This is a genomic window from Rheinheimera riviphila (assembly GCF_004005945.1).
Lineage (GTDB): Bacteria > Pseudomonadota > Gammaproteobacteria > Enterobacterales > Alteromonadaceae > Pararheinheimera > Pararheinheimera riviphila.
The window spans coordinates 230686-271473 of sequence record NZ_SACS01000004.1; the positions used below are offsets into that span (position 1 = coordinate 230686).

Consider the following 40788-nt stretch of genomic DNA (forward strand, 5'->3'; position numbering starts at 1 on the left):
ACCTGGCTCGTACGCCAGTTTTTCCAGCGAATCCAGTTGCTTATCAATGGCTGGCTCTTCGACCATCGTGCCGTCGCGGTCAATAAATAAAATCGGTTGGCCAGACATTAATTGGCTCCTGTTATTTCAGTTGAATTTGTAGAAGACTGGTTTTTAAAGTATTGGCTTAACGCATCCGTCACCAACGCCATTTCCGCTGGATTGCCAATCGACACCCGCACCACTTGTGACAGACCGATTTGGCTGGATTGGTTGCGGATTAAAATGCCTTGCGCGGCAATTTTAGCCACGCAATCCGCAGCATCCGCCACTTGCAGCAACACATAGTTGGCGTTTGACGGATACACTTGTTTCACCGCAGACTGGGTTTTGGCAAAGGCGATAAACTCAGCGCGCAGTTGGTTAATGACGACCACACTTTGCTTCATCCGCGCCTGACCAGCCGCTGATAACGCCTGCGTGGCAATTTCCGCGACCGGCGCCGCTAACGGGTAAGGCGCAATCATTTGTTTTAGTGCGTTGATAATGGCGGGCGCCGCTAAGGTGAAACCACAGCGCAGGCCAGCGAGCGCAAAGGCTTTGGATAAAGTGCGCAGCACCACCAGATTTGGATAATCGCTGAGTAAATTCAGCACCGAAGCATCAGGCGCGAATTCAATATAAGCTTCATCGACCACCACTAAAGCTTTATCCCGATAAAAATCCAACACTTGCAGAATTTGCTGCCGCGGAATTAAATCGCCGGTTGGGTTGTTGGGGCTACAGATAAACACCAGTTTTGGTGTTTCCGCTTCGAACATCGCCTCTAAATCCAGTGTGAAATCAGGCAGCAAAGGCACGATGGTACGGCTGACCTGATTACTCTCGGCGCTGATGGCGTACATGCCATAAGTCGGCGGGCAAATCAGGATGCTATCACCGGCTTGGCCAGCTGTTTTTGGTTCACAAAAACTGCGGATCAGCAGCTCAATGCCTTCATCAGCACCACGGCTGACCAGCAGCTGCGATGTATCAACACCGGCATAAGCGGCATAAGCAGCGATGAGCGCTGGTGGCTGACATTCCGGATAACGGTTGTAACTGCCAGACAGCTGATATTCCGGCGCTAACGCATTTTCATTGGCGTTCAGCCATACTGCGCCACCACTCATGCTGCTGCGCGCTGAAGCGTAGGGCACTATCGCTTTGACTGAATCGCGCGCTAAGGCACTGATATTTAACTTGTTGTCAGAACTGCTCATTTGTTTTGAACCTGCTTTATGTAGAACGCGCTTTATTTTGAAACTACTTATTTAGAGCTAACCGGAACTTGTTTAAATTCACTGCTGTGTTTGCTCTGCTTGTCCAAAGCCGTTAACCGCACTTTCACCGCATTGGCATGCGCGGTTAAACCCTCGGCGCTTGCCAGCGTGATAATGGCCGGACCAATCGCCTTAATGCCCTGACTACTAATGGTCTGCACTGTGTAGCGGCGGTAAAAATCCAGCAAACTCAAGCTGGAATGGGTACGACTATAGCCATAAGTCGGCAACACATGGTTGGTGCCACTGGCATAATCACCGGCCGATTCTGGGGTCCAGGCGCCGACAAAAATGCTGGCGGCGTTGGTCAGTTTGGGCAGCAACTGCTGATCCTGATTAGTCTGAATAATCAAATGTTCCGGCGCGTAGAGGTTTGAAACTTTAGCGGCAGTCTCTAAATCGGCGGTCAGAATAAAACGACTGTGATCAATGGCTTTTTTGGCAATCATCGCGCGTGGTAATTTCAGCAACTGCTCGTTCATCGCCTGCATTGTGTTATCCAGTAACTCCTGGCTATTGCTAACCAGCATCACTTGCGAGTCCACACCATGTTCGGCTTGTGATAACAAGTCGGCGGCAACAAAAGCCGGGCTGGCGGCTTCGTCGGCGATCACCAGTACTTCCGAAGGACCGGCCGGCATATCGATAGCGGCGCCCAGTGGATCTTTACCGACTTGCTGTTTAGCTTCGGTCACATAGCGGTTGCCAGGGCCGAAAATTTTATCCACTTTGGCAATCGAATCTGTGCCATAAGCCAAAGCGGCAATGGCTTGCGCGCCACCGACGGTATAAATTTCGCTGATGCCACAAAGCTGCGCCGCATAAATAATTTCCGGTGCAATATCAGATGCTTTGGGTTGACCTGGTGGCGTCACCAATACCACGCGCCGACAATTCGCCAGCTGTGCCGGCACGCCTAACATCAACACGGTTGAAGGGAGCGGTGCGCTGCCGCCCGGAATATACAAACCAACGCTATCAAAAGCGGCATGTTTCAGTTCGCAAAGTACACCAGGACTGGTTTCTAACTTGATATCTTTTGGCAACTGCGCACTGTGGAAAGTGCGGATATTGTGGTACGCCAAATCTATCGCCGCTTTGCATTCCGCCGTCAGTTTCGCCAGCTGCTGTTGTTGTAACGCATCGGATAACACCAATTCATTACTGTCGACCGCATCAAATTTCTGACTGTAAAACCTAAGCGCTTTATCACCGGTGTTACGCACCGCTTTAATAATGCCGCACACTTGCTCTGGTAAATCGTCGGCATTTTTCAGTTTTGGCCGCGCCAATAAACGTTTTTTACCATCTTCATCTAACTCTGCCCAGACACTGATCCTGACCTCGAGCATGATTTACTCCATCATTTTTTCGATCGGTAACACCAGTATAGAACTCGCACCCAGTTGTTTGAGCTGTTCCATTGTTTCCCAGAATAAAGTTTCGCTGCTGACCACATGTAACGCCACTAAATCGTCATTGCCAGCCAGCGGCAGCAACGTCGGGTTTTCAGCACCAGGCAGCAATGCAATCACATCGGCCAGTCGGGCGCGAGGAGCGTGCAGCATAATGTATTTGCTTTCATTGGCTTGCATCACACCTTGAATACGCGGCATTAGCTTTTTCAAAAGTTTCAGCTGGGTGCTGTCGGTTAAATCACGACGCTGAATAAGCACTGCTTTGGAGCGGTAAATCACTTCGACTTCTTTTAAACCGTTCGCTTCGAGCGTCGCGCCGGTCGATACCAAATCACAGATCGCATCGGCTAAACCAGCGCGTGGTGCGACTTCTACCGAACCTTTTAAATTGACGATGCGGGCATTGACGCCATTTTGTTTTAAATAGCGGTTGAGTAAACGCGGGTAAGTGGTGGCGATGGTTTTGCCTTCCAAATTTTTGACACCACCGTAGTTTTCTTCCTGTGGCACGGCGATGGATAAACGGCAGCCACCAAAATCAAGCCGTGCCAGCACGGTGTAATCGTAAGTTTCGTTATCGAGCTGGCGCTGCAGCGACATCTCTTCTAATACGTTTTCGCCGATAATGCCCAGATCGCAGACGCCGTCCATCACTAAGCCAGGAATATCGTCATCACGTACCCGCAGCAAATCAATGGGCATATTTTCGACATGAGCGATCAGACGCTGTTCACGTAAATTAATTTTCAGGCCGCAACTGGTGAGTAGCGCTTGTGATTCCTGCGATAACCGGCCGGATTTCTGAATGGCGATCCGTAATCTCTGGCTTTCGTTGGTGACTGTCATCTGCTTATCCTCTTGGCAACAGAGTGCTGTATGAGTGCAACTCGTTGCTATTCGTTAAATTTGTAAAACCGTAAAAAACAACAACCCCGGCGTAGTTCCGGGGTTGTTGTTGAATGATTCAATGCACCGGAGCTACCATTTTCATAGCCCCTCAGCGACTTAACCTGATTGGCTATTTCGGATGATGGTGGTGATGATGGGTCATCAGTGTGAATTGAAGCATGGTTGTTTATCCTGTATTGAGCCTATGGCCAACGCTGTCTGCGTTTTGTTGGTATACAACTTATCGTCTTTTTTTAAGGCTGACAAGAGGGTGCTTTAAAGTTTATTTATCTGCAAAAGATCTGGTTATTTGGTTAAGTTATTGATTTAAATCTTTATTGTTTTATATTTTTCTGCTTTTAAGTTTTGTTTTGAACGGAATTATCTTGGTTGATAATTTATATTTTGGCTAAAATACGCCCTAGTTGTATAGTTTTGTGTGGCGCGTTGCCGCCGATATCTAAAGCAAAATCTAATATTGCCGACATAGAAGAACAGGTTGTGCCCAATAATGCACTTTTAGCCGGGTTGGCGGACTAACTGCATAACTGCGGCGACGTCAAAGTCGAAATCAGCAACAAAGGTAATGACCGATGGATGCGTTTTATCCCTACATCACCAGAACCAATACCCAACCGGTGGACACACCGGTGCGGCTGATTTTGCCGGTGGCGAAATATCAGCGGATCCATGCAGAAACCGGCAATGAGAAAAAATTCCGCGTTGGTTGGCAAGAACCAAAACAACGACAGCAACAAGCAGCCGCAGAGCAGCAATTTTCAGATCAGCAGCATGCAGGACAGCAGGCTGAACCCGCAAGCATCGAACAACAACTGCATTTAATTCCAACCAGTCACACGGTAACACCGGACGCAGAGGCGCATGTCGATGCGGATGGGCATCTGGATATTTATGTGTAAGTGCAGCAATTAAACCAGTCACCACTTGTATTAAAACCGCAGAGCGTTTGCAGCATCCAGCTAGCGCCGTCATAATAGTCCCCTGATTTTTAAAAGCTGCCGCCAAGGCTAACGTCCATGTTTTCTGTATTCATCCTGTTGTTGATGGCCATTTGTGGAGTAGCGCTGCGCACGCAGGTGTCGCTGCCAAAAAGTGTTACCCGGAGTGCATTGCATGCATGCTGAAATCAGTGCCGTTTTTGCTGACGATGGCAGGCTCGCGAAAAACATCGACGGTTTTAAAGCCCGGGACGCGCAGCTACAAATGGCACAAGCGGTGGCCGACAGCATTCGCGATGGTTCAGCGCTGGTGGTTGAAGCAGGTACCGGCACTGGCAAAACCTACGCCTATCTGGTGCCTGCGTTATTGGCCGGTAAAAAAGTCATTCTATCGACCGGTACCAAAAACCTGCAGGAACAACTGTTTTTTCGTGACTTACCCAAGGTGTTAAAGGCGCTGGCGTTACCGCTACAAACCGCGCTCCTCAAAGGCCGCGCCAACTATTTATGTTTGTTCCGGCTGACGCAGCATTACCAACATGTGCCGGTGCAGGATCCGCTATTGATCCAGGATTTATCGCTGATTAAAAAGTGGTCCAGTGAAACCCACAGCGGTGATATTGGCGAGCTAACCTACATCGCTGAAGATTCCAAAGCTTTGCCTTATGTCACCAGCACCTCGGACAATTGCCTGGGCAAAGATTGCCCGGATTTTGAAGACTGTTATTTACTCAAAGCCCGCAAAAAGGCGATGAATGCCGATTTGGTGGTGGTGAATCATCATTTGTTTTTTGCCGATATGGCGCTCAAAGACACCGGTTTTGGCGAATTGCTGCCGAATATGGATGTGGTGATTTTTGACGAAGCGCATCAGATTCCGGATATCGCCAGCGAATATTTTGGCGAATCGGTGTCGTCGAAATTATTGTTGGATCTATGCCGTGATATCGAGATGGCCTGTAAAACTGAATTACGCGATCATCCACAGCTGGCAAAAACTGCTGATAAATTAGCCTCTTTAGTAAAAGATTGGCGGCTGTTATTGCCAGGCGATCCGCAAAAAGGCAACTGGCGCGACTGTTATCAGCGCCCGGAGATGCAAATCGCGATGACCCGCATCGGCGATGCGATGTCGATGGTGTATCAGGTGCTGAAAACCAGTTTAGGCCGATCGGATCAAGTCGACAGTTGTTATGAGCGGCTCGCCACTGCCCGCGCCCGGCTGGATAAACTGCTGGACGTGCATCGCACCGGCGTGAGTTTCTGGTATGAAACCACCCCCCGAACCATCAGCGTGCATTACACGCCACTGAGCATCGCCGACAAGTTTAATGACCTGGTGTTTAATGAGGAGGAAGTTGGCAAAAAACGCAGCTGGATATTCACTTCGGCCACCTTGTCGGTTGATGAAGGATTTGCCCATTTTACCGAGCAAATGGGGCTGCAAAACGCCCGCACCATGCTGCTGGATAGTCCGTTTGATTATCCAAATCAGGCGATGTTACTGGTGCCGCGCTATTTGCCGGAACCGACCGATCCGAAAATTAATCAGGCACTGTTGGAATTGGCAGTGAAGCTGATCACCGCCAATAACGGCCGTTGTTTTTTCTTGTTTACCAGCCATCGGATGTTGCAGTGGATGGCGAAAGAATTGCCGCTACGCATTGGCTTGCCGATTTTAGTGCAGGGTAGTACCAGTAAACGGATTTTACTGGAACAGTTTGTTGAATTGGAACATACGGTGTTACTCGGCACCGGCAGCTTCTGGGAAGGGGTGGATGTGCGTGGTGATGCGCTCAGCTGCGTCATTATCGACAAACTGCCGTTCGCCTCACCGGACGAGCCTTTGCTGCAAGCACGGAGCGAAGATGCCAGACTCAAAGGCAAAGATCCTTTTGCTGCGGTGCAATTGCCACAAGCGGTGATCACGTTAAAACAAGGCGTCGGCCGGTTGATCCGCGATGTGTCGGACCGCGGTGTGCTGGCGATTTGTGATAGCCGCTTAGTTACAAGGGCTTATGGCGAAGTTTTTATTAAATCGTTGCCACCGATGCGCCGGAGTCGCGATGTCGGGCAAGCGGTTGAATTTTTAAAACATATTCACTCAAGTGGAGATCAGAATTGAAATTACTGGCCATAGATACGTCAACTGAAGGTTGCTCTGTTGCACTTCAGTTGGGTACCGAGACGTTACATCTGGACGAAGTGTGTCCACAGCAGCACAGCAAAAGAGTGCTGCCAATGGTGCAACAGCTGCTGACTGACAGCGGGTTGACGTTGCAACAGCTGGACGGCATCGTATTTGGTCGTGGCCCCGGTAGTTTTACCGGCGTGCGGATTGGCGTTGGTGTGACCCAGGGTTTGGCCTTTGGTGCTGATCTGCCGGTCTATGGCGTATCGACTTTAGCCGCGATGGCGCAGGCGGCGTATCGGCTGCACGGCGCTAAGCAAGTGATTGCCGCCATTGATGCGCGGATGGCGGAAATTTATCTGGGCTTTTTTGCGCTGGATGCAACCTTGTTGATGCAAGAAGTTGGCGCAGAAATCGCCATCAAACCCACAGCGTTAACTGCTTGCCCGTTATCCGGCGACAGTGTTGGCGTTGGCACCGGCTGGCAAACCTATCGGGAGCCGATGTTAGCCTGGACTGCGGCTTCGGGCACGGTGCAAATCAGCGAGCAGATTTTGTATCCATCAGCGCAAGATATGCTGGCACTGGCGATTCCGGCTTTTAGCGCCGGTAAATTTGTCGCTGCTGAGCTTGCTGAACCTGTGTATGTGCGGGATGAAGTGACCTGGAAAAAACTGCCGGGTCGTGGCTAAACCGTCGTCGCAAAGTGCACCAAAAATGGGCGTGAGCGGCAATAAGTTGCCGCTTTTAATGAGTCTGTAAGCCTTATCTGACAAGGCTTCTAGCAATTTACGGAATTTTAGGCAGCAGGCTTGGCAAGAACATTTTTGCCGTTATAATGCCAAGAGTTGCGTTTATTTTCGCCGGAGTATTTGCGTTTATGTCGGTTGCTGTCAGCCAGGATTTAGCCCGTAGTCAAAATGTCGCCGAAGTTTTTTCCGGTCGGCAGGCGCGTGCGATCCGGCCCAATACCAGCGCCACTGAAAAACCACAGCTGCCGGAAATTCCTCAAGGCAGTGGCATTAAAAGTTCGGCCGCTGCGATGTCGCTGCTGGATGAATCTCAGAACAGCACAGCTTCGACCGGCTATGACCAACCAGCTCCGCAATATCAAAAAGCGCTCGACGCTTATCAAAGTTTTGCCAGTCAGGAAAAACGAGAACAAATACAACAGTATTTCAGCGTTGATCTGTTTGCTTAATCTATAAAGCCTCTCTTAAAACCACTAAATCCAGCAGTTTTTAATCCATCTAGCCAATTGCCACGTACGGTTCTGATATAGAAATTCCGGGAACTATTTTCTCATGCAAAAATGTTGTTTGATTACCGGCGCCAGCTCGGGTCTTGGCCGGGCGCTGGCGTTGCAATATGCCGCCGCTGGCTGGCAGGTGTTGGCCATCGCCCGCAGTGGTGAACGATTGCAGCAACTTAGTCAGCAATCGCCCTGGATCCAATGTTTGCAATTGGACTTGTCCGACAGTGCTGCCGTGGCGGCTAGTGTGCCGCAGATTTCGCAGCTGTTACCGCGGCTGGATTTAGTGATCCTGAATGCCGGAACTTGTGAATATGTCGACGCCCCGGATTTTGAACTGGCGGCTTTTGATCGTACTTTTGCTGTCAATTTTTTCTCTGTGGTCGCGGCGGTGAAATATTGGCTGCCATTACTCGTCACTTCACAAAGGCCGCAACTGGCGGTTGTGAGCAGTCTTGCCTGGTTATTCCCTTTTACCAAAGCTCAGGCTTATGGTGCCAGCAAAGCGGCACTGAGTTATTTCACCGATAGTTTAAGGCTTGATATTGCTGACAAAGGTATTCAGGTCAGCCTGATTGAACCCGGTTTTGTCGATACGCCATTAACCCGAAAAAATGACTTTGCCATGCCATTTATGTTGCCGGTGGAGCACGCCGCTGCACGGGTGATGACTGCGATTGATGCCGGAAAATTACGATATCGCTTTCCGAAACGGCTGGCTTTCAGTCTGAGTTTACTGAATTTACTGCCTTATCATTTGCGGCAAAAAGTCGCGGCCGGGATGAAAAGCGACCAGAAAAACGCAGCCAAAGGCGATTTGAAAATTGACTAAGCTACTGCAGTTTACCGGTTTTAAGTTGTGCTGGTTTGGACTCATTTTGATCCCGAACCTCGCCATCTGGCCTGCGCTGTTGTACTTGTTGTGCAGTCTTTGGCAGCTTGGTGCGAAAGCCCGGCTAGCAGTTGTCGGCATCAGCATCGCCGGTATCAGCATGGACACGCTGTTGCTGAAAAACGCGGTGTTTAGTTTTGTTGATACTGGGTATCTATCGCCTTGGTTTACGTTGTGTTTGCCACTGTGGCTGCTGTTGTTGTGGGGCTGCTTTGCGCTGGTGTTAGTGCAAGTGCTGGCTGGGTGGCTACGGCATTGGTGGTTAGCCGCTTTGGTGGGGGCAGTGACCGGTCCGTTGGCTTATTGGGGCGGTGCTGCGCTGGGTGGGCAGCTGGTGTTTGCCGACACCACCACATTTTTGCTGACATTGGCGCCTTGTTGGGCGCTGTTGTTAGCGTTGGCTGTGTATTGCAGGTTTTTATGGAGTGACGACGATGCGTCCAAAACCTTATCTGTGCATTAAAGAGTATCTGCGCCGTACACCTTATGCTACAAAGCTGTGCTCGCCCCTGCTGGCGCTGCTGGTCGCTGGTTACTTTAGTTTGCATGTTGGCTTGGTGTCGGCCATGCGGCAACCGGAAACTAAGGCTGTTGCAGTCGCCAGCTTTGAGCAATATCTGACGGTGGGCGAAGGTAAATACAGCTACTGGCTCTGGGATCTTTATCAGGCCAGGCTTGCCACACCTAGCGGCAAATTTGTCGATTATCAACAAAGTGTGCCTTTGTTATTGGAACTGCGTTATCTGCGTGATATCACCAAAACTGAGTTTGTTGATGCAACCGTTGATCAGTGGGGTATTCAAGCGGGGGCAGTACAAAAGCAACACAAATTGTGGGCAGGTGAGTTGACGACCTTATGGCGCGATGTAAAAAAAGGCGACATGCTCAGTGCCGAATTGCACGCTGATGGCCTCATTAGCTTTTATTTTAATCAGCAGCTGTTGGGGAAAACCAAGGATCCAAACCTGGGCCCGGCCTTTTTTGACATCTGGTTGTCAGAGAAGACCACGGCGCCTGAACTACGCCAGTTATTGTTGAAATTACCCTAACTTTACTCGCATTCTTGAAACAAAAAACGGCAGTTGCGGGATGGCATACTGCCGTTGATAAACAGGTCTAGCGGCGTTGACCGCATTACAGCCAGATTATTTTGCTTCGATAAAACCAATTAACTTGGCAGCAATATCGGTATTGTCCTGAAAGCCGGCAAAATCAACCCGTTGTTTACCCCAGGCCAGTACCGGCACGTCAATCGCGGTGTGGGCACCACTGGTCCAGCCGGTTTTGGAATAATGGTTGATCTGCTTTTTAACGGCAGCACTCAGTGTATCCAGTGCTTGTTCCTGAGTTTTCGGTAAGTCTTCCAGATCGGCCGGCAGTTTCGCTCCAAGTACTTTTTTGGCTTGTTGTAGCGCCAGCGTGAGCTCGGCAAATTCTGCTGTAGTGAGCTGAATACCGGTCAAAGTTGCCCATAACTTCGGCACTTCGTTGGCGGAGCTTTCAAGCAACAAGCGGCTGATTTGTGGCGCAGTATGCTTGACGCCTTTAATCACAGCGGTATTCCAGGCATAAACGCCATCGGATCCTAAGGATAAACCACCGGTTTCATGATCCGCGGTGATCACCAACATCGTATCCGGATGACTATCGACGTATGCCTTGGCGACGCGGATCGCTTTGGCAAAATCATCCATTTCCGCCATGGCGCAAGCGATATCATTGGCGTGACCACACCAGTCAATCTGGCTGCCTTCAACCATCAATACAAAGCCTTTTTCAGACGGCGTCAGCAGTTGCAAGGCTTTTTCGGTCATGGTTTGCAGCGGGTTCGCGACTGAATTATCCAATGAACTCGGCAAGCCAACCGGTGCCAATAACGCCAGCGCCGGCAGTTTGGATAGTTTGGTTAAATCCTGCCAGTTGTCGGCATAACTAAAACCAGCTTGTTTAAATTCGGCCACCAGATTGCGGTCGTCGCGGATAAAATACTTGGTGCCACCCCCAAACATCAGATCTGCCACAAATTTACCTGCGACTTTGCTGTCGACAAAATCGTTGGCAATCTCGTTGTAGTTTTTGCGATGTTCGTTGTGCGCCATAAAGCTGGCCGGGGTCGCGTGGTTAATTTGCGACGTGGCCACAATGCCGGTGTGCATGCCTTTGGCTTTGGCTATTTCCAACATGGTGGTCAGCGGTTGATGCTGATGATTGACCGAAATCGCGCCGTTGTAGCTTTTGATACGGGTCGCCAGCGCCGTGGCACCAGCTGCCGAGTCGGTGACAATGGTATCGTCATCCGGATAGGTGCTGGCTACGCCAACCCATAACTCATCATAAATGGTGGATTCAACAGCTTTGGTTGCCGGATTGTCCTGATAATAACGATAAGCCGACAAATACGCCGGGCCCATGCCATCACCAATCATATAAATAATGTTTTTTGGCGCAGCTTCAGCCAATTGCGGCAACATGGCGGCAAACAAAGTTGAAAAGACAATTTTTTTCATAGGGTTGTGTTGTCCTTGGCTATACCAGCGGTGTGCAGCGTGCGGTGCAGACGGTAGAAGATTCGAATGAGGATCTGATTTTAAAGCCATTATTCTAAATGTACAGGGAGTTCGATCAACGCCAGTGTAGCCGCGATAAATGACGGTTTCGTGATTTGCGCGAAATGCGACGTTGTAAGCTTGCGAAGTGCCGAAGTGTCGCTTATTGTGGAACGCACAGGGAGTAAGCTGCAAGGTCACCGGAACTTTTTCGGCAGTTGCAGACTCCAATAACAGCCTTCTTCAGTTATGCAGGAAAAAAGTTGTATGAGATGGTTACCTTTCGCTCTGGTCAGCGTGCTATTGATTAGCGGCTGTGCCACTTACCCGGATGCTGTTAAAGTCGCAGACGGAACCCCACTTGTCAGTTATCAATCCGCCACTCAGGGCAAAGTTCAACAAGGAACTGCACGTTGGAGTGGTGTCATCGCCAAAGTCGAAAATAATGCCAGTAATACCCGACTGGAAGTGGTTTACTTCCCTGGGAACGAGTCTGGTCGGCCAAAAATAAGCGATCAGACCGAAGGCCGTTTTGTGGCTTACATCAATGGCTTTGTTGATCCGATGGTGTATCAGCAAGGTAAATCCGTGACCGTACTGGGTCAGTTAGCGCAACCAGAAGCGGGAATGGTGGATAAGTTTCAGTATCTTTATCCCGTGATCCAACAGGCCGTGGTTTATTTATGGCCGAAGCAGCCGGATACCAGAGTCGACATTGTTGACCCATGGCCGCTGTGGCGTACACCTTATCCGTATTGGGGCTATGGCCCGGCAATCCGGATCAGAACAACAACTCCAATAGGTGAAAAACCAGCACAAGGCCCGCTTCATGTTGAACAAGCTACACAAGGTACACAACAGCGTTAAAGTTTGGGGGCTGGTGGTTTGCTGCGCTTGCGCTTCAATGGCCGCAACTGCCTCCGAATTACCACAAGTGGTTGATTCTGCATTTCGCAGTGCGGAAAATAAACAACGGGATCAATATCGCCATCCGGTTGAAACTTTAAGTTTTTTTGGGATTAAACCAGAGATGTCGGTGCTGGAAGTATGGCCGGCACGGGGTTGGTACACCGAAATTCTGGCGCCTTATCTCAAAGATAAAGGCAAGTTGACCATCGCCAATTTCCGTCAGAATGATGGTAGCTTGGAAGATGAGCGCAAAATTTTCTGGGCCAGGCTGGCCGCAAAACTCAAACAAGATATCAAAAAACATCCAGATCACTTTGGTGCGGTGCAGGTGGAAGAATTTGATCCACCAGGTCTGATGCAATTACAGCAAGTGAATCAGTTTGATTTGGTGCTGAGTTTCCGCAATTCGCACATCTGGAATGAAGAAGGTTATTTACTGGACGTCTACCGTGCCTTGTTCGACATGCTCAAACCCGGTGGTACGCTGGGGTTAGTCGAACATCGTTCCAGCCGCTTGTCAGAAATATCGAGCCGCGCCGGTGAAGGTTATCTCGATGAATATTATGTGATTGCGGTTGCGCAGCAAGCCGGTTTTATTCTGGCCGACCGCTCAGAAATTAACGCCAATCCTAAAGACAGCAAAGATTATCCAAAAGGCGTTTATGCCTTGCCGCCAACGCTGGCGATGGGCGCATTGGACAAAGCCCGTTATCTGGCAATTGGTGAAAGTGACCGGATGACGTTAAAGTTTACTAAACCTTTGGTGCCTTGACGCTCGTGGCTGTGCCATTGCAGTTACCGGTCAGTTACCAGCTTCGCCAGTTAACCCTGCGCGGCTGGCGTAGCGGTCCGGCTGATGGGCCGCTGTGTTTATGTCTGCACGGCTGGCTCGACAACGCCAATAGTTTTATTCCCTTATCAAAACAACTTCTGGATCTACAGCTGATCGCCATTGATCTGCCTGGTCATGGCCAGTCTGATCATCGCAGTCCTGATGCCCATTACCATTTTCTGGATTGGGTTGATGATGTGGTACAGCTGCTGCTGTTACTCAAGCTATCTTCCGACCAGCCGGTGCTGCTGATAGGCCATTCGATGGGTGGCATGATCGCCACCGCGGTCGCCGCCAGTTTCCCGGAATTCGTCAGTCAGGTCATTTTACTCGACAGTGTCGGTCTGGTGACCGGCGCTGAACAGGACACGGTTTCGCAGCTGAGAAAAGCTGTATTATCGCGGCAAAAACGGCTGGATAAGCGTAAACCGCAATACCTGGATCTAGCGTCTGCAGCTGAAGCCCGGCGGGCGCAAAGTGATTTTGATCTGGCGACTGCATTATTGCTGGCCGAGCGGGGGACAGTCGCTGAGGGTGACACACTGACCTGGTCGGCCGATTTACGGCTACGCGAAGTGTCGGCCTATCGCTTGTCTGATGCCCAGGCCTGCCAGTTAATTGAATCCGTTTCAGCACCAGTGCTGGCTGTGATGGCAAAGCAGGGCATCGAGTTGATGCAGCAAGGGCGGCAGCGCTGGCAATCGCATTATCAAAACCTGCAACTGCATGAATTAGATGCCGGTCATCATTTGCATATGACCCATAGCATTGAAGTTGCAGCAAAAATCAGCAGTTTTCTGGCTTCTTTTCCAGCTAAATGATAGGGTCTGATCGATAGCTTTGTTGGCAAGTCCTGAGCCTGAATTCGTCATATTCCGACAATTATCCTGACCATTCCGGACAGCAAAACTGAATGCTTCACCCTAATTGTGCATTTGAGGCAATTGTGGGATGATTGAGGATTAGAGTAAAAACTCAGAGTGCGTAGCGAAGAAGAACATGTTGCACAATCATGTGAAATCTTCGCCAGGCAGTTTGCATATCAGCGCGAACGTACCTATAAAAAACATACCTATAATTAAAAATAAAACTGACGACGAGGAGAAGAAGGTGGATAAAGTCTGGTTAAAGCGTTACCCGACCGGCGTGCCGGCAGAGATCGATGCCGATCACTACAGTTCATTGCTGGACATCTTCGAACAATCAATTAACACCTATAGCGACCGCATTGCCTATATCAACATGGGCAAATCTATTACTTATGGCGAGCTTGGTACTTTAAGCAGCCAATTTGCCGCTTATCTGCAACAAGGTCTGGGCCTGAAAAAAGGCGATGCAGTGGCGATTATGATGCCAAATCTGCTGCAATATCCGGTGGTCCTGTTAGGCGCATTGCGCGCTGGCTGCACCGTGGTCAACGTCAATCCACTGTATACCCCGCGTGAACTGCAGCATCAGCTGATTGATTCACAAGCCAAAGCTATTATCATTGTTGAAAACTTTGCTCATACCCTGACCGATGTGCTGGCGGCGGTGCCAATCAAGCATATCGTGTTGACCAAAATGGGTGACATGTTGGGGTTACTCAAAGGCACCATCGTCAACCTGGTGGTCAAGCACGTCAAAAAGATGATCCCAGCCTACCATTTGCCAACTGCCATTTCTTATAAAGATGCAGTCGCGCAAGGTGCGGGCATGACGTACCAAAAACCTGCGGTTACCGGTGCCGATTTAGCCTTTTTACAATACACCGGTGGCACCACGGGCGTCTCCAAAGGCGCCATGCTGACCCACCGCAATATGGTGGCAAATTTAGAACAGGTCGCTGGATGTATTGGTCCTATTTTATCGCCGGGCAAAGAGTTTATCGTCACAGCATTGCCGCTTTATCATATCTTCGCGCTGACAGCGAACTGCCTGACCTTTATGAAGTATGGCGGCACCAACTTGCTGATCACCAATCCACGGGATATGCCCAATTTTGTTAAAGAGCTGGCGAAATATCCGTTTACCGCAATCACAGGCGTCAACACGCTGTTTAATGGCTTATTAAATTGTCCTGGTTTTGCCGATCTGGATTTCAGCCGTTTGAAACTGTCGTTGGGCGGTGGCATGGCGGTGCAAAAGCCGGTGGCAGAGCGTTGGCAGAAAGTGACCAACAGCCGTTTGGTTGAGGGCTACGGCCTGACCGAATGTGCGCCGCTGGTGACAGTGAGTCCGTTTGATTTAAAAGGGTTTAACGGCAGTATTGGCTTGCCGGCACCATCAACCGATATCCGTCTGATCGACGATAATGGTGTGGATGTTGCGCCAGGCGAAGCCGGTGAAATGCTGGTGCAAGGCCCGCAAGTGATGTTGGGTTATCTCAACCGCGTGGAAGAAACCGAAAAAGTATTAAAAGATGGCTGGTTGTATACCGGTGACATCGCCCGGATGGACGAAGAAGGTTTCTTCTATATCGTTGATCGCAAAAAAGATATGATTCTGGTGTCCGGCTTTAACGTCTACCCGAATGAAATTGAAGAAGTGGTGGCGATGAACGAAAAAGTGCTGGAAGTGGCGGCCGTCGGTATTCCGAACGAAGCTACCGGTGAAGCGGTGAAAATTTTTGTGGTGAAAAAAGACCAGTCTTTAACCGATCACGAATTGATCGCCCACTGCAAAGAGCATTTGACGGGCTATAAAGTACCGAAGCTGGTAGAATTCCGCACAGAATTGCCAAAAACCAATGTCGGCAAAATTTTGCGCCGTGAACTCAAAGGGCAATAACCCGCCCTGAATTGGTTAGCAAAAAAACCGGCGCTTTGCCGGTTTTTTATTGAATAAACAGACGCTGCTGGCGTCGTGCTCGAAGCAGATTGATCTGTTCCCGTACAAGCAAGCCGTCAATGATGGAGTATCCAATGTCCTACCGTATGATCACCGACAATGCGCAGCTGGCCGAGTTTTGTCAGTCGTCGCTTACAGCAGCTTATCTGGCGGTGGATACTGAGTTTGTCCGCGTTAATACGCTGCTGCCAAAGCTTGGTTTGATCCAGTTATACGCTGGTGCAGATTTGGTCTTGGTCGATCCGCTGACCATCACTGACTGGCAACCTCTGGCAGAATTATTGGCGGCGCCATCGGTGTTGAAATTACTGCACTCCTGCAACGAAGATTTAGAAGCTTTTGCGTCTGTCGGGCTGGTGCAAATCTACCCACTGTTGGATACGCAGCTGGCCGCTGAACTTGCCGGTATGGGTTCCAGTCTTGGATACGCCAAGATGGTTGAACAACTGCTGGGTAAACAAGTGGATAAAACCGAAAGTCGCACCGACTGGCTGGCTCGGCCACTGGCACAAACCCAACTTGAATATGCCGCTTTTGATGTGTTGTATCTATTTCAGCTAAAAGATTTGTTACTGGCAAAATTGCCGGATCCGAAATTTCTGCCGCTATTGCTGGCCGAAGGCGGGCAAATGATCAACCGTCGCCAGCATCAATTACCGGTTAGTTTTAAATATCTGGAAATGAAAAACAGCTGGCAGTGCCCACCCAGAGAACTGGCGGTATTGCGGGCTTTAACCAGCTGGCGCGCTGGATACGCGGCACAAAAAGACACTGCACTTGGTTTGGTACTGAAAGATGCAGTGATGTACGAACTGGCCAAACGCCGGCCAGTGACGCTGGAAGGTCTGGCACAAATTCAGGATTTGCATCCACGCGAGCTGCGCCGGCATGGCTCAGTGTTGCTGGAATTGATTGCACAAGCGAAAGCCTTGAGCAATGAAGACTGTCCACAAACCTTCTACCATCAAGCTGAATTTGCCGGGTTTAAACAGGTGCAGCAGGAATTGACCGACGCCGTCGAGCAAGCGGCCACTGCCAGCGGTATTCCGCCTGGTTTTTTAAGTGTCAAACGTCAGCTCAATGAATATCTGAACTGGTGCTGGCGGGTATCGGATAGTGAGCGCTCGCAACTGCCAACACCAGAATATCTGCGCGGCTGGCGACGGGATATTTTATTACCATACCTGCCAAAACCAGCGCATGTAGCAGGCTTGATTTGACCGCACTAAAAACACAAAACCCACCAAAATGGTGGGTTTTCTAAACTAAGCTGCGAACGCTGTTTCTGAGCATGTCAGATGAGCGGGTAGCAGATCAGCGTTTTTCCTCAGGGAACGTCACGTTCAGTTCCAATACGGACAGCTCATCCGAGCTTTTTTCCAGTGAAACGGACACTTGATCATCAGCGATATCCACATACTTGCGGATCACTTCCAGAATATCGCGCTCCAGCTGCGGTAAATAATCCGGGCTGGAACGACGACGCCGTTCGTGGGCGACGATGATCTGCAACCGCTCTTTCGCCGTTGACGCGGTATTCTTTTTGGTCGAACGGAAATAATCGAGTAACGACATAAGTTAGCCTCCGAAAATCCGTTTGAATAAACCTTTTTTCTCCACATTGAGGAAGCGGAAAGGTACATCTTCGCCGATTAAGCGGGCAACAGTATCCAGGTAAGCCTGACCGGCATCACTTTCGGTATCCAGAATAACTGGCTGACCCGAGTTCGATGCATTCAGCACCGCTTGTGATTCCGGGATCACGCCCAGTAATTTGATTGCCAGAATATCGTTGACGTCTTCGACGCTGAGCATTTCGCCTTTGATCACACGTTCTGGATTGTAGCGGGTTAACAACAAATGTTCTTTGATGCCCGGTAAACCTTGCTCAGCACGGCGTGATTTGCTCGACAACATCCCTAAAATACGGTCAGAGTCACGCACTGACGATACTTCCGGGTTGGTGACAACAATAGCTTCGTCAGCGAAATACAGCGCCATCATCGCGCCAGATTCGATACCGGCTGGTGAATCACAGATAATAAAATCAAATTCATCCGACAGCTCGTTTAAGACCCGTTCGACGCCTTCTTTGTATAAAGCGTCTTTGTCGCGGGTTTGCGACGCTGGCAGGATATATAAGTTGTCCAGGCGTTTGTCGCGGATCAGTGCTTGTTTTAAATTTGCTTCATTGTTGATCACATTGACAAAGTCATAGACGACACGGCGCTCACAACCCATGATCAGGTCAAGATTCCGCAGGCCGATATCAAAATCGACGATAACAGTTTTGTGGCCTTTTAATGCCAGGCCAGTGCCGATGGCAGCACTGGAGGTGGTTTTACCCACACCACCTTTGCCTGAAGTCACAACTATGATTTTTGCCATAGCACACAATCCTTAGAATAATTCTGCTAATACTAATTGACCGTCCTGCAAGCTAATACAGGCTGATTTGCCCCAAAACTCGCCTTGCAGGCTCTCGCTTAACCAATAGTTACCTGCAATCGAGATTAACTCGGCTTGCATATTGTAACAATAGATCTTTTTACTGCTGTCTCCGCCCGCGCCGGCAATCGCCTTTCCGCGCAAAGAACCGTAGATATGGATGTTGCCATCAGCGATGACTTCCGCACCGGCGCCGACTGTGCCTTTGATAATTAAATCAGCACCTTTGACGTAAATTTGTTGGCCAGAGCGGATATTTTGTTCAATGAATTTGTTTTCGACTGCGGCCTGCACCACGGGTGCTGGTGGCGGTGGCGCAACCGGTGCCGGAGCTGCTACAGCTTTGGCTGGGGCATCAACGGTTTTACCGTTGTTTTTGCTCAGTTGCAATGCAGCTAAACCGGCTTGTTGCGCGGCTTTTTTCAGGTCGCTGTTGGCGCCACAGACGCCGACCAACACCAGCTGCAGCTCAGTGAAGAGTTGCTTAATAGCATGAAAATCAGGGGCATATTTTGCATTTTCAACGTTGATCACTACCGGTGCCTGATGGAAAAATCCAGGTGCCTGCGCCAACTTTTGCTGTAACTGCGCTTGCAGCGCCGCCACACTAAAATCCTGACAATATAAAACTGATAAAGGAAATAAACTTCCTTTTAACTCAAATGAGTGATCCGACATAGCAACCGTGCGTGCAAAATGAATGAAAAGGTTAGGGTTCTTATCAGGGCCTGCCGGTGGCAACAGGCTAAATTCAGCTGTTACACGTCCGAAGCGACGGTTCGCAAGATAAGCGCTTCATGGTATAGTCAACGCCTGTGTTAGGCAAGTTACCCAGAGTAGATTTTGTCCCATGTTAACTGTGATTTATAAAAGCCCCCGCAAAGATCAGACTTATCTGTATGTTCTCAAACGTGATGATTTCAGCGCTGTGCCTAAGGCTTTATTAGAAACTTTTGGTAAACCAAAGCTTGTAAGTCTACTGGATTTAGCCAAACGCGATAAATTAGCCGGTGCTGATATCGAAAAAGTGCAGCAAGCGCTGACGGCACAAGGTTTTTATCTGCAGATGCCACCGCAGCCAGAAGACTGGTTGGCTGAGCATAAAGAATGGCTGGGCGATCACTAAATTTCATAGCGCAACAATATAGCGCAACAATAAGGATTTGGTTTTGTTTCGTATTCTTTTAGTAAGTTCAATGGCATTGACCTTGGCGGCCTGTAGCAGCAATGCCGCTGATAGTCCGGTTTCTCCTGCAAAAACTGCTGTATCAGCTGCCGGTTCTGCTGCCACTCACACAAAGCCGATTCCGGGCAAAGCTGCAGCGTCCGCTAAAACCGTTACGGCGATGAGCACGGACCAAGTCAAAGACGAAGCGGGTTTTAAATTGTACGCCGCAAAGCTACAACAAGAAGCAGCGCAACGTGGTTATCCAAAACCATTGCTTGATCAAGTCTTTGCCAGTTTAAGTTTTCATCCACGTGCTGTGGTTGCCGACAAAGGCCAACCGGAATTTGTCGAAACCCTGGATACTTATTTACCAAAACGGGTGAGTAAACAACGCATCGACATGGCGCGGCAGATGTATCAGCAGCATCGGGCTGAACTTGCCAGAGTCGAAAAAAAATACGGTGTACCGGCGCGGTTTATCGTGTCGTTGTGGGGGCTGGAAAGTGCATTTGGCCGGATCACCGGTAATTTCTCGGTTCCTTCGGCATTAGCGACCATGGCCTACGATGGCCGGCGTGAAGATTTTTTCAAAACTGAGTTTTTCCTGGCGCTGGATATTCTCTCTGAAGGTCATATTGAACTTGCCCAGATGAAAGGTTCCTGGGCTGGCGCTATGGGGCATACCCAGTTTATGCCAAGTTCCTTTATGAAATACGCGCAGGACGGCGATGGCGATGGTCATAAAGATATCTGGACCAACAGATCCGATGCTTTTGCCTCGATTGCCAACTATCTGAAAATTGAAGGCTGGCAGCCGGGACTGACCTGGGGTCGGCAGGTGCAACTACCCAAGAATTTTGACTACAGCCTGGTGATCCCAACGGGCAGTAAAGATCGGGCGCAGTGGCTGCAATGGTGGCAAAAATCTGAACGTTCATTGGCGGCCTGGCAGAAACTTGGTGTACGTACAGCTGACGGTAAAACCTTACCCAAGCGTGCGGTCAACGCTGCGCTGGTGATGCCGGACAATAAAGACGGCCGGGCTTATCTGGCCTATCACAACTATCAAACGCTGATGCACTGGAACCGCTCGTATTATTTTGTCAGCAGCGTCGGTTATCTGGCTGATTTAATTGATAACGGTTAATGAGAAATGTCGATGAATCAAGCATCTGATCACGCATCAGCAAGCGATAAAACGGTGGCGATAGCTGAATATCAACACCGCGATTGGCAGGGACAGGCGATTGCGCTGCCCGTCGGTAAAGTGGTGTGTATTGGTCAGAATTATCAAGACCATATTCAGGAAATGAATAGCAAAACAGCGCCGCAAGCGTTGTTTTTTATCAAGCCAGCGACTGCACTGCGGCCGCTGGCGCCAGCCTTTGTGATCCCAGGCGAACATGGCGCTGTGCATAATGAAACCGAAATTGCGGTGTTGATTCAGCAGCCATTATCCAAAGCAACGCAAGCAGAAGTGCAAGCAGCCATTTGGGGTTATTCACTGGCGCTGGATTTAACGCTGCGTGATGTACAGGCGGAGCTGAAAAAACTCGGCCGCCCCTGGGAAATCGCCAAAGGTTTTGATGGGGCTTGCCCAACGGCCGGTTTTGTTCCGGCGGCTTTGGTGGCAGAGCCGCAACAGCTGCAGTTCAGTTTACAGGTGAATAATGAGGTACGCCAGCAAGGTGATGCCCGATTAATGATCCGCAGTATTTCGCAAATGCTGGTGGAAATGAGCCAGTGGTTCACGCTGCAGCCTGGCGATATTGTGCTGACGGGAACGCCAGCTGGTGTTGGCCCGTTGCAGCATCAAGACCAGTTACAATTAACGTTAAGCCCGTGGTTGGATGTTTTGACCACTGTGCATCAGACTGTTTAAACAAATTGAACCTGCTGTCAGTAACTTAAGGACAGCAAATAAGTGATCACAAATTAAGTGACAGGACCCAGCATGACCGAATCCGTAAATTTTTGGGAAACCAAAAGCCTGCAAGAAATGACTACCGAAGAATGGGAATCGGTCTGTGACGGCTGCGCCAAGTGCTGTCTGAATAAATTTATTGACGAAGAAGATGAAAATCTGGAAGGACCGACCGACTACATTCTGCCGGAAGAAACAGTGTATTTTACCAATATTGCCTGTCAGTACCTGAACAGCAATAAATGCGAATGTACCTGTTACGACAACCGCACCGTGCTGGTACCGGACTGTGTCAAACTGACCAAAGAAAACTTAAAAGATATTTTCTTTATGCCGACCAGCTGCAGTTATCGCCGGTTGCAGGAAGGGCGCGGTTTACCATCCTGGCATCCGCTGTTAAACGGTGGTAAAAAAAGTCTGATGCACAAAAAGCAAATGTCGGTACGTAATAAAACCATTTCTGAAGCCGCTGTGCATCTGCATGATTTTGAAGATCATATTGTCAGCTGGCCATTAAACGACCTGGACTAATTCTGGCCTCATTCTGGGCTAATTCTGGACTATACCGATGTTAAAAGAACTCAATGATCTGAACTGGGTCACTCAGCTCAAAGCAGTGGCCGAACATTTCAGTCCGACCATTGCGCAGCTGGTGATCAGCCTGATTGTGATGGCCTTTTATGCGTTGCTCAGCCGCCGCATTGCGCCATTTATTTACCGAACTATCGCCGCGACCATGCTCAAAGAAGAAATGAACCGCCGCGCTATGGTGGTGTTTCATATTCTACTGTTCCTGTTACTGGTGGTGGTGCTCAGTATCATCTGGGGCGTTGATATCAAAGGCTTGCTGGTCCTCGCATCGTCGATGATTGCAGTGGTCGGGGTAGCGTTGTTTGCCGCCTGGAGTCTGCTGAGCAACATCACGGCGTTTTTTATCCTGCTGGGTCAACGCAGTTTTGCGCAGGGCGTGTCGGTGCGGGTGATAGATGGCAGTAACCATGTCGAAGGCGTGATAGTGGAAGTGAATTTATTCAGTACCGTGCTGCGTACCAGCGAAGGCGAACTGGTGGTCTATCCAAACAACCTGATTGTGTCACGGCCCGTGGTGGTGAAACAAACAGCGGTTGTCGAGGCTGTGCCAACTGCAGTAACTCCCGCCGAAAAACGACAACATCGTCGCGAAATGTTACTAAAAACAGCCCATCGCAAATAATGTGAATACTGGGGGTCAGAGTCAATTGTTAACAGAAATCTGTTAACAATTGACTCTGACCCCGTATGTTAATTATTCAGTTTTAGTGTCTTGTTGTAATTGATACCAGTTCAGGTGTCTGGTGCTGAGCATTATTGCAGCAAGAACCAGAAACATCAGTAAGCTACCGGCCAGCAGTGCTAAATCTTCCGCCCGTAAAATCATCAGTAACAACGCATATAAACAGCTTAAGCCAACACTACAGGCCAAAGCTTTTGAGATACTTTTCAGCACTGATGCGGTATAGCCACCAATTAAACTAACGCAGCAAAATGTTGCTATGCCATAAGCCATGGCGAACCCGACCACTTCTGATAACGACAACAACAGCAGGTAAAACATCGCTAATGCCAGACCAATAAACAGGTATTGCATCGGGTGAATTTGCAGCTTGCTCAGAAGCTCAAACAGATAAAACACCGCAAACGAAATCACCAGCACCATCAGCGCATATTTCACCGCACGGTTTGCTTGTAGATAGTGATCAACAGGCTCCACCAGACTGACCTGAAAACTATGCTCGGCCAAAGCGTCACAGTCGTCGTTTTGCACACATTTTTGCAATTGTGGTTGCACGTTGTTGGCAAACAAAGTGCTTTGCCAGTTGGCGCTAAAACCTTCGGCAGTGATGTTGCGTTGTTGCGGCAAAAAACGACCGAAGAAACCAGGATGTGGCCAATCGGCAGTTAAATCCCAACTGCTGTGGTCAGCCGTTGGCAACAAACTAAGCTGATCAGTGCCGGTTAGGCCAAGCGTGACTTCAAGTTGCAGCTGTTGTGGTGGCACTGACAGCAGACTAGCGATATCGACTTTGGCATGAACTCCGGATAGTGCTGTGACGCCGGTGCCCGGTAAAATCTGCAGCTCTTGTTGATTGAGTTTAAATTGCGGCATCCCGATCAACCCCCGCACATCACTCAGTGCCAATACCAAATGCGCCGATTTTAGTTTCACCGCGCCCGGAGCTGCCATTGGAGCCACTTCAGGTGCGACTTCAAAGCCCAAATTCTTTTCCAGTACAAACTGCAGCGACATCCTGTTTTGGGTGTGATAAAGCCGGGTTTGATAAATGCCACGGCTGCGTATTTCGCTTTGCAGTTGACTGTCGGCCTTCAGCGTTTTTGGCAGGATCAGATATTGGCGGTTGACCGTTTTGAGGATCGGCTGACCATTGTTGAGATCCTGTTGATATTGTTCGGTGTCCAGCACCAGAAAAGGACCGATGACTTGCTGCGCCCGACTAGAACTGTTGGCAATATCCTGATGCACTTGCAGGCTCATCCGGTGACGCTCGCCAACCAATTCATTAATCATGGCCAGTGGGATTGATAACAATAGTAATAATAAAGCGATAGTGATGGGTTTGAGTTTGAGCAGGTTGAACATAGTGTACTCCTTGTGATGTTGCAGCAAGTCTGACGCAAGCACATGGAGAGCAAATGGAGAGGAGGTGGAGACTGTGTGGAGTTTTGGTTATTGTAGCTGCAGCGGCAACCGCACCGTGACTAAAACGCCGGAGAGCTGACCCCGCTTTACGTTTTCAAGCTGCAATTCGCCCTGATGCAACTTGACGACTTCGGCGACAAAATTCAGACCAAGGCCGGTACTTTTTTGCTGTTTGCCGGGGCGGGGCAGTGAATAAAATCGTTCGGTCAGTCGCGGCAGGGCATAGTTGGGGATCGCCGGGCCCTGGTTGAACAGTGTCAACACGGCCTGTTGTTCAATGAGCTGCACATCTAATGTCACCGTGGCACCTTTATCTGCAAAATCCAGTGCATTGTCCAGTAGATGGCCGATGCTCTGTTGCAATAACAAGGCGTCGCCTTCGATGGTGGTCGCGGTTAAATCAAGCTGTAGTTGCCATTGTTGCTGATCAATCCGGCCCTGGCGTTGCTGCACGGCCTGCTGACAAAGCGCAGCCAGATCCAGAGGCTTTGTTTCAAGTAAATGCTGACGTTGCTCCAGCTCCGATAGTTGCAACAACTGTTCAATCAGTTGATGTAGCCGTTCAGTTTGCTGCTGAATATTGCGGGCAAAGCGCTGCCTGTCCACATCTGGCAAAGGTTGTTGCAATAATTCACTGGCGGCCTGAATCGCGGTTAGCGGACTTTTCAGCTCGTGGGTCAGGGTTTGCACATAACGCTCGGCGTAAGCGCGGCCGGCCAGCGTCTGCCGCATTTTGTCCAGTGCCTGCGCCAAATTCGCGAATTCAAAAAACATCCGGAATTTCGGCGGGCCAACACGCTCACCGGCACTTAGCTGATTGGCGTATGTTTCCAATCGGTTCAGACCTTGCTGTAAGCGCCAAGCCAGCAAAGCGCCAACTGCTAATCCCAGCAACATCAGCAGCAAACCACGCTGGGTTAGATAAGCCTGAGTCCGGTCTATAAATGGCTGCATGCTGTGATTGGGTTTGGCGATCGTCAGCACACCGATAATCTGATCCTGGTGTCTGACCGCAGCAGCCACATGCATCACGGTGCTGTTCTCATCATTGGGATCGGTTCTGCTGGAGCGGGCGCCATATTGGCCTTTCAGTGTCAAATACACGTCATTCCAGCGCGAATAGTCTTTTCCGAGATCCTGATTGGCCGAGTCGTAAATGATGATACCGGCGGCATCTGTGATGTAGATCCGATGGGGAATAGAGGCTTTTTCGACACCCCAAATCAGCGCTTGCGTGCGGTGTTTGCCATAACTAGCCAGCACTTGTTGTAGTTGCGGTGGTAACGGTTGCTGGGCTGTTTGCCCGGCACTTTGGGGGTTATGTTCTGCCAGGTGCGGCGCCACCAGCTGCGCTAATAACTGCGCCGTATCAAACAACACTTCTTCGCTACTTTGCCGCACGCCGGGCTTAATTTCTTTGACCACCAAATCGAGCATAAAATAGCCCGACATACCGACAAATACAAAATACAGAGCAAACACCCGCAGTGCAAAAGGCAGCTGAAACCAACGCCATAATGGAGGTCGTTGTTCAGTCATCTTGTGTGCCAATTTGAGTGGCAATTTGAGTGCCAAGCGGGTCAAAGCTGTAGCCAAAACCCCGTTGCGTCAGAATGTAGCTTTTGGCCGATATTTTGCGCATTTTGGCGCGTAGGCTTTTGATATGGCTATCAATATTGCGATCATAACCAGCGTCGCTTGCCACACCGCAGCTTTGGAGCAGTTGTTCGCGGCTCAACACCTGAGCCGGATGCTGCAACAAATAACTGAGTAACCGATATTCCAGTGCGGTGAGTGGTAAAGATTGTTGGAGCAACTGGATTTGCACTTGCGCTGGCAACAGCCTGAAGTCGCCACGGTGTTCCTGCTGTTGCTCCGCATTGGTGGCGGCTTCCGCCCTAAATGACTGCTGTCGCTGACTGCGTTTGAGGATCGTTTTCACCCTAGCCACCAGCTCGCGTGGGCTAAAAGGTTTGACCACATAATCGTCAGCGCCAATTTCCAGCCCGACCACCCGGTCAATCTCACTGCTGCGGGCGGTTAAAAAAATCACCGGCACCTCACTGCTGTGACGAATTTGCTTACAAAGTTCAAAGCCATTGCCGTCCGGCAGCCCGACATCCAGGATTAATAAATCATGCTCTGCAAAAGCGGCCAACGCCTGTTGCACTAATTGCACCCAATGCACCTGAAAACCTTCCGCTTGCAAGCTGTAAATAAGCGGATCAGCGATGGCGGCTTCGTCTTCTAATAGCAGGATTTTTGTGGTCAAAACAGCTCCTGAACAATGGGGGGCGTGTGGCGTCTGCAATACTTCGCATACTGCCGTTGCTCATTCTAAAATACGCATTTAAAGGTAAGGCTAAACAACAACTTACTTTGGATAGTGGCTACCACGATACTTATCAACCCACATCGCAGTGCCGCCACAAACCGCAATTGGCATCACCAGTAAATTCAGAAACGGCACCATACTAGCAATAGCGACCGTCATGCCAAAGCCATAACTGCCGCTGACGTCTGAGCGTAATTGCTGGCGCATTTTATCAAACGGCACTTTGTGATTGTCGTAAGCATAATCGCAATATTGTATGGCCATCATCCAACTGGTAAACAAAAACCACATCAGTTGGCCAATCAGCGGAATAAAGAAAAACGCCAGTAAAAACACCAGTGCCCGCGGGAAACAATAGACAAATTTGGTCCATTCGCGGCCGAGCATGCGGGGCACATCTTTGACAAAACCGCTAAAACCTTGCTCCGGTAGAGCCTCGCCACTTAAATGCAGTTCGACTTTTTCACTGAGCAAAGCATTAAAAGGCGCGGCGATAAAATTCGCCACCATGGTAAAGGTAAATGCCAGCGTCAGCACACTGCTCAGCACCAACATCGGCCACAAGATATAGGATAAAAACGACAACCACTCCGGCACAAAACCGATTAAAAACTCAACCCAGCCGCCGACTTGCTGCAGTAAGTAAAAAAATGCCACCGCAAACAACACTAAATTAATCGACAACGGCACCAATACATAACGGCGCAAGCCTTTGGCACTTAATAACGACAACCCCTGGAAAAAATATTTCATATGGCCTCCGACGACTGAAACAGAATACAGAACTAGCGCTTTTGTACGCTCGTTCGGCCTAGCTTAGAAGCCAAAGCCCTGATCGGCAATAGTTTTACCGTGACACCCCAAGGTCATTTTGTTACATTCTGTAAGGGAACCAAGGGTGAATTCAACCAACGCATGCGTCTAAAACAGATCAAACTCGCCGGTTTTAAATCATTTGTCGACCCGACCCAGGTGCCATTTCCAGCGGCAATGACCTGTGTGGTTGGTCCTAATGGTTGTGGCAAATCTAATGTGATTGATGCAGTGCGTTGGGTGCTGGGCGAAAGCTCGGCTAAAAACCTGCGTGGCGATGCGATGACCGATGTCATTTTTAATGGCTCCACCCAGCGCAAACCAGTGTCGCAAGCTTCCGTTGAACTGGTATTTGAAAACACTCAGGGCAAATTGCAGGGCAGTCTGGCCGATCGCAGTGAAATTTCGTTAAAACGGCTGGTCACCCGAGATGCGCAATCGCATTATTTCCTCAATGGCACCAAGTGTCGCCGTCGTGATATCACCGACATCTTTTTAGGTACCGGCTTAGGTCCGCGCAGTTATGCCATTATCGAACAAGGCATGATTTCCAGACTAATTGAATCCAGGCCGCAGGAACTTCGGGTGTTCCTGGAAGAAGCGGCCGGTATTTCCAAATATAAAGAACGCCGCCGTGAAACCGAAACCCGGATTAAACATACCCGCGACAATCTCGACCGGTTGGCCGATGTGCGGGAAGAACTGGGTAAAAACCTCGATAAACTAAAACGTCAGGCGGCCGTGGCGGAGCGTTACAAAGAACTCAAAGCCAGTGAGCGTCGTTACAAAGCCGAACTGACGTGTTTAAAGTGGCTGTTTTATCAGGAACATCTGCAACAAGCCGAGCAGATGCTGGCGGCATTGGAAGTCGATTTCGAACGTTTTCAGGCACAAGGCAGCGGTGATTTTCGGGTGCTGACCGAATTTAAACAGCAGCTGGAAGCCGCGCGCGAAGCGGTGGCCGTCAGTCAGCAAAAATTCTATCAGCTGGGCGCCGACATCAGCGCGCTGGAGCAGCAGTTATTGCATCAACGCCAGCGCAAACAAGGCTTGCTGGATGATGAACGCAATTTAACCCTGAGCCTGCAACACGGCCTGGATCAGATGGTGCAAGAACAAGCGCAGCTGGAAGAATTGCAGCAACAACTTTTGAAGCAGCAACCCGATGCCGAAATTTGCGCGCAACAGGCTGAAGAACTAAGTGAATTAATATTTCAGTCTGAGCAGCGCCTGGTTGACCAGCAAGCTGTGCAGCAGCGCCTGCAACAGCAGCTGTTTGATTTACAGCAACAACAACGCCAATTACAGCTGCAGAGCCAGAATCAACAACAGCAAAGTCAGCAGCTGATGTTGCGCGAGCAGCAGTTGACGCTGCAACAGCAGGAATTGGCTGCGACCGATTATCAGCAAAAATTACAAGCAGCTTCGCAGTTGCAGCAACAACTACAGCAAGAACTTAGTTTGCAACAAGCGGCTTTCACGCAAGTAACCTCCGACTTTGAAAACACGCAACAACAGCTGCAAACGCAGCAGCTGGAGTTGTCGACCGTCGAACTGTCGCGCCAACATCTGCAAAAGCAACAACAAAGCCTGCAACAACAAGTGCAGCAATTACTCGCCCAAAAGCTGTTATTGCCGGATTTAACTATCGCGGCCGGTTGGTCGGTGGCTGTGGCAGTGGCGTTAGCAAAACTGAATTTCAGTGCGGTATTACAAGATCATCAGCCGGAAGCTTTAGGCAATTATTTGTTTTTAAAAGATTTCCCAAAAGCCATCCCATCAACAAGCCTGGCCGCGAAAATCAGCAGTGGTGTGATGCCGGCGTATTTCGCCAGTATCTACTGCGCCGAAGATGATGCCAGTGCGCTGCAACTGCTGGCTGAACTTCGACTGACAGCCGCGGGCTCTGGCACGTCGGTGATCTGCAAAAACGGCAATTGGTATGGTCTGAATTGGCGATTGGTCGCAGGCTCCCACGAGCAGGACAATCCACAGGCTTTAACCGAACGGGAACAACAGCTTGGGTTGGAACTCGCTGATTTAGAACACGAAAAATCAGCACTGCAGCAAAATATCGAAGCGCTGACCAGCAGCCGTCAGCAGCAACAATTACAGTTGCAGCAGCTACAATCCTCGTTGCAACAACTACAGCAGCAAACCCATCAGGCGCAAACCAACGCGCAATTATTGGCGCAGCAACAGCAGCAAGTGACGGCGCGGTTAACTCAGATTGCCGAAGAGTTGGCGCAAGTGCAGCAACAGCTGACGCAGGCAGAGCAGAATATAGAGTTGTGGCAGCTGCAACTGGCGGAAGTCGACGAGCAGTTGTTGCAACAGCAGGATAAACACAGCGCGCAGCAACAACTGCAGCTGCAATTACAGCAGCAACTGCAGCAGTATCGGCAACAGCAGCAACAGCTGAGTCAGCAGCAACAACAATTTGCGCTGAGTCAGGTTAGTATCGAGCGGCAGATTGAAGCGGCGCGCTTACATTTACAGCGCACCAAGCAGCAACATCAGCAGTTGGCGGAGCGGTTGCAATTATTAACAGCGCAGCTGGAATTGCTGGATGAACCGGATGGGGCAGGGCAAGAGCAGCTACAAATTCTGCTGCTGCAACGGGATGACATTGCCGAGCAAAAGCTGCAACAACAAAATCTGCAAAGCAGTTTAGAGCAACAAGTGCGTGATTTAGAGCAAGGTCAGCATGGCTTACAGCAGCAATTACAAAGCAAACAAAAACAAATTGAAAGTGCAAGGCTGGAAGCTGAAGGTTACCGGGTACGGGCCAATAATATGCTGGAGCTGTTGTCCGAGCAGAAAGTGAATTTCAGCGAATTGCAGGCTACCTTGCCGAGTGATGCCACGGAATCAGTGTGGCAACAACAGTTGGATAAAGCCAGCGATGCGCTGAACCGGTTAGGCCCAATCAACCTGGCCGCGATTGAAGAATATGCACAGCAAGACGAGCGGAAAAAATACCTCGATTTGCAACATGATGATTTGATTGCGGCTTTGGATACCCTGGAAACCGCCATCCGTAAAATTGATCGCGAAACACGGCAAAAATTTAAAGAAACCTTTGACCAAGTCAACTCTGGCTTACAAACTTTGTTTCCAAAAGTGTTTGGTGGTGGCAGTGCTTACCTTGAGTTAACAGATGAAGATTTATTGGAAACAGGTGTGAGTATAATGGCCCGACCACCTGGTAAAAAAAACAGTACTATTCATTTATTATCCGGTGGAGAAAAAGCGTTAACAGCTTTATCATTGGTGTTCTCAATTTTCCGATTAAATCCAGCACCTTTTTGTATGCTGGATGAGGTCGACGCCCCCCTGGACGACGCTAACGTTGGGCGCTTTTGCAATTTAGTCCGGGAAATGTCAGAAACGGTGCAATTTATTTATATCAGTCACAATAAAATTGCGATGGAAATGGCTACACAGTTGATGGGGGTGACGATGCAGGAACCCGGCGTATCGCGTGTAGTGGCAGTAGATGTGGAAGATGCCGTGAAAATGGCTCAAGCCTGACAGAACAAAAAGGTAAAAAATGATGGCTGAAGAATTTCGTTACGCGTTAATTATCGCTGGTGTGCTGAGTATGGTGGCACTGGTGATCCACGGGCTCTGGTCTGCCCGCAAGAATTCCCATGAGACAAAAAGTCGCTTTTTCCAGGATGAAAGTTCCGGCGCCGCTACGGGTGAAGGTTTTGACGAGTTTGGCGTTGGCAAAATCCGCAAACTAGGGCCGGGTGAAAAACCGCAGCCGAAACCTGAAGTGGTCAAAGCGCCGCGCGCCAGTAAGTTACGGGAACCGGCGAAAAAAATTCGTCGTGATGATGTAGACCCCCAATTTTCTGCCAATAACGATCGTGAAGAGCCTTCGATGTCGTTTAGTGCCGACGATGATTACGAAGCCGAACCAGCACCATCTGCCGCAGCAGCAGAGCCGTTGGCGAATGAAGTGCTGATTTTATATGTGCTGATGCCGGAAGGCACTGACATTAACGGCGCCATGCTGTTACCCAGCTTACTGACGTTGGGCTTTAAATACGGTGAGATGAATATTTTCCACCGTCATCAGGACAGCGCAGGCTCGGGTGAAGTGTTATTCAGCCTGGCCAATATGTTTAACCCTGGCACCTTTGATCTGGAAGAAATGGACAAGCTGCAAACCCGCGGTCTAAGTTTGTTTATGACGTTGCCGGGACCTGGTGAAGCATTGCAGAATTTTAATCTGATGCACAATGCCGCGAAAAAGCTGGCCGAAGAATTTGGTGGTCAGGTATTGGATGGCCAGCGCAGTATGCTGACCGTACAAACGGTACGGCACTATGTCGAACGTATTCGTGAGTTTCAGCGCCAACAATTGTTACGCCAGTAACATTCAGCATGCAACTGCGCGGCATTGATTGCGCGCAGAATTCAAGCCAAAATCGCTGCCAATCCTTTAAAGTAAGCACTTTCATAAAACCCGGCTAGTCCGGGTTTTTGTATTTTTACGCGTAAAACTTTTGGTTAAAATTCATCAATATTTATGTTAGATAGTAACATTCGTTCCTTGTGCCCCCTCTAAAATCAACCAAACTGACAAAAGTTTCGCCATCTTTTGCAAGAAATCTGCGCAATCACAAAAATAAAGTTGTTTTTTTCAGAAATTCTATGTTAGAAAGTAACAAGCGAGGATGAGGTTATTGGGGAGTTAACCAAAGTTTCGCCGACCACTGCAGGATGAACAATCAGCGGGCCAAGATCCCGCGGTAAAATCGAACTATAACAAGAGCGAGTATCACTATGTCCGGAACACAATTTCGTTGTAAACCTCTCAGTTTTGCCGTCCGGTGCGCGGTTATCGGCATGGTGCCGTTTTTTGCCATAGCACAAGATGACAGCGCTGTCAAAGTTGCTGACGACAAAGAGATTGAAAAGATTGAAGTTATTGGTATGCGTGGCAGCGTGATCACGTCGCAGGAACTAAAACGTCAGGCTAATACTGTCAAAGATGTGATTAGTGCCGACGATATCGGCGCTTTACCTGATAAAAGCGTCACCGAAGCGTTGATGCGGGTCCCGGGTGTGACCATTGAGCGTTTTGCGTCGTCTGAAGATCCAAACCACTTTGCCGCCGAAGGTACCGGTGTGGTGGTGCGCGGTCTGGACCGGGTACGCAGCGAAATTAACGGCCGTGACGCATTCAGCGCCAGCACCGGCGGTGGTTTAAGTTATGAAGATATCCCAGGCGAATTACTGGGCCAGGTTGAGGTTGTCAAAAACCAAACCGCCGATTTAATTGCCGGTGGTGTCGCAGGAACTGTGAATCTGGTGACGCGTAAACCATTCGACAGCGAAGGTTTTTTTGGTACCGCTTCACTTAAAGGTAGTTATGGCGATCACCGCGAAGAATGGACGCCGATTGGCTCTGTGGTAGTCAGTAACCGCTGGGAAAGCACTGTTGGGGAATTTGGCGCGTTAATCGCCGCTTCGTCCTCGGATTATAAAGACCGTGGGGACGGTGTTGCTTTAGGCAACTATTACGAACGTAGCGCCACTGCCCGCGAAATGCCGCAATTTGGTAACTTTGGTACTGAGTTACCGAACTACAAAGGCCAAACCAAATATGTGCCGGCCGATGCCTCCATCCGCAGTGCTGATTCAGAGCGGGAGCGTCGTGGTCTGGCAAGTTCGCTGCAATTTCGAAATACCGATAAAACCCTGGAAGTTGTTGCTGAATACATCCGCTCCAAAGCAGGCTTGTCCTGGGATGAGCGCGTGATCCAACAAGGCGAACAAGGCTTTAATGTCAGCCCGAATCAGGTGCAGGTATCGAACGCAACGTTTGACAGTAACAATTTTATGACAGCAGGCACGCTGCTGATGAACAACCGCTCACTGGCTCAGACCCGTTGGCGCCAGACTGATCAAGTGGTTGAAGATAGTAGTTTGCGCCTGACTTACAGTCCGATTGAGAAATTAAAACTTGAATTTGATTATCAGCATATTGAGTCCGCCTACGATGTGGTGGATTACACCATCAATAACAGTTTTGAAAACAATGATTTGACCTTTGACATCAATGGCAGCAAGCCAAAGGTTGATTTCCTTGGCAAGAATTTGACATCACCATTGGCACCGGCGCCATTTAGCGAAATGTATCTTAATTCCGCGATGGACAAAGAAGACGATACCGACGCCGAAGCCGATTCTTTTGCCTTTGATGGCACCTATCAATTGGATCACAAGTGGCTGACGTCGTTCCAGTTTGGTGCTTATGCGTCAACCAAAGAACAAATCAAACGTGATTCGATCTGGAACTGGGGTGAAATGGCCAACGGTACCTGGCAAGCTTATGCCGACGGTGGTCAGCGTACCGCGCATACCGGTACCGCTGCTGTGCCGGGGCATCCTGAGCTGTATGAGGCATACACCTTTAACGCCAATAATTTCCACGGTGGCGGGGTGTTAGGCCGCAATCAAAGTATTTTGTTTGCCAGAATCGCTGATATCCGCAACTGGCAGGATTATCATACCAACAACAAAAAAGCTGGTTTTGCCACCTTTACGCAGTTGCGCGACCGTAGTTGTGTGACGCTGGCTGGTAAATGTGAACTGGATGGCGCTTATTTACCGTCGGAAATCTCCAGCAGTAAAGAAGAGCGTCGTGAGTTGTACACGCAGTTGAATTATGAAAACAACGACTTAACCTATCCAATCCGCGGTAACCTTGGTCTGCGTTACGTCAGCTGGCAGGTTGAATCCAGTGGTGCTACACAATTCCCGAATCCAATACCATCGTGGGATGCCGGTACCCAGGCCATGTACACCGCCGCGCAACTGGCTTATCAAAATGCGCTGAATACCGAAATTATTCATGTTGAAGGCGACAAGTACACCAAAGTGCTGCCAAGTTTTAACATCAGCATGGAGCTGGCGGACGACCACATTACCCGGTTCGCCATTTCGCAGAATATTTTCCTGCCAAACTTTGAGAATTTCCGTTATTTCCGGACTATTTCTGAATCGCACACTTCACCAAGAGGGCCAAATGGTGAAGCATTGCCATTCGCCAACATTGGTTTTGATGGCGTCAGCGGTAACCCGAAAAATATCGCGCCAGAAGAAGCGCTGAGTATTGATTTAACCTATGAATGGTACATCAGTCGCAGTAACTCACTGACGGCCAGCCTGTTCCGCAAAGAGCTGAAAAACCTGATCCGGCAGCGTTTGTACACTGAAAATGTGACCAATGATCTGGCGAAAGTCACGATGCCGGTCAATTTCCAAACCGATACCAACGAAGGATCTGGGACTTTGCAGGGTTTTGAAATTGCTTATACCCAGTTCTTTGACCAGCTGCCTGGTTTATGGTCTGGCCTGGGTATTCAGACCAACTACACCTTTATTGATCAGAGCAATGTCGATGATAAAGTTGGCTTTGGTGCCGGCTCCGGTGGTGCGGGTGGTCGTAACCGTTTCCGCGCCTTTAACAATCTGCCATTACCAGGCTTCTCGGAAGATACGTTGAACCTGACGGCGATGTACGAGAAAAACGATATTTCAGCGCGACTGGCCTGGAACTGGCGCTCTGATTATCTGTTAACCCGTCGTGATGCCGATTTATTTGCACCTGTTGTGGCTGAACCAACAGGTCAATTAGATATGTCGGTCGGTTACCATCTGACGCCAAGTATTAAAATTGGCTTGGAAGCAACCAATCTGCTGGATGAGATCATCAAAACCAAGCTGATTTACAACCAGGCGGGTGCCACAACCTTGCGCAACCAGTTTAAAACTGACCGCCGGTTAGGGGTTTATGTCAGCGCCAAGTTCTAAACTTCGCTGTAAAAACCTAACTTCACTATCGTTCTGAAAGCACTCGCCAGCCGCTGCATCAGCTGCTGGCGAGTTTCTTTTTTCAGCACAACCATTGCTCACTCTCTGTGCATCAGCGACTGAATTCTCGTTCAACCCTTGCAACAAGGCCGCCGAATCCTCATCTTATAAAACAGTTTTCCAGTAGCTTCGAGTTTTGTGCCGATGTCTGACGTTCAAACCCAAATCGACACGCTGCGCCAGCAGCTAAATTTTCATAATAATCAGTACTATGTACAGGACTCACCCAGTATTCCTGATGCTGATTACGACCAGCTGTTTCAACAATTACAACAGCTGGAACAGCAACACCCAGAGCTGATTACCGCCGACTCGCCAACCCAAAGGGTAGGGGCTAAGCCGCTTGAAAAATTTGGCCAGGTGACGCATCAAATTCCAATGTTGTCACTCGATAACGCCTTTGAAGATGCCGATTTTAGTGCTTTTTGTCAGCGGATGGCCGACCGGCTGGATCAACAAACCGAATTTTCCTTTTGTGCAGAGCCAAAGCTGGATGGTTTAGCGGTCAGTATCCGGTATGAACAAGGGTTGCTGACCCAAGCCGCGACCCGTGGCGATGGTTTCACCGGCGAAGATATCACCAGTAATATCAAGACCATTCGCTGTATTCCACTGAAATTACAGGGTGATTTTCCGCCAGTGCTCGAAGTGCGCGGCGAAGTGTTTATGCCACTGGCTGGTTTTGAAAAAATGAACGATGAGGCAAGAACGCGCGGTGACAAAGTGTTTGCCAACCCGCGAAATGCCGCTGCCGGCAGTTTACGTCAGCTGGACCCAAAAATGACGGCCAGTCGCCCGCTGAGCTTTTACGCCTATGCCGTCGGTGCGGTGGAAGATCCAGCCGCACTACTCAATAGCAGCAGCCATTATCAGCGCTTACAACAGCTTAAAAGCTGGGGTGTCCCGGTGTGTCCGGAAATTCAGCTCTGTCAGGGCGAAGCAGCAGCGCTGTTGTATCACAAAGCCATTTTGGCCAAACGTGCCGCGCTGCCTTATGAAATTGATGGGGTGGTACTCAAAGTTGATGCATTGGCGCAGCAATTGGCGCTTGGTTTTGTGTCACGCGCGCCGCGCTGGGCCACTGCTTTTAAATTTCCGGCACAGGAAAAAACCACCCGCTTGCTGGATGTCGATTTTCAGGTGGGTCGCACCGGCTCTATTACGCCGGTCGCCAGGCTGGAACCGGTGTTGGTTGGTGGTGTAACTGTTTCGAACGCCACGCTACATAATCAAGATGAAATCAACCGCTTAGGCATTGAAATTGGTGATACGGTGATAGTACGCCGGGCCGGTGACGTGATCCCGCAAATTGTCGCCGTGGTGCTGGAGCAACGCGGCGAAACCCGGCCCATTGTGTTTCCGGCAAGCTGCCCGGTCTGTCAATCCGATGTCGAAAGAATAGAAGGCGAGGCCGTTACCCGATGCACCGGTGGGCTTTATTGCGCAGCGCAGCGTAAAGAGGCGCTGAAGCATTTTGTTGCACGTAAAGCGCTGGATATTGAAGGCCTTGGCGATAAGCTCATCGAGCAGTTGGTCGATGAGCAACTGGTGAAAACGCCGGCCGATATTTTTAAACTGGATATGCCGGCGTTGGTCGGACTGGAGCGGATGGGCGAAAAGTCGGCGCTGAAATTACTGCAAGCCATTACTGGCGCCAAGCAAACCACCTTGCAGCGTTTTATTTATGCGCTCGGCATTCGTGATGTCGGCGAAGCGACAGCCTTAAATTTGGCGCAGCATTTTCGCAGTTTGCCTGAGCTCCAACAAGCCAATCTGGAACAATTGCTGGCAGTGCCAGACGTTGGTACCGTGGTCGCCGGGCGCTTATTGCACTTTTTCCAGGATGAACATCATCAACAAGTGGTAGCGGCTTTGGTCGAAGTTGGTCTGCAGTGGCCGGACATCGAAGCCAAGGCGCAAACCGCGCAGCCGCTGGCCGGACAAACGGTAGTGCTGACCGGTACGCTAACCGCGATGGGGCGGGACGAAGCCAAAGAGAAACTACAGCAACTGGGCGCAAAAGTGGCGGGCTCGGTGTCGGCAAAAACGCACGCAGTGATTGCTGGTGATAATGCCGGCTCAAAACTCGCCAAAGCGGAGGAGTTGGCTGTCGCAGTGTGGACTGAACAGCAGATGCTGGATTTGTTTGCCGAGCATGGCCTGTGACATGCACAGCCGGAGCTTGATATGAGCGATAAACCCAAAGTCTATGCGGATTTGCCGCTGTTGGATCAAGATGGCCTGCACCGGGTACCGCTGCGGCTTTATCTGCTGCTGTTGGTGTTGCTGCGTCCTTATATCTGCTGGATTGCGACTTTAACCTTGCCCTCAGATCAGCGCACGATGCTGAGTTATATTTACCCGCATAGCAGCGACTTTGTCCGTGCTTGCCTGATTGCAATACCGGTGTTGCTGATTTTAGCGGCGCTGACACAACGGGTGCCTTACGACAAAAAATTAAAACGCGGCCGCGCGAAACGGTTTTGGTTTGGGATCTGGCGGCAAAGCCGTTGGGTATTGTTGCCGGTATGCACAGTCGATTTATACTGGACGGTCAGTCACTTACCACCTTATGTTTCGGTGAATGCACCCTGGTTATTGCTGGCGCCGCTGGTGTTAGTGTTGGGATTGTGTTGGTTAGTCCGAAGCCGGCGTCTGCCACTGGTTTTTGCCGAATGGCCGGAAGATAAAGCCGCGTAACTTGGTTATTTCTAATCGGCAGCCGGATCTGAAAGCAACTAAAAGCAACTACAACGGCGCCAGATGTTTTTGTTTGAGCTGTTCGAAACGGCGGCTTTGCTCCGGGTTTAATTTGCCTTTTTCAATGGTATTTAAACAAGATTGGATCAGCGCCTGCCGTTCTTTCGGGGCGCTGTTTTGTGGGGACATCAACACACTTTGCAGTAAGTTCAACGCGATACCGGCGTTTTTAGGCAGCAGCCGAAAGGCGTGGGCAAAAGCAGCTTGCGCTGCCTGCCAATTACCATGTTGAAAATGCATAACTGCAATGTTGTTCAGTTCGCGGGGTGCCGTGGCAAGTTCGGCGCGTTCGCTGCGTTCTTGCTGCAGGTAACTTTTCAAATAAGGATCGGTTTGTTGCTGCTGACAGTACACACTGATCCGGTCGAACCAGGATTTTGACAGCTGGGTTAAACCCACTTCGTGCAGCGCTTTGGCTTTATCCAGCGCATCTTCGATATTGTCGATATGCACATCCTGGTTATCCAGCTCTTCCAGCATTTTTTGCGCTTTATCTTTATGATCTTTCAGGTATTGCAGCCTGGCCTGGATCACTAGCTGTTGTTGCTTTACATCCACGTCCGGAAACTGGCTGCGCAAATTGGTCAGACATTCGGTCGCTTGTTTACTCAGACGGTTGGTTTCACCATCTTCATCAACACTGACCGCAAAATCGATACAGGCACGCGCCAGATTCAGATACAGATCCGGTTGTTCATACATCGAAAAACGGGCGAATTTCAGCATGTCGCGGGCAGTTTTATACTGGCGTTCGTAATCATGATTCAGCCGCGATAACTGTAATAACTTCTGCTGGCGATATAAATTTCGTGGCGCTAACTGGGCGGCTTGTTCCAGATGTTGTTGCGCTGCTTCAAACTCATCTGCGGCAAACTCTTGTTCGGCCAGCTGCTCCAGCACAAACAACTTACTTTCACCACGCATTTCCAACTGTTGCATTTGTGTATTGGCGAGTTCAGTTTCACCATTGCCGCGCAGCGCTTTCACCAGGCCAATGCGTGCCCAGCCGAAGGGTTGCACCGCCAGCACCGACTGAAAAAACTGCCGTGCTTTGGCAAAATCAGCCAATTCCAGCAACAAGTCACCTTTAAACCGCAGCAGCACCGGTACCAGTTTTGGGGCTTGCCCTTGTGCCAGCATATGGTCGAGTTGCTGTAGCGCGCGGTCGGGACGGCCATGTTCCAGCCATTGATAAATCGGGCGTAACTCAAGTTTACGTTTTAACACCCGTTCAATCCGGCTTTGCAAATCACGCATGGTATAGGGTTTGGCAAGAAATTCATCAGGTTGCAGCTCGAGCACGCTATAAACCAACGACGGATCGGTTTCAGCGCTGATAAAAATAAAGCCGGTACTGAGTTTTTGCAGACGGCGCACTTTCAGCTCTTCATACAGCTGGTAGCCGTCTTTGCCTTGCTGCAAATTAAAGGAACAAATAATTAAATCAAACTGCCTTTCTTTGCACATCGCCAGCGCCGTTTGCGCTTTATCGGTGAATTGCACCTGGCTGTAGCCAAGTTTTTCCAGGGTATATCGAAGGTAGTTTTGTGCCAGCGCCTGTTCGTCAATGATCAGGATTGTCATTTCGCGGCTGAGCGTCTGATCCATTGGTTTGCAAGCACATGGCAACAGTAGGTGTTCCTACTATAGCAGGCAGCAACTGCAGTTGAAACAGCAGCTTGTTAGCCAATTTTGTGCCATGTGGATTTTTACACTCTGGATACAGAAGGTTACATTGTGACGGTCTGGGGTTGGGTAGGCTGGCAACAACTTTCAACAACCAGGAATTTCTAACATGAACCACCACAACATCCGCCGGATGGGCGCTATCGGCCTTTGTTCATTGCTCAGTGCCATGGTACTGCAAGGCTGTAACGTCGATATTATCGACCCGGATAAACCCGTGATCCTTGAATACGACTTTGCGCAAGGCCAACAAAACTGGCAAGCCGGCTTTGCTGATTACAATGCGGCGCAAGCCGACATTTTTGAACTGGACTCCGGTGTAAAAACTTTGCCAACCGGATTCACCGGCACTGGTTATAAGGTTTCCGGACATAATCGCAGTGACGATTTATTTATGTTCTTAAAGCGCCGGGTCACTGGTTTATCACCTTCGACCCGTTATCAGGCACGGCTTAAAGTGAGCTTTTTATCGCCGGCCGGTACCGATTGTTTTGGGATTGGCGGTGCGCCGGGTGAATCGGTGTATCTGCACTTTGGCTTTGCCGATATTGAACCAAAGCAGGTTGGATATCCGCTGAATGTCGCCAAAGGCAATCAATCGCAGGACGGTGCTAATTCCAAGGTGCAGGGCAATATAGCGGTGAAAGATTTGCCTTGTGATGGCAGCAAATATCAAACTAAAACATTAACCTCAGCCACCAGCAACAGCTTGCAGTTCACCACCCAAAGTGATGGTTCCATCTGGTTATTTACCGGCACTGATTCTGGATTTGAAGGCAAAACCACGCTGTATTACCAGAAAATTGAGCTCGAATTAAAGCCGTTGTAATCGCGATAAAAAGTGAATGCTGGCAGGCTCTGGTGGAATAGCCGGAGCTGTTGGCTTTGTTGATGCTTCAGTCATGCAATGCTGGAGTGTTAGTTAACCACCACAATAGGCTGAGTAAGCACCGAAGTAAGTGATAAGTCTGGTGATACGTCGGTCAGGAGCATTGCTGTGTATTGCGGTAAACGAAGAGGAATTTGGTGGATGGTACTGGGCTCGAACCAGTGACCCTCGCCTTGTAAGGGCGATGCTCTCCCAGCTGAGCTAACCATCCTGGGGT

Annotated in this window: 36 protein-coding genes and 1 tRNA gene (1 of these 37 only partly in view); 23 read left to right on the plus strand and 14 right to left on the minus strand. The window is 49.7% G+C overall.

What is annotated here, in order from left to right; genetic code table 11:
* The 4 genes in view from hisB to hisG are tightly spaced (at most 47 nt apart) and all read right to left on the minus strand, a layout consistent with a single transcriptional unit that may run on beyond the window.
* Positions 1 to 108 carry the start of a bifunctional histidinol-phosphatase/imidazoleglycerol-phosphate dehydratase HisB gene (hisB, locus tag EOE67_RS06160; protein WP_127698159.1) on the minus strand. The gene continues 963 nt to the left of window position 1, outside the view, so 108 of the gene's 1071 nt are visible here — the first part of the coding sequence; its start codon is at positions 106 to 108; its stop codon lies beyond the left edge, outside the window.
* Positions 108 to 1241, minus strand: coding sequence for a histidinol-phosphate transaminase (gene hisC, locus EOE67_RS06165; RefSeq protein WP_127698160.1), 1134 nt, complete (start codon positions 1239 to 1241; stop codon positions 108 to 110). Before hisC ends, hisB begins: the two co-directional genes overlap by 1 nt.
* A gap of 47 nt (positions 1242 to 1288) precedes the next feature.
* Positions 1289 to 2653 carry a histidinol dehydrogenase gene (gene hisD, locus EOE67_RS06170; RefSeq protein ID WP_127698161.1) on the minus strand — a complete coding sequence of 455 codons (1365 nt, stop codon included), beginning with the start codon at positions 2651 to 2653 and terminating at the stop codon, positions 1289 to 1291.
* Between the two features lie 3 nt (positions 2654 to 2656).
* On the minus strand, positions 2657 to 3565 hold the full coding sequence (gene hisG / locus EOE67_RS06175) for an ATP phosphoribosyltransferase (protein WP_127698162.1): 909 nt from the start codon (positions 3563 to 3565) through the stop codon (positions 2657 to 2659).
* 635 nt (positions 3566 to 4200) lie between these two features.
* Between hisG and EOE67_RS06180 the strand changes: the two genes are divergently transcribed.
* The 7 genes from EOE67_RS06180 (at position 4201) to EOE67_RS06210 (ending at position 9890) form a co-directional block, all read left to right on the plus strand.
* Positions 4201 to 4527: a hypothetical protein gene (locus tag EOE67_RS06180; RefSeq protein ID WP_127698163.1), complete on the plus strand. Its 327-nt coding sequence runs from the start codon at positions 4201 to 4203 to the stop codon at positions 4525 to 4527.
* A 214-nt stretch (positions 4528 to 4741) separates the two neighbouring features.
* Complete coding sequence (locus EOE67_RS06185) at positions 4742 to 6691, plus strand: DNA repair helicase YoaA (RefSeq protein WP_127698164.1); 1950 nt, start codon at positions 4742 to 4744, stop codon at positions 6689 to 6691.
* A complete protein-coding gene (tsaB, locus tag EOE67_RS06190) occupies positions 6688 to 7389 on the plus strand; it encodes a tRNA (adenosine(37)-N6)-threonylcarbamoyltransferase complex dimerization subunit type 1 TsaB (RefSeq protein ID WP_127698165.1) in 702 nt (233 codons plus the stop codon). Before EOE67_RS06185 ends, tsaB begins: the two co-directional genes overlap by 4 nt.
* 188 nt (positions 7390 to 7577) lie before the next feature.
* On the plus strand, positions 7578 to 7898 hold the full coding sequence (locus tag EOE67_RS06195) for a hypothetical protein (RefSeq protein ID WP_127698166.1): 321 nt from the start codon (positions 7578 to 7580) through the stop codon (positions 7896 to 7898).
* A 103-nt stretch (positions 7899 to 8001) separates the two neighbouring features.
* The gene (locus EOE67_RS06200; protein ID WP_127698167.1) at positions 8002 to 8781 is read left to right on the plus strand and encodes an SDR family NAD(P)-dependent oxidoreductase; all 780 of its coding nucleotides are present in this window, start codon (positions 8002 to 8004) and stop codon (positions 8779 to 8781) included.
* The gene (locus EOE67_RS06205) at positions 8774 to 9304 is read left to right on the plus strand and encodes a DUF2878 family protein (RefSeq protein WP_127698168.1); all 531 of its coding nucleotides are present in this window, start codon (positions 8774 to 8776) and stop codon (positions 9302 to 9304) included. The genes EOE67_RS06200 and EOE67_RS06205 overlap by 8 nt, the downstream gene beginning before the upstream one ends.
* Positions 9276 to 9890 (plus strand): chalcone isomerase family protein, encoded by a 615-nt coding sequence (locus tag EOE67_RS06210; protein ID WP_240652728.1) that lies wholly within the window; start codon positions 9276 to 9278, stop codon positions 9888 to 9890. The genes EOE67_RS06205 and EOE67_RS06210 overlap by 29 nt, the downstream gene beginning before the upstream one ends.
* Positions 9891 to 9986: 96 nt before the next feature.
* Here EOE67_RS06210 and EOE67_RS06215 read toward each other — a convergent pair whose 3' ends face one another.
* Complete coding sequence (locus EOE67_RS06215) at positions 9987 to 11348, minus strand: alkaline phosphatase (protein ID WP_127698169.1); 1362 nt, start codon at positions 11346 to 11348, stop codon at positions 9987 to 9989.
* A 306-nt stretch (positions 11349 to 11654) separates the two neighbouring features.
* Between EOE67_RS06215 and EOE67_RS06220 the strand changes: the two genes are divergently transcribed.
* The 5 genes from EOE67_RS06220 to rnd all read left to right on the plus strand — a co-directional run bounded on the left by EOE67_RS06220 (position 11655) and on the right by rnd (position 17177).
* The gene (locus EOE67_RS06220) at positions 11655 to 12254 is read left to right on the plus strand and encodes a Slp family lipoprotein (RefSeq protein ID WP_164852235.1); all 600 of its coding nucleotides are present in this window, start codon (positions 11655 to 11657) and stop codon (positions 12252 to 12254) included.
* Between the two features lie 37 nt (positions 12255 to 12291).
* A complete protein-coding gene (locus EOE67_RS06225) occupies positions 12292 to 13068 on the plus strand; it encodes a class I SAM-dependent methyltransferase (protein ID WP_240652729.1) in 777 nt (258 codons plus the stop codon).
* 5 nt (positions 13069 to 13073) lie between these two features.
* Entirely contained in the window at positions 13074 to 13949 is an 876-nt protein-coding gene (locus EOE67_RS06230) for an alpha/beta fold hydrolase (RefSeq protein ID WP_164852236.1), read from the plus strand.
* 289 nt (positions 13950 to 14238) lie between these two features.
* Positions 14239 to 15897 carry a long-chain-fatty-acid--CoA ligase FadD gene (fadD, locus tag EOE67_RS06235; protein ID WP_127698173.1) on the plus strand — a complete coding sequence of 553 codons (1659 nt, stop codon included), beginning with the start codon at positions 14239 to 14241 and terminating at the stop codon, positions 15895 to 15897.
* Positions 15898 to 16031: 134 nt separating this feature from the next.
* The gene (rnd, locus tag EOE67_RS06240; protein ID WP_127698174.1) at positions 16032 to 17177 is read left to right on the plus strand and encodes a ribonuclease D; all 1146 of its coding nucleotides are present in this window, start codon (positions 16032 to 16034) and stop codon (positions 17175 to 17177) included.
* Between the two features lie 94 nt (positions 17178 to 17271).
* Here rnd and minE read toward each other — a convergent pair whose 3' ends face one another.
* Genes minE through minC form a run of 3 tightly spaced genes read right to left on the minus strand, consistent with a single transcriptional unit; the run spans position 17272 to position 19011 of the window.
* On the minus strand, positions 17272 to 17532 hold the full coding sequence (gene minE / locus EOE67_RS06245) for a cell division topological specificity factor MinE (protein WP_127698175.1): 261 nt from the start codon (positions 17530 to 17532) through the stop codon (positions 17272 to 17274).
* Positions 17533 to 17535: 3 nt separating this feature from the next.
* Positions 17536 to 18345, minus strand: a complete 810-nt coding sequence (minD, locus tag EOE67_RS06250; RefSeq protein WP_127698176.1) for a septum site-determining protein MinD — start codon at positions 18343 to 18345, stop codon at positions 17536 to 17538.
* A gap of 12 nt (positions 18346 to 18357) precedes the next feature.
* A complete protein-coding gene (gene minC / locus EOE67_RS06255; protein ID WP_420849761.1) occupies positions 18358 to 19011 on the minus strand; it encodes a septum site-determining protein MinC in 654 nt (217 codons plus the stop codon).
* A 244-nt stretch (positions 19012 to 19255) separates the two neighbouring features.
* On the opposite strand from minC, the gene EOE67_RS06260 reads away from it, so the two are divergent.
* From EOE67_RS06260 to EOE67_RS06280, 5 genes are all read left to right on the plus strand, one after another.
* Positions 19256 to 19531 carry a YcgL domain-containing protein gene (locus tag EOE67_RS06260; RefSeq protein ID WP_127698178.1) on the plus strand — a complete coding sequence of 92 codons (276 nt, stop codon included), beginning with the start codon at positions 19256 to 19258 and terminating at the stop codon, positions 19529 to 19531.
* A 43-nt stretch (positions 19532 to 19574) separates the two neighbouring features.
* On the plus strand, positions 19575 to 20720 hold the full coding sequence (locus EOE67_RS06265) for a lytic murein transglycosylase (protein ID WP_240652730.1): 1146 nt from the start codon (positions 19575 to 19577) through the stop codon (positions 20718 to 20720).
* A gap of 12 nt (positions 20721 to 20732) precedes the next feature.
* Positions 20733 to 21455 carry a fumarylacetoacetate hydrolase family protein gene (locus EOE67_RS06270; protein ID WP_127698179.1) on the plus strand — a complete coding sequence of 241 codons (723 nt, stop codon included), beginning with the start codon at positions 20733 to 20735 and terminating at the stop codon, positions 21453 to 21455.
* 72 nt (positions 21456 to 21527) lie between these two features.
* Complete coding sequence (locus EOE67_RS06275; protein ID WP_068064102.1) at positions 21528 to 22028, plus strand: YcgN family cysteine cluster protein; 501 nt, start codon at positions 21528 to 21530, stop codon at positions 22026 to 22028.
* Positions 22029 to 22065: 37 nt separating this feature from the next.
* Positions 22066 to 22710 (plus strand): mechanosensitive ion channel domain-containing protein, encoded by a 645-nt coding sequence (locus tag EOE67_RS06280; protein ID WP_127698180.1) that lies wholly within the window; start codon positions 22066 to 22068, stop codon positions 22708 to 22710.
* A gap of 72 nt (positions 22711 to 22782) precedes the next feature.
* On the opposite strand, the gene creD is transcribed toward EOE67_RS06280, so the two are convergent.
* From creD to cysZ, 4 genes are all read right to left on the minus strand, one after another.
* Complete coding sequence (gene creD, locus EOE67_RS06285) at positions 22783 to 24135, minus strand: cell envelope integrity protein CreD (protein ID WP_127698181.1); 1353 nt, start codon at positions 24133 to 24135, stop codon at positions 22783 to 22785.
* Between the two features lie 87 nt (positions 24136 to 24222).
* A complete protein-coding gene (gene creC, locus EOE67_RS06290) occupies positions 24223 to 25734 on the minus strand; it encodes a two-component system sensor histidine kinase CreC (protein ID WP_240652731.1) in 1512 nt (503 codons plus the stop codon).
* On the minus strand, positions 25727 to 26467 hold the full coding sequence (gene creB / locus EOE67_RS06295) for a two-component system response regulator CreB (RefSeq protein ID WP_127698182.1): 741 nt from the start codon (positions 26465 to 26467) through the stop codon (positions 25727 to 25729). Before creB ends, creC begins: the two co-directional genes overlap by 8 nt.
* Before the next feature lie 102 nt (positions 26468 to 26569).
* Positions 26570 to 27283 (minus strand): sulfate transporter CysZ, encoded by a 714-nt coding sequence (gene cysZ / locus EOE67_RS06300; protein WP_127698183.1) that lies wholly within the window; start codon positions 27281 to 27283, stop codon positions 26570 to 26572.
* Positions 27284 to 27445: 162 nt separating this feature from the next.
* Here cysZ and smc point away from each other — a divergent pair, with 162 nt between their 5' ends.
* The 5 genes from smc to EOE67_RS06325 all read left to right on the plus strand — a co-directional run bounded on the left by smc (position 27446) and on the right by EOE67_RS06325 (position 37936).
* A complete protein-coding gene (gene smc / locus EOE67_RS06305; protein ID WP_127698184.1) occupies positions 27446 to 30877 on the plus strand; it encodes a chromosome segregation protein SMC in 3432 nt (1143 codons plus the stop codon).
* Positions 30878 to 30899: 22 nt separating this feature from the next.
* On the plus strand, positions 30900 to 31730 hold the full coding sequence (gene zipA / locus EOE67_RS06310; RefSeq protein WP_127698185.1) for a cell division protein ZipA: 831 nt from the start codon (positions 30900 to 30902) through the stop codon (positions 31728 to 31730).
* A gap of 473 nt (positions 31731 to 32203) precedes the next feature.
* Entirely contained in the window at positions 32204 to 35176 is a 2973-nt protein-coding gene (locus tag EOE67_RS06315) for a TonB-dependent receptor (RefSeq protein WP_164852237.1), read from the plus strand.
* Between the two features lie 204 nt (positions 35177 to 35380).
* Positions 35381 to 37402, plus strand: coding sequence for an NAD-dependent DNA ligase LigA (ligA, locus tag EOE67_RS06320; RefSeq protein WP_127698187.1), 2022 nt, complete (start codon positions 35381 to 35383; stop codon positions 37400 to 37402).
* Between the two features lie 21 nt (positions 37403 to 37423).
* Entirely contained in the window at positions 37424 to 37936 is a 513-nt protein-coding gene (locus tag EOE67_RS06325) for a DUF2919 family protein (protein ID WP_127698188.1), read from the plus strand.
* Positions 37937 to 37984: 48 nt separating this feature from the next.
* Here EOE67_RS06325 and EOE67_RS06330 read toward each other — a convergent pair whose 3' ends face one another.
* On the minus strand, positions 37985 to 39580 hold the full coding sequence (locus EOE67_RS06330; RefSeq protein ID WP_240652732.1) for a response regulator: 1596 nt from the start codon (positions 39578 to 39580) through the stop codon (positions 37985 to 37987).
* A gap of 211 nt (positions 39581 to 39791) precedes the next feature.
* On the opposite strand from EOE67_RS06330, the gene EOE67_RS06335 reads away from it, so the two are divergent.
* Positions 39792 to 40511 (plus strand): hypothetical protein, encoded by a 720-nt coding sequence (locus EOE67_RS06335; RefSeq protein WP_240652733.1) that lies wholly within the window; start codon positions 39792 to 39794, stop codon positions 40509 to 40511.
* A gap of 195 nt (positions 40512 to 40706) precedes the next feature.
* On the opposite strand, the gene EOE67_RS06340 is transcribed toward EOE67_RS06335, so the two are convergent.
* Positions 40707 to 40782, minus strand: a tRNA-Val gene (locus tag EOE67_RS06340).
* Positions 40783 to 40788 lie beyond the last annotated feature (6 nt).

What these genes read in the sequence shown, in the direction of transcription:
- EOE67_RS06330 (WP_240652732.1), bottom strand. Translation starts at nt 39,580, where the DNA reads ATGACAATCCTGATCATTGACGAACAGGCGCTGGCACAAAACTACCTT.
- EOE67_RS06335 (WP_240652733.1), top strand. Translation starts at nt 39,792, where the DNA reads ATGAACCACCACAACATCCGCCGGATGGGCGCTATCGGCCTTTGTTCA.
- zipA (WP_127698185.1), top strand. Translation starts at nt 30,900, where the DNA reads ATGGCTGAAGAATTTCGTTACGCGTTAATTATCGCTGGTGTGCTGAGT.
- EOE67_RS06185 (WP_127698164.1), top strand. Translation starts at nt 4,742, where the DNA reads ATGCATGCTGAAATCAGTGCCGTTTTTGCTGACGATGGCAGGCTCGCG.
- EOE67_RS06270 (WP_127698179.1), top strand. Translation starts at nt 20,733, where the DNA reads ATGAATCAAGCATCTGATCACGCATCAGCAAGCGATAAAACGGTGGCG.
- EOE67_RS06215 (WP_127698169.1), bottom strand. Translation starts at nt 11,348, where the DNA reads ATGAAAAAAATTGTCTTTTCAACTTTGTTTGCCGCCATGTTGCCGCAA.
- EOE67_RS06195 (WP_127698166.1), top strand. Translation starts at nt 7,578, where the DNA reads ATGTCGGTTGCTGTCAGCCAGGATTTAGCCCGTAGTCAAAATGTCGCC.
- cysZ (WP_127698183.1), bottom strand. Translation starts at nt 27,283, where the DNA reads ATGAAATATTTTTTCCAGGGGTTGTCGTTATTAAGTGCCAAAGGCTTG.
- minE (WP_127698175.1), bottom strand. Translation starts at nt 17,532, where the DNA reads ATGTCGTTACTCGATTATTTCCGTTCGACCAAAAAGAATACCGCGTCA.
- EOE67_RS06220 (WP_164852235.1), top strand. Translation starts at nt 11,655, where the DNA reads ATGAGATGGTTACCTTTCGCTCTGGTCAGCGTGCTATTGATTAGCGGC.
- creC (WP_240652731.1), bottom strand. Translation starts at nt 25,734, where the DNA reads ATGACTGAACAACGACCTCCATTATGGCGTTGGTTTCAGCTGCCTTTT.
- hisG (WP_127698162.1), bottom strand. Translation starts at nt 3,565, where the DNA reads ATGACAGTCACCAACGAAAGCCAGAGATTACGGATCGCCATTCAGAAA.
- creD (WP_127698181.1), bottom strand. Translation starts at nt 24,135, where the DNA reads ATGTTCAACCTGCTCAAACTCAAACCCATCACTATCGCTTTATTATTA.
- ligA (WP_127698187.1), top strand. Translation starts at nt 35,381, where the DNA reads ATGTCTGACGTTCAAACCCAAATCGACACGCTGCGCCAGCAGCTAAAT.
- EOE67_RS06315 (WP_164852237.1), top strand. Translation starts at nt 32,204, where the DNA reads ATGGTGCCGTTTTTTGCCATAGCACAAGATGACAGCGCTGTCAAAGTT.
- EOE67_RS06280 (WP_127698180.1), top strand. Translation starts at nt 22,066, where the DNA reads ATGTTAAAAGAACTCAATGATCTGAACTGGGTCACTCAGCTCAAAGCA.
- smc (WP_127698184.1), top strand. Translation starts at nt 27,446, where the DNA reads ATGCGTCTAAAACAGATCAAACTCGCCGGTTTTAAATCATTTGTCGAC.
- EOE67_RS06275 (WP_068064102.1), top strand. Translation starts at nt 21,528, where the DNA reads ATGACCGAATCCGTAAATTTTTGGGAAACCAAAAGCCTGCAAGAAATG.
- rnd (WP_127698174.1), top strand. Translation starts at nt 16,032, where the DNA reads ATGTCCTACCGTATGATCACCGACAATGCGCAGCTGGCCGAGTTTTGT.
- EOE67_RS06180 (WP_127698163.1), top strand. Translation starts at nt 4,201, where the DNA reads ATGGATGCGTTTTATCCCTACATCACCAGAACCAATACCCAACCGGTG.
- EOE67_RS06210 (WP_240652728.1), top strand. Translation starts at nt 9,276, where the DNA reads ATGCGTCCAAAACCTTATCTGTGCATTAAAGAGTATCTGCGCCGTACA.
- EOE67_RS06200 (WP_127698167.1), top strand. Translation starts at nt 8,002, where the DNA reads ATGCAAAAATGTTGTTTGATTACCGGCGCCAGCTCGGGTCTTGGCCGG.
- EOE67_RS06225 (WP_240652729.1), top strand. Translation starts at nt 12,292, where the DNA reads ATGGCCGCAACTGCCTCCGAATTACCACAAGTGGTTGATTCTGCATTT.
- EOE67_RS06325 (WP_127698188.1), top strand. Translation starts at nt 37,424, where the DNA reads ATGAGCGATAAACCCAAAGTCTATGCGGATTTGCCGCTGTTGGATCAA.
- EOE67_RS06260 (WP_127698178.1), top strand. Translation starts at nt 19,256, where the DNA reads ATGTTAACTGTGATTTATAAAAGCCCCCGCAAAGATCAGACTTATCTG.
- hisC (WP_127698160.1), bottom strand. Translation starts at nt 1,241, where the DNA reads ATGAGCAGTTCTGACAACAAGTTAAATATCAGTGCCTTAGCGCGCGAT.
- hisD (WP_127698161.1), bottom strand. Translation starts at nt 2,653, where the DNA reads ATGCTCGAGGTCAGGATCAGTGTCTGGGCAGAGTTAGATGAAGATGGT.
- minD (WP_127698176.1), bottom strand. Translation starts at nt 18,345, where the DNA reads ATGGCAAAAATCATAGTTGTGACTTCAGGCAAAGGTGGTGTGGGTAAA.